This is a genomic window from Bacillus sp. A1 (assembly GCF_042296235.1).
Lineage (GTDB): Bacteria > Bacillota > Bacilli > Bacillales > Bacillaceae > Bacillus > Bacillus velezensis.
This window is the reverse complement of sequence record NZ_CP141181.1, coordinates 37,501-95,171: the sequence shown is the minus strand read 5'-3', so window position 1 is coordinate 95,171 and position 57,671 is coordinate 37,501. Positions and strand designations below refer to the sequence as shown.

The window sequence follows — 57,671 nt, the reverse complement described above, 5'->3', positions numbered from 1 at the left end:
ACCTTTGGGCGCCTCCGTTACCTTTTAGGAGGCGACCGCCCCAGTCAAACTGCCCACCTGACACTGTCTCCCCGCCCGATAAGGGCGGCGGGTTAGAAGGTCAATACAGCCAGGGTAGTATCCCACCGATGCCTCCACCGAAGCTGGCGCTCCGGTTTCCAAGGCTCCTACCTATCCTGTACAAGCTGTACCAACATTCAATATCAGGCTGCAGTAAAGCTCCACGGGGTCTTTCCGTCCTGTCGCGGGTAACCTGCATCTTCACAGGTACTATAATTTCACCGAGTCTCTCGTTGAGACAGTGCCCAGATCGTTGCGCCTTTCGTGCGGGTCGGAACTTACCCGACAAGGAATTTCGCTACCTTAGGACCGTTATAGTTACGGCCGCCGTTTACTGGGGCTTCAATTCGCACCTTCGCTTACGCTAAGCGCTCCTCTTAACCTTCCAGCACCGGGCAGGCGTCAGCCCCTATACTTCGCCTTGCGGCTTCGCAGAGACCTGTGTTTTTGCTAAACAGTCGCCTGGGCCTATTCACTGCGGCTCTCTCGGGCTTGCACCCTAACAGAGCACCCCTTCTCCCGAAGTTACGGGGTCATTTTGCCGAGTTCCTTAACGAGAGTTCTCTCGATCACCTTAGGATTCTCTCCTCGCCTACCTGTGTCGGTTTGCGGTACGGGCACCTCTCACCTCGCTAGAGGCTTTTCTTGGCAGTGTGGAATCAGGAACTTCGCTACTATAATTCGCTCGCCATCACAGCTCAGCCTTCACGGGAAACGGATTTGCCTATTTCCCAGCCTAACTGCTTGGACGCGGATATCCAATACCGCGCTTACCCTATCCTCCTGCGTCCCCCCATTGCTCAAATGGTGAGGAGGTGGTACAGGAATATCAACCTGTTATCCATCGCCTACGCCTTTCGGCCTCGGCTTAGGTCCCGACTAACCCTGAGCGGACGAGCCTTCCTCAGGAAACCTTAGGCATTCGGTGGAGGGGATTCTCACCCCTCTTTCGCTACTCATACCGGCATTCTCACTTCTAAGCGCTCCACAAGTCCTTCCGGTCTTGCTTCACAGCCCTTAGAACGCTCTCCTACCACTGTTCGAAGAACAGTCCGCAGCTTCGGTGATACGTTTAGCCCCGGTACATTTTCGGCGCAGAGTCACTCGACCAGTGAGCTATTACGCACTCTTTAAATGGTGGCTGCTTCTAAGCCAACATCCTGGTTGTCTAAGCAACTCCACATCCTTTTCCACTTAACGTATACTTTGGGACCTTAGCTGGCGGTCTGGGCTGTTTCCCTTTCGACTACGGATCTTATCACTCGCAGTCTGACTCCCAAGGATAAGTCATCGGCATTCGGAGTTTGACTGAATTCGGTAACCCGGTAGGGGCCCCTAGTCCAATCAGTGCTCTACCTCCGAGACTCTTACCTTGAGGCTAGCCCTAAAGCTATTTCGGAGAGAACCAGCTATCTCCAGGTTCGATTGGCATTTCACCCCTACCCACACCTCATCCCCGCACTTTTCAACGTGCGTGGGTTCGGGCCTCCATTCAGTGTTACCTGAACTTCACCCTGGACATGGGTAGATCACCTGGTTTCGGGTCTACGACCACGTACTCAATTCGCCCTATTCAGACTCGCTTTCGCTGCGGCTCCGCATCTTCTGCTTAACCTTGCACGGGATCGTAACTCGCCGGTTCATTCTACAAAAGGCACGCCATCACCCGTTAACGGGCTCTGACTACTTGTAGGCACACGGTTTCAGGATCTCTTTCACTCCCCTTCCGGGGTGCTTTTCACCTTTCCCTCACGGTACTGGTTCACTATCGGTCACTAGGGAGTATTTAGCCTTGGGAGATGGTCCTCCCGGATTCCGACGGAATTTCACGTGTTCCGCCGTACTCAGGATCCACTCAGGAGAGAACGAAGTTTTGACTACAGGGCTGTTACCTCCTATGGCGGGCCTTTCCAGACCTCTTCATCTACCTCGTTCCTTTGTAACTCCGTACAGAGTGTCCTACAACCCCAAGAGGCAAGCCTCTTGGTTTGGGCTGGTCCCGTTTCGCTCGCCGCTACTCAGGGAATCGCATTTGCTTTCTCTTCCTCCGGGTACTTAGATGTTTCAGTTCCCCGGGTCTGCCTTCTCATATCCTATGTATTCAGATATGGATACCACTCCATTACGAGTGGTGGGTTTCCCCATTCGGAAATCTCCGGATCAAAGCTTGCTTACAGCTCCCCGAAGCATATCGGTGTTCGTCCCGTCCTTCATCGGCTCCTAGTGCCAAGGCATCCACCGTGCGCCCTTTCTAACTTAACCGTTAAAAAGAATCACTACGTGATATCTTGCATTACTAATTGAATGTGAATTACTTCTGTTATCTAGTTTTCAAAGAACAACATCTCGAAGAATCGAATGATCCTTCAAAACTAAACAAGACAGGGAACGTTCTGTTTATAAGACCCAAGGTCTTATATTCCGTTAAAATCCTTAGAAAGGAGGTGATCCAGCCGCACCTTCCGATACGGCTACCTTGTTACGACTTCACCCCAATCATCTGTCCCACCTTCGGCGGCTGGCTCCTAAAAGGTTACCTCACCGACTTCGGGTGTTACAAACTCTCGTGGTGTGACGGGCGGTGTGTACAAGGCCCGGGAACGTATTCACCGCGGCATGCTGATCCGCGATTACTAGCGATTCCAGCTTCACGCAGTCGAGTTGCAGACTGCGATCCGAACTGAGAACAGATTTGTGGGATTGGCTTAACCTCGCGGTTTCGCTGCCCTTTGTTCTGCCCATTGTAGCACGTGTGTAGCCCAGGTCATAAGGGGCATGATGATTTGACGTCATCCCCACCTTCCTCCGGTTTGTCACCGGCAGTCACCTTAGAGTGCCCAACTGAATGCTGGCAACTAAGATCAAGGGTTGCGCTCGTTGCGGGACTTAACCCAACATCTCACGACACGAGCTGACGACAACCATGCACCACCTGTCACTCTGCCCCCGAAGGGGACGTCCTATCTCTAGGATTGTCAGAGGATGTCAAGACCTGGTAAGGTTCTTCGCGTTGCTTCGAATTAAACCACATGCTCCACCGCTTGTGCGGGCCCCCGTCAATTCCTTTGAGTTTCAGTCTTGCGACCGTACTCCCCAGGCGGAGTGCTTAATGCGTTAGCTGCAGCACTAAGGGGCGGAAACCCCCTAACACTTAGCACTCATCGTTTACGGCGTGGACTACCAGGGTATCTAATCCTGTTCGCTCCCCACGCTTTCGCTCCTCAGCGTCAGTTACAGACCAGAGAGTCGCCTTCGCCACTGGTGTTCCTCCACATCTCTACGCATTTCACCGCTACACGTGGAATTCCACTCTCCTCTTCTGCACTCAAGTTCCCCAGTTTCCAATGACCCTCCCCGGTTGAGCCGGGGGCTTTCACATCAGACTTAAGAAACCGCCTGCGAGCCCTTTACGCCCAATAATTCCGGACAACGCTTGCCACCTACGTATTACCGCGGCTGCTGGCACGTAGTTAGCCGTGGCTTTCTGGTTAGGTACCGTCAAGGTGCCGCCCTATTTGAACGGCACTTGTTCTTCCCTAACAACAGAGCTTTACGATCCGAAAACCTTCATCACTCACGCGGCGTTGCTCCGTCAGACTTTCGTCCATTGCGGAAGATTCCCTACTGCTGCCTCCCGTAGGAGTCTGGGCCGTGTCTCAGTCCCAGTGTGGCCGATCACCCTCTCAGGTCGGCTACGCATCGTCGCCTTGGTGAGCCGTTACCTCACCAACTAGCTAATGCGCCGCGGGTCCATCTGTAAGTGGTAGCCGAAGCCACCTTTTATGTCTGAACCATGCGGTTCAAACAACCATCCGGTATTAGCCCCGGTTTCCCGGAGTTATCCCAGTCTTACAGGCAGGTTACCCACGTGTTACTCACCCGTCCGCCGCTAACATCAGGGAGCAAGCTCCCATCTGTCCGCTCGACTTGCATGTATTAGGCACGCCGCCAGCGTTCGTCCTGAGCCAGGATCAAACTCTCCGATAAAGTAGTTTGACTGACTACGCACATCGCTGTGCGATTTATTTAAAACTTTGAATTAACAGGTACGTTTTGTCTTGTTTAGTTTTCAAAGATCATTTTGTCTTTCGTTCAAGCGACTTTATTATTATATCTTATCAATCTCTTGAAGTCAACAACTTTTTGAATTTCTTTTTTTCGTCAGCGCCTTGTTTAGCGGCAACGAATAATAATATACCACCTCACAAATAATAGTGCAATAGTTTTTTAAAAGAAAATCAAAAAAGTTTTACGAGCGGCTTGTTTCTAAAAAAGCGCCGTACTGCGATAAGCAGAAACGGCGCCTGCCCTTTTATTAACGTTGTCTCATTTGAGGGAATAATAAAACGTCTCTGATAGACGGAGCATTTGTTAACAGCATGACAAGGCGGTCGATACCGATACCCAATCCCCCGGTCGGCGGCATGCCGTATTCAAGAGCTTCAACGAAGTCTTCATCCATCATATGCGCTTCATCGTTTCCTTCTTCTCTTTCTTTTAATTGCGCTTCAAAGCGTTCCCTCTGGTCAATAGGGTCATTCAGCTCCGTAAACGCATTAGCATGCTCACGGCCGACGATAAACAGCTCAAAACGGTCTGTAAAGCGAGGGTCCTCCGGATTTTTCTTAGCAAGAGGAGAAATCTCTACAGGGTGGCCGTAAATAAATGTAGGCTGAATGAGTGTTTCTTCAATTTTTTGTTCGAAGAATTCATTGATGATATGACCCACCGTCATTGAGTTTGTGATCTCGATACCATGCTCTTTTGCATGACCGCGCGCTTCTTCAACAGTCATCTCATTCCAGAAATCTACGCCTGTCGCTTCTTTGACCGCATCTACCATGTGGAGTCGTTTCCATTCAGGTTTCAGATCAATCTGCTCTTCGCCGTACTGGATTGTGGTGCTTCCAAGCACTTCCTGCGCAATATGTGCAACGAGGTTTTCCGTAAGGCTCATAATATCTTTATAATCGGCGTACGCTTCATACAGCTCGATCATCGTGAATTCAGGGTTATGGCGTGTAGAAACACCTTCGTTACGGAACACACGGCCGATTTCGTAGACTTTTTCCAATCCGCCGACAATCAGGCGTTTCAGGTGCAGTTCAATCGCAATACGCATATAAAGAGGCATATCGAGCGCGTTATGGTGCGTGATGAACGGGCGTGCAGACGCTCCTCCCGGTATGCTGTGCATCGTAGGTGTTTCAACTTCTAAGTATCCATGGTCATCTAAGTATCTTCTCATCGCTTGGATGATTTTGCTGCGTGTGATAAACGTTTGTTTGCTGTCAGGGTTTACGATGAGATCGAGATAGCGCTGGCGGTAACGCTGTTCAACATCTTTTAACCCATGATATTTATCAGGAAGAGGACGCAGTGCTTTTGTCAGCAGTTCAAAAGATGTCGCTTTGACAGAAAGCTCGCCTACGTTTGTTTTGAAAACTTTCCCCGTGATGCCGATAACGTCTCCGAGGTCTGAAGATTTAAAGATTTCATATTGTTCTTCGCCGACACTGTCTTTTCTTACGTAAATTTGAATTTGACCTTCTAAGTCCTGCAGATGCGCAAAGCCGGCTTTCCCTTTTCCGCGCTTTGTCATCATACGGCCTGCAATGGTCACTTCGATCGCTTTTTCTTCCAGTTCTTCTTTAGAAAGCTCCTGGTAGGCGTCAATGATCTGTTGAGATTGATGCGTTCTCTCGAAACGTTCGCCGAAAGGGTCAATGCCGTTTTCTCTCAGCTGGTTCATTTTATCTCGTCTGACTTGCAGCTGGTCGTTCAATTCCTCATGATTTTGCTCTTCTTGACTCATTGGTATCACTCCGTTACATTTTGATTTCACGAAAAAGCAGAAAAACTGCCAGCGGTAAGCTGGCAGTGAGCAGCAATAGAGGGTGTATATTAACCTACTTTTGCATCTTGAAGCTCTTTTGCCTCTGCTTCGGCGGTAAATGCATCTAAAAGCTGCACAACTTCTTCACGCGTCTCACATTGGTTAATTTCGTTGCGTACATTCGCATTACCTCTGACACCTTTCAGGTACCAGGCAGCGTGTTTTCTCATTTCTCTGACTGCCACATTTTCGCCTTTTAACTTAATCAGGCGGTCTAAGTGCAGTTTGCAAACCGACATTTTTTCACGGACTTTCGGTTCGTCTTTTAACTCACCGGTTTCAAGGTAGTGCACCGTACGGTAAATCATCCACGGGTTGCCGAGTGCGGCCCGGCCGATCATGACGCCGTCAACTCCTGTTTCCTCAAGCATACGTTTCGCGTCCTGAGGCGTTTTGACATCACCGTTTCCGATGACGGGAATGGAGACGGATTGCTTCACTTCTTTAATGATATCCCAGTTCGCAGTGCCTTCATACATTTGCACTCTTGTGCGGCCGTGCAGGGCAACGGCTTTTCCGCCGGCACGTTCAACGGCTTGGGCATTTTTCACCGCATAGATGTGCTCTTCATCCCAACCCATTCTCATCTTCACTGTAACCGGCTTATCAACAGCATCTACTACTGCGGATACCATTTCATAAATCTTATCAGGATCGAGAAGCCATTTGGCGCCCGCATCACATTTTGTAATCTTGGGTACAGGACATCCCATGTTAATATCAATAATATCAGCAGTCGTGTTTTGATCTACAAACTTCGCCGCTTCCACCAGAGTTTCCTTTTTCCCTCCAAAAATCTGAAGGCTGAGCGGTTTTTCACGTTCATCAATGTAAAGCATCCCCATTGTTCTTGCGTTGTTGTAAAGAATCGCTTTGTCACTGACCATTTCAGCGCATACCAATCCGGCTCCGAATTCCTTTACAGTCAATCTGAACGCTGAGTTGCAGACACCGGCCATAGGGGCAAGCACAACCCGGTTTTTCAATTGAATATCACCGATTTTAAACATTTTTCCCCTCCTTTCATTTGTCTATTTTTCAGGCGGGGCCAATTCGTCCGCACTTATATTTAAAACATCTGCCGCATCTTGAATGATGGCATCTGACGGCAATCGGTTTCCGCGTTCAATTTCACCGACAATAGAAACTGATATACCTAATGCTTTTGCAAATCCTTCTTGAGTATAACCTTTCAGCTTTCTGAATGCACGAATTCGCCTACCCCAGATTTCTGCTTCCATACTCTTACACCTTCTTGGTTTGTTTCAGCGCTTATCGTGATATGATCCGCCTGCGGACATATTTCTTTTAACGGCGCAAGGACAAATAAGCGCTCATACATTCTCGGATGCGGAACAATCAGCCGCTCTGTTTCAATATTTTCACGATTATACAGCAAAATGTCAAGGTCTGCCGTCCGCGGTCCCCAGCGAATCTCTCTCGTTCTGCCTAATTCAGCTTCAATGCTCTGCGTTACATCAAGAAGTTCAAAAGGAGATAACGACGTTTTCACTTCAACCGCCATATTGAGAAACTGATCTTGATCCTCATAGCCGACGGGATCTGTTTCATATATGGAGGACACCTTTGACACCGTCACGCCATGATGCCGGCTGAGCATGGCCACTGCCTGACGCAAATAATGTTCACGGTCGCCCATATTGGAACCGAGGCCGATATATGCCGTATTGTTCATGATTTCTTTCTCGTCATTTCTATAGCTACTGATTTATAATGGCCGGGAATCGGCGGGTCAGGCTTAACAACCTTTACCGTACATTGCTGCACCGGCTCAAATTTCTTAAGGACGGTGTCTGCGATCCGTTCCGCAAGGGTCTCGACCAAATTAACGGGCTCGCCCTCAACGATGCCGCGGCAGACACTGTACAATTCCGCATAGTTAATGGTATAAGAAAGGTCATCCGTTTTTCCCGCTTTGCTCAAATCCAGTTCGGCAGTCAGGTCTACTTTGAAGCGCTGGCCGAGTTTGTTTTCTTCTTCGAACACGCCGTGATATCCGTAAAACTCCATACCTTCCACATATACTTTATCCATAATGTGCGCCTCCTTTGTTCAACATAGCATCCATCATCTTAGTCATTCTTGCGATCTCTTTGACATCGTGCACCCTCACAATGTCGCAGCCTTTCTGGACGCCAAGGCATACTGTCGCTCCCGTTCCCTCAGCACGTTCTTCAGGGGGAAGGTCAAGTACACGGCCGATGAACCTTTTTCTCGATGTCGCCAGGAGCAGCGGATAACCTAACCCGCTGAACACCTCCAGCTTGTTCATGACAGCCAGATTGTCCTCATAGTTTTTCGCAAAGCCGATCCCCGGATCCAGAATCATGTTTTCATCTGTGACGCCGGCTTCTGCGGCAATTTTTACGCTTTCCATCAGGTCTGCAAGCATATCAGGAATAAGATCGTTGTAGTTTCTTTCCGTGCGATTATGCATTAAGATAATCGGAACCCCGTGTGCGGCGGCTACTGACGCCATGTCAGGGTCACCTTTCGCCCCCCAGATGTCATTAAGGATAGAGGCTCCCGCTTTGACCGCTTCGTCTGCCACGGACGCTTTGTACGTATCGATTGAAAGCGGAATGTCCAGCTCGCTTGTAATCCGTTCTATGACGGGGATGACTCGTGACATTTCCTCATCAGCCGACACGAGTGATGCGCCGGGCCTTGTCGATTCGCCGCCGATATCTATAATATGCGCCCCTTCTTCAGCCATCTTCACCGCACGCAGAAGCGCCCTTTCCGTACTGTCGTATTTACCGCCGTCAGAGAAGGAGTCTGGCGTTACATTTAATATCCCCATAACGAGCGTCTTCTCTTTATAGGACAGAGCGCCTTTTTTTGTATGAATCAGTTTAGGCTGTTCAATTGTTTGCTGCGCCATTTTGTTCCTCCTCCTGTACATTCATTTTGTTTATTTCCTGCTGATACTGCTTACGGAGCAATTGCACCGTTTTTCCGCTCATTCCGGGCAGCGGCACTTCCTCTATTTTAGAAAACGGGATGATTTCAAGCACGGAGTTTGTCATCCATGCTTCATCCGCTTCAAGCATTGATTGAAAACGGAATCGGCCTTCGGTGACTTCTGTCCCCTGCCGTTTCAATTCATCAATGACAAACTGTCTCGTTACGCCGTCGAGAATTCCCGTATCCAAAGATGGCGTAAAGACCTTGTCTCCTTTTCGCCAAAACACGTTGGAGACAATGCCTTCCGCGACATCTCCTTCACCGGTCAGGAAAATGCCTTCAAGATTGGGGTCATTCCCGATCTCCCGTTTAGCATACATGTTGTTTAAATAGTGATGGGATTTTAACCGAAAAGATCCTTCAGGCGTGTTTCTCCGGACAGAGAGAAGCCTGCCTTCTTTTTGAACAGGCAGAGTTTCCGGATTGAGCCGGTTGACGAAACAAAGGACGGTCGGCTTTTCATAAGTCTGCGCGGCAAATCCCTTATCGCTGACGCCTGCCGAGATGTTAAGCCGGACACGCGCGCTGCCGTCCTTGATGTCATTGAGGAGCAACAGTCTCAGAAGCATATCAAGCAGCTCCTGTTTGTTCACCTCATATGCAATCTGCAGATCCCGAAGCGCCCTGTTGAGCCTGGCGACATGCGCATCCGGCAGAAACGGCCGGCCGCTGTAAAGCCTGAACGTCTCGAACGCGCCGATCCCGTACAGATAACCATGGTCAAAAGGAGAAAGCGCCGCTTCTTTCTCCTCTATATATTGACCATTCAAATATATAATCACACCGTTACTTCCTTTTTGCGGTGTGTCTCTATAAAGTTTCTGAGCATCTCTTTGCCGAAGGAGGTCATGATGGATTCCGGATGGAACTGAACACCTTCAACAGGCAGCTCATTATGGCGGATTGCCATAATTTCTCCTTCTTTGGTTTGAGCGGATACCGTAAAACAATCCGGCAGAGTGTCCGCTTTGACAATAAGTGAATGGTACCGGGTGGCGACCAGCGGATTTTGCAGGCCTTTAAAAATCGTCTGTCCGTCATGCATAACTTCTGACGTTTTGCCGTGCATGAGCCGCTCTGCTCTGACGACATCGCCGCCGAATACTTGCGCAATCGACTGATGCCCGAGACATACGCCGAAAATAGGAATACTGCCGGCAAAATGTTTGATGGCTTCGAGGCTGATCCCCGCTTCATCAGGACTGCACGGCCCGGGTGAAATCATTAAGAAGTCCGGACCCAGCTCTTCAATCTGCTCAATCGTAATCTCGTCATTCCGTCTGACGATCAGTTCCTCCCCGAGCTCACCCAAATATTGAACCAAGTTGTACGTAAATGAATCATAATTGTCAATCATTAAAATCATCTCTGCTCACCTCGTCTGATTTTTTGTCTCTTCTTCGCTCAGCTCTAACGCCTTTTTCATCGCAAAAGCTTTTTTGAACGATTCCTTGTATTCATGCTTCGGAACCGAATCAATGACCACTCCTGCTCCGGACTGCATAAAAGCATGTCCGCCGGCTGCATAGATCGTCCGGATCACAATGTTAAACTGCAAATCTCCGTTGAATCCGAACCAGCCTATAGATCCAGTATAAAGCCCCCGTCTTGTCGGCTCAAGCTCTTCTATAATTTCCATCGTTCTCACTTTGGGCGCTCCAGTGATAGTGCCCCCCGGGAACACCGCATGAATAATGTCTGTCGCGTCATATCCGTCCTGCAGCTCTCCCTGTACGTTTGACACGATATGCATGACGTGGGAATACTTTTCGATCGCCATAAATTCGTTAACGCGCACGGAGCCGTAGCGCGATACGCGCCCGAGGTCATTGCGCTCAAGATCAACAAGCATGACGTGTTCCGCACGTTCTTTTTCATTGTGAATTAATTCGTCAGCCAAAGCCTTGTCTTCAGCATCGTCTTTTCCTCTTGAACGCGTACCCGCGATCGGTCTCGTTTCAAGCTTCTTCCCCTTCTTTGTCACCAATAGCTCCGGCGACCCGCATATCACTTGAAACCCCGGTGTCTCGAGATAGGCCATGTAAGGAGACGGATTGACGTTTCTCAAGTGTTTATACACCTCATACGGATGAACGGATAAAGACTGAGACTGCCTGATGGATAAATTAACCTGGAACACATCGCCGCTCGCGATATATTGTTTAATTTGTTCTACAGCCTGCGAAAATCCTTCTTCAGTGAACGGAGCGGCGTACGATCCGTCCCCATTCCGATCCAGCGGTGAAAAAGGCTCGTCCGCCGTTTGGAGGGAACACCACATGTCCTCTAAGCCGGACAGCTTTTCTTCCGCAAGATCCGCTTCTTCCGCTTCAGTATGGGTAATGAGCCATAACGCCTCTTCCTCATGGTCATAAACGGCCACATCATCAAAAACAAGAAAGTAAATATCAGGTGTTTCCAGATCATCTAACGACAGCATTTTAAAATTCTCAATATATCGGGCGTAGTCGTAACTGATAAAACCAATCGCACCGCCCTGAAAGTCCGGAAACTCAACGTTTGTTTCCGTTCCGAGCGTTCCAAACCATTCATGAAAGGCCCGCAGTGGGTCACCTTCTTTAAACAGTGTTTCCCCCTCATGCTTGATCGTTGTAATTCCGTCTTTCCCTCTGACGGACGCAATCGGATCTAGACCGGCTATACTGAATCTTCCCCCTCTCGCGCTTTCGAGCAGAACATGCCGTTTTCTCGATTTCGAAAGGTTTTCATATCGCTGTAAAAATGCTTGTTTCGTAAAAGGTATTTTTCTTCCTGCCGGTCTGCGTTGTGCCATCATATCAATCCTCTGCTTCGTTTTACTGTAGTTTTATTTTAAAGCAATCACACTGGTGAAAAAAGTGAATTTCGCTTCCAACCATAAAATTCGAAACGTTTTTTGGATTTTCGATGCTTCAGCACAAAAAAACTCCCGGATACAGCCGGGAGCCGTGTATATGTCTCTATTCAAACTGATAAAGCGGTGTGCTTAAGTAACGTTCTCCGTTACTAGGGATGATCGCAAGCACTTTCTTGCCTTTCCCCAGTTTTTTCGCGATTTCCAGTGCCGCGTAAATGGCCGCTCCGGAAGAAATGCCGCCGAGAATCCCTTCTTCTTTTGCCGTTTTACGGGCATACTCAAATGCATCCTCATTTTTGACGGGAATGATCTGATCATAGATGTCCGTATTCAATGTTTCAGGGACAAATCCCGCTCCGATACCCTGAATTTTATGCGGGCCCGGTTTTCCACCGGAAAGAACTGGAGAATCCGCCGGCTCTACCGCATAGATTTTGATGGATGGATATGCTTCTTTCAGCACTTCGCCCGCTCCCGTGATGGTTCCGCCGGTACCGATTCCGGCCACGAACGCATCAAGCTGGTCGTCACCAAACTGTTCTACGATTTCTTTCCCCGTCGTTTGGCGGTGAATTTCCGGGTTTGCCGCATTGTTGAATTGCTGAGGCACAAAGTATCCGTGTTCCTCGGCAAGTTCTTCCGCCTTTTTAATGGCGCCCTTCATTCCTTCTGCGCCGGGAGTCAGCACAAGCTCCGCTCCGTATGCGCGCAGCAGATTGCGTCGTTCCATACTCATTGTATCAGGCATAACGAGAATGGCTCTGAGACCTTTAGCCGCTGCCACCATTGCAAGACCGATCCCCGTATTTCCGCTTGTCGGTTCAATGATTGTGTCGCCGGCTTTTAATTTTCCTTCTTTTTCAGCCGCTTCAATCATCGCCACTCCGATCCGGTCTTTTACGCTGCTGCCCGGATTCATGTATTCAAGCTTCAGATATACATCTGCACTGTTTTCATCCGTCAGGCGATTCAATTTCACAATAGGAGTATTTCCGATTAGTTCAGTAATAGAATTTGCAATACGCACCATGTTGGACACCTCAATTTCCGACTAAATTTATTGGTATTATAAATATAAGTTATCAATTTCAAAATTTTTTGTCAATCATTTAGTTCTTTTTTCCCCGTAGAACCAAGAGACCCCCGCCTCTTTCCACAGCGTTTTGACTGTCGCCTTGTCACCTAATTGATCCATCGCGATCTGGCGTCTGATTTGGCTCTTCACTTCATTGTATGAGAAAGTTCTCGCTTTAAGCTTTTCTTTCAGCTGAATGACGGCGTATCCTGAGGAAACTTTAATCGGTTCAGCGGACCATTCATCTTCTTTAAGATTTTTAGCTTCTGTGATATATGCCTGCGGGATATTTTCCTGGTTTTCTGTCACAAAGCCGAGGTCTCCGCCATACTGAGACGTGTATCTGTCCGTGGAACGCTCAGCGGCGACGGCTTCAAAGCTGGAACCGCCTTTCAAATCAGCAAGCACCCTGTCCGCCTCTTCTTTGTTTTTGACGACGATGTGCCGGATTCTGTAGGAATCATCGAAATGGTACAATTCTTTATTTTTATTATAAAATGATTGCATTTCCTTATCCGATATATCGATGTCCTTCGTCAACAGTTCTTCAAGAAGAATGTTGTAGCGGATCTGGTCTCTCCATTCTTTTTCGGTAATATGGCTGTCTTCATAAAATGAATTATTCACCGCTTTGATTAAAAGAAACTCCCGCTCCAATTCGCTGTTTGAAACTGTGAGTTTATTCTTTTTCGCAAGCTCTTTCACTACTTGTGCATTAATCATGTCTTCCAGAGTTGATTTTCCGTACTGGTCTTCCATCTTTTTCATCCAGTCTTGCCGTGTGATATGTTTATCACCGATTGTCGCGATGGATTCTTCAGATGACCCCGCGGCTTGGGATTTTGTTAACTTATACGCCACTGTCACACTGCATACTAACAGCGCCGCTACAATAATCGTCAAAAGTGTTCTCGATTTCAAAATCTACCCCATCCCTTTTATAAAATAGAACAACCCGCTAAAGAGCTAGCGGGTTGTTTCGTCACGAAGCTCTTCCAGTTCTTCTTTTGTAAATAAATATTTCTCATTACAAAAATGGCAAACCGCTTCGGCTTTTCCGTCTTCTTCTATCATATCTTGTATTTCTTTTTTGCCTAGTCCTAAAATGGCCGTTTCGAATCGATCTTTTGAACAAGAACAGTGAAATTTGACCGGCATTGTTTCGAGAACGTCCGGTTTTTGACCCAGAACTTCTTCTAAGATTTCTTCCGGTGTCAGGCCTTTTTGAATCAATTTTGAAATCGGTTCGATTTGAGATAATTGCTTCTCAATTGTTGAAATGGTTTCTTCATCAGTCCCCGGAAGAAGCTGAATGATGAACCCGCCCGCAGCGAGAATCGTGTTATCAGGATTTACTAGAACACCTACGCCGACAGATGAAGGGACTTGTTCAGAAGAAACAAGGTAATACGTGAAGTCGTCACCGAGTTCACCCGAGACAATCTCTACTTGTCCCGTAAAATAATCACGCAAGCCCAAATCTTTTACGACACTGAGTGTTCCGTCAGTTCCGACCGCCCGTCTGACATCCAGTTTCCCTTGTTCATTGAGGTCAAAATGAACGTGCGGGTTTGATACGTATGCTCTTACCTCACCCTTTGCGTTCGCATCTGCGACAATGGCTCCGATCGGGCCGCCGCCTTCTATTTTGACTGTCAGCTTATCTTCACCCTTAAGCATCGCTCCGAGCATCAGAGAAGCTGTCATCGTCCGGCCGATTGCGGCTGATGCCGTCGGCCACGTGTCATGCCTTCTTTGCGCTTCATTAACCATATCTGTCGTTCTGGCTGCATAAGCCCGCACTTTACCGTCATATGCAATTGCTTTAATTAAATAATCCATCGTTTACCTCCTATACGTGACCCACACGATTTCGCTCATAAATGATTTCCAGCCCTTTCAGAGTGAGAAACGGGTCAACAATATCAATACAGTCTGATTCGTTTGCGATTAATGACGCAAGCCCGCCTGTCGCAATGACTTTCGGTTCCTGTGTTGCCTGCCATTTCATCCGCTTCACTATACCTTCAACTTGTCCGACATAGCCGAAAAGGATGCCGGACTGCATGGCGCTTACCGTGTTTTTGCCGATGATATTGTCCGGACGGGCAATTTCAATTCTCGGAAGCTTCGCCGCACGTGAGTACAGCGCTTCCGTCGAAATCGTAATGCCGGGAGCAATCGCGCCGCCCATGTATTGTTTGTTTTCATCAATGTAGCAATACGTCGTCGCCGTTCCGAAATCAACAACAATTAAGGGGCCGCCATACTGCTGGATCGCCGCAACGGCATTGACGATCCTGTCAGCTCCCACTTCTTTCGGATTGTCATACTTTATATTTAAACCTGTTTTCATTCCCGGGCCGACAACTTGCGGCTCGATGTGAAAGTATTTTGTGCACATTCTTTCTAAAGAGAACATAATCGGCGGCACCACGGATGAGATGATAATCCCTTCAATCTGTTCAAACATGAGTCCGGAATGTTCAAATAAGGAGCGGAGCAGCATGCCGAATTCGTCTTCTGTTTTGTGCCTGCTCGTTTCTATGCGCCAATGATATTCTAATTCCCCATCATGATATACACCAATCACGGTGTTGGTGTTCCCCACATCTATAACCAGTAACAACCTCTATCACCACTTTTGAATAGTTTCTAATCATAACATTTTCAACATTCTACAATACCATACACGATCTGCGGCTCTTTTGTAAACAAAACGGAACCAGTAAAAAAACCGCCGGTATACGCCGGCGGTTTTCATATCAGAAAGCGAACTATTCTTTCGGCTCGTCTTTCTTTTCGTCTTCTGTTTTAGACAGGATGTTTACTTTCACATCGTCTTTTTGAAGATGGTCATCTGAGAAATTGCGCTCAGGGAGTTTTCCGTGATCCACGAGATGCTTGATTTGTTCCGCATCTAATGTTTCCACATCAAGCAATGTCTGAGCAATCAATTCAAGCTTATCGCGATTTTCAGTCAGGATGGTTTTCGCACGCTCATAACATTCTTTAATGATGCGCTGAATTTCCTGATCGATTTCGTAAGCGATCTGATCACTGTAGTTTTGCTCGTTGTTGAAATCCCGGCCCAGGAATACTTGACCGCCTTGAGATTGACCGAACTGAAGCGGTCCGAGTTTTTCTGACATACCGAACTCTGTCACCATTCTTCTGGCAATGTTCGTTGCCCGCTGGAAGTCATTGTGAGCGCCCGTGCTGACTTCGCCGAAGATAATTTCCTCGGCAACGCGTCCGCCCAGAAGACCGACAATTTTATCGAGAAGTTCAGGTTTTGTCTGGAAGTAACGGTCTTCTCTCGGAAGCATGACCGCGTATCCGCCCGCCTGCCCCCTCGGAACGATCGTTACTTTATGAACCATATCGGCTTCATCCAGCACAAGTCCGATAACGGTGTGACCGCCCTCGTGGTACGCCACGATATTGCGTTCTTTTTTCGATATGACGCGGCTCTTCTTCGCAGGGCCCGCAATGACACGGTCCGTCGCTTCATCAATGTCGCGCATATCAATTTTCTTCTTGTTTTGACGGGCAGCAACAAGTGCCGCTTCGTTAAGAAGGTTTTCTAAATCGGCGCCTGAGAAACCGGGTGTTCTTGAAGCGATCGCTTTTAAGTTCACCGTTTCATCAAGCGGTTTGTTTCTCGCATGGACCTGTAATACGGCTTCACGGCCGATGACATCCGGACGGTCTACCGTAATCTGACGGTCAAAACGTCCCGGACGAAGCAATGCAGGGTCGAGAATGTCCGCACGGTTTGTCGCAGCGATAATAATGATTCCTTCATTCGCACTGAAACCGTCCATCTCTACAAGCAGCTGGTTCAGCGTCTGTTCGCGTTCATCATGCCCGCCGCCAAGACCTGCGCCGCGCTGACGTCCCACCGCGTCGATCTCATCAATGAAGATCAGACAAGGCGCATTCTTTTTCGCATTTTCGAATAAATCACGCACACGGGAAGCACCGACACCGACAAACATTTCAACGAAGTCAGATCCGCTGATGCTGAAGAAAGGAACGCCCGCTTCACCGGCTGAGGCTCTCGCAAGCAGCGTCTTACCGGTTCCCGGAGGTCCGACCAACAGCACGCCTTTAGGGATTCTGGCGCCAAGCTCGGCGAATTTGCGAGGATCTTTCAGAAACTCAACAACCTCAACGAGCTCCTGCTTCTCCTCATCCGCGCCGGCTACATCTTTAAACTTCACGCGTTTCTTTTCTTCCGTATACAGCTTCGCTTTGCTCTTTCCGAAGTTCATGACACGGCTGCCGCCGCCCTGAGCCTGATTGAGCAGGAAGAAAAACAGAATAAAGATGATGACAAACGGAATGATCGTCGTTAAGAACGTCACCCACCCGCTTGTTTCCTGTGCGGGATCAACTTTTACGTCCGTCTTTTTAATTGCATCAAATATCTGGTCTGCTCCTTTTCCTTCAGGAACATGTGTTAAAAAGTACTGGTCTTTGTCGTATTTTTTCAGCTGTCCTTTTACCTCATAAACACCTCTGACAGGCTGAACCGATACGCTATCAACTTTCCCCTCATCGAGGTTCTTGATAAACGTACTGTACGACATATTTTCTGTTTTCGGGTTTGAAGTCTGGAAGTAACTCACAACCCCGATTACTACTAATAAAATAAGTAAATAAAAAATGGTATTACGGAAGACCCGATTCATTCCTTACCTCCTCCCACAGTAAGCACAACTATGTTCAATAGTACCATAGAAAATCATTCCAATACAACCGATAACCATCTCGGAAGCAGGCAGCCGATCAGCTTTCATAAATCGCCGGTTTTAATACTCCGATGTAAGGCAGATTGCGATAGCGTTCGGCATAATCAAGTCCGTAACCCACAACAAACGCGTCAGGAACTTCAAAGCCTACGAAGTCTGCTTTAATGTCCGCTTTTCTTCCGCTTGGTTTATCCAACAGGGTAACAATCTTAATTGATTTCGCTTTACGATATCGGAAGAGTTCTACGAGATAGCTCAAGGTTAACCCACTGTCGATAATATCTTCAATGATTAAGATGTCCCGGCCTTCTACAGATGTATCCAAATCTTTGATGATTTTGACTTCTCCGGAAGAAACCGTGGAATTTCCGTAGCTTGATACATCCATGAAGTCCATTTCCAAATATGTATCAATATGCTTTATAAGATCAGCCATAAAAGGAAGCGCTCCCTTTAACACACCGATTGCCAACGGAAACGTGTCGCTGTACTCGCTTGTTAATTGTTCTCCAAGCTGTTTTACTTTCTGCTGGATCTCATCTTCTGAGATCAGCACTTTTTCGATATCCTGTTTCATGTTAATGCTTGCCCCCTACACTTTTCATGCTGTCTATATTGTAATACAATGCGGTCACTGTTTGAAATCACAAGATCGTCAAAGATGGATTTTTTCAAGCCAGGCAGCCAGATAATTTCACCGCTCGCATCCGTTACAATCGGCCATTCGTCCCGATCCCGCAGAGGCAGTTTATGATCAATAAATATATCTTTCACCTTTTTCGAGCCATTCATCCCTTTAAGTTTGATCCGATCGCCGATTTTTCTCGTCCGGATTGTTAAAGGAAATTGCACCTTATTTCTGCTTGTCATAAAAACAGCATTCCCATTTTTGATATGAGGGTCAGCCTGATCGGCCACCTCTATCATAAAGCCGTTGGGGAGAACAGCAGTCTCGCCTTCCGCTCCTTGCAGCTGCAGCTCAAAGGGAACCTTTTCACATTGCCATTGTTCAAATGTAAACAAACATGTCTGATATGATTTGACCACCTTCAGCCCTTTCGGAAAATCAAGCACTCCCGAGGCGCTTCCATTTTCCGCCCATTCGAGAAACTGCTGTATGTGGCGGGCGGAAAACGACGATGGAACGTTTTCATAAAGATAGTTTAATATTAGTTGAACTCCTCTTCTTTGTAAAGGTATCGGAAGGGCAAGCAATTGAGAGGAATTGACTTCAACCGATGTGTCAGACTTGCTTGTAATAACCTTATTCATTCGTTCTTTCGTTAATGACTGCAGGTATTGTTCGTCTTCTGTCAGTGCTTCACTCACCTTTTGAAACATTTTATGAACGTCAGGTGATTCTTGTTTTAAAAAAGGAAGCACGGTCTTTCTGAATCTGTTTCTTGTATAATCGTCTTTTGCATTGCTCTCATCCGTTCTGTAGCTGAGCCCTTCTTGACGGCAGTATTCAAGGATTTCATCCTTTGCCGTATAGAGGAAAGGCCTGATCAGCCAGCCGGATGCAAATTCGCGAACGGGCTGCATTCCCGCAAGCCCTGCCCCGAGCGTACCTTTCGCAAGCCTCATGAGCATTGTCTCAACCTGGTCATCGCCGTGATGAGCCAGCGCCAAAAACTTCGCTTGGTGTTTTGTCATCAGATCTTCGAAAAACTGATATCTGCAATCACGCGCGGCAGCCTGCTTGTTCAGCTTATTCTTCTTTGCGTATGCAGAAACATCAATCTGTACCGTTTCACAGAGGATGTGTTCAGCCTCGCAATATGACTGCACAAACTTCATATCTTCTTCAGATTCAGGACCCCTGAACTGATGGTCGACATGCGCCGCTATGATAACGGAGGAATGCCCGAAGTGCTTATTCAGCATACTGAGAAGCGCCATTGAATCAGGGCCTCCGGAGACCCCGGCAATAATCGTTTCTCCCTCCGCCTGAAGATGATATGTTTTGAAAAAATCTTCCACGCTTTTCACAATGTCCCCCTCACAATGAGCAGGTTTTTTAAAGATATACATATCCTATCACTTTCATTCCCTCCAAGCAAAGAAGAAGCATGAGCGCAGGCGTCCGGCCGGCACTAGATGAGAAAAAAGACGATGTAAGCGAAATAAAGGGCGAGAACGCTGATTAAAATAAGTGTTGTTTCAAACAAACCATTGTGCTTTGCGGGTTTTTGTTTAGGTTTATACCGCGTCTGAGATACAGTGCCCTGCCGCGGTTTTGAATGCGGCGGCTTAGGCTTGGCGGCGGCTTTCCTTTTGCTCCCGGCGCTCTGGCCCGCCGTCAGGATGTCATGCTTCATGGCTTCCGCAGACGGATATTGACCGTTTAAAGCAGAAAACAGAACCTTCTTATACTTATTCAGAAACGGGTGGCCTTCAATGATAGAACGAAGCTGTTCTTTCGGCTGTCCTGACTTTTTGCACTCTTTCTTCTGGACACAGTGGATCATGATCATTGCGACAGCAAACAGGTCATAGGATGGTTCTGCTTTTCTTGTTCCATACCCCCAATAGCCCCTGTCGTAAAACTCCGTATACTCTTTAATCGCGCGGCCCTGTTTTGTCGTTCCCCCTACATCAATGCAGCGAATGGCAGCCGGTGGCCCGGTTACAATGAGATTGTCCGGTTTGAGGTCGCCAAAAACCCACCCTTGCTGATGAAGGACTGACAGGCTGGAAAGAAGCTGCACCATCAGCACCGGAATCCACTCCGCTCCCTTACTGCTGATATATTGCGGAAGAAGCGGCCCTTCTATGTACTCCATCACGTAAAAAGAGACATTTTTATTCAGCTGCGGTATAAACGCGTCGTCCGCATCAAAAAAAGAAGGCCCCATCGTTTGCGACCGGGCCTTTGAAAAGGATTTTAAGACATTCACTTCAGAGGTAACAGACATGCTGTCGCTGCTTATTTTCAAAGCGACCTGTCCGCCTGATGCTTCTGCCAAATATACAATACCGTTAGCCCCTTTTCCAAGCTGTTTGAGCAATCTGTAGGATTTGCCGTTCCATTTGCCCTGAATTGCCGTCCCCGGTGCCAGACTACATGCCAAACTCGTTAAAGCGTCGTTCATCATCTGCCAACATGCTCCTTCTTGAGCGGATTCTCTCAAACTGCTGCGTCGCTTCCCGGATAGCGGGGCCCGTAGGGGTGATACCGCCGGTCGACAGCTTCGCAAAGAGTGCAGAAAGGGATTCAAGCTTCGGCGTCCAATTCAGTACAAGCTCAACTTCCTGGCTTTTCCCGGGAAATATACACATTGCAAATTCATTTTGTCCGGCCCGGGAATTTAAACTGATGGAAAGATCGATCAGCGCTTCTTTCACCGTCGGCAGTTTCGGCGCCATACTCGCACTCGTATCAACCAGCACAAGCACTTGCAGATGAACCGTTTCGCCGAGTTCATCAACAACTTCCATCACTTCGCCGCGTTTTTCAGGAGAAAGCTCTTCCATTTCAACGTTTTTTCCTAAAATTTGTTTAAGCTCTTGATTGACGACGCCTTGCAGCGTCTGGGTCATTGCTTTTTTCGTCACCATTTGAACCGTCTGAGACAATTGTGACGCATACACAACTTGATGGACGCCGCCTCCGGCCATGGCGATGCCTTCAACTTCCTTCATTGCCTCTTGGTCAATCGCATTTTCTTCCATAATTCCTATAACATTCACCGTAATCCCCTGCTCCTTGGCGAAAGCCGCCATTGCGATCGGGTCTTCACCATGATTGGAGCAGCCATCTGTAATCAGCAGAACTTGATTTAAATGTCCCTTATTCACATACATTCCTCCCGGTGATACGATTAGTCCCATCTTCGCCAGAAGGAAAGTGATTTATACGAAAGGATTAAGAAATCTCCTTTTTATTTAGGAAAACCGCCGGCACCGGGATGGAAGCCCATTTCGGCGTGTTGTGATCAATCCGGACAACAACCACCGTCATATCGTCTTCGATTTGGCCGGAACGCGTTCTGATGACCTCTTCCATTAATATATCAGCGATTTCCTGCGGATCTTCGGTTTTCAGCCCTTTCATTTTCCGTTTCATCCACAGGTCGTGGTTTTCAACGTGCTTCGGCCCTTCAAAAATACCGTCACTCATCATGACGAGCAGATCTCCCGCTTTTAACTGTTCACTTACAACCTCTACATCAAATTCATTGATGATGCCGATCGGCAGATTGCTGGCCTGCACTTTCATGACTTGATCTCCCCGCTTGATAAAACTCGGCGTTGAACCGACCTTCAAGAATTTGCAGCTTGCATCCTGAAGATCAATGATAGAAAGATCGAGAGTTGAGTAGATTTCGTCTGTCGTCCGTAAAGACAGAATACTGTTGATCGTTTTGATCGCTATTTTTTCATCAATACCTGATTCGAGAATTTTTTCGAGCAGCTTAATCGTTTCATTGCTCTCATAATGGGCCCTCGCCCCATTGCCCATGCCGTCACTGATCGCGGCCGCATACTTTCTCGCCCCCAGTTCCATCATGCTGTAGCTGTCGCCGGAGACAAGGCCGCCGCCTTTTGCCGCATGAGCCGCGCCTGTCGATACCCGGTACGACTTGGTCGAACCGAACGCGACATGGCTGTAGCCATTCGGATGAGTCGAGTGCTGTTCGCTTTTGACAAGTATCTGCTCCTCAAGAATGTCAGACAGCATCGGGGCGATAATTTTCTCACTCTCGCCGTGTCCTCCGCTGAACGGGATTGTCATTTCGATATCAATATTGCCCTGCTCCAAGCTGTATATCTCGACATGCTGAATCTCGATTCCGAAATGCTGAAGCGCCTCTATCATTTGTTCTTCTTGAATAAAATGCTGCTCCCTCTCCCGTTTTATTTCCCGAGAAAAGTCCGCCATGACCTCAGAAACCCCCAACAGCTGCTCGGCAACAAGCCTTCTGCTGTCCTGAACTTTTCTCTTCAGTGTCAGATGGGCGTGATGGTGGGCAAGTTCGTCCTCAATCAGCTCTTCCACCTGTCTGGATTTGGAGCAGTGTTGTTGAAACTCCTTTTTTAATCTGCGGTTTGAGGCATACTGTTTTTCTTCTGTTTCATGCATAACCTGTTTCATTAAGTCATATGTTTTATCAAAGTTTTGAACCCAGCATTTGCTTTTCTTATAGCAGGATTGGCAGGAATGCTCGGTGATTTTGCTTAAAAAGAGATCCACTTCCCCTTCTTCCGCCTGCTCATCAGAAGACGTCTGATGAAAGGTGGCGAAGCTCTCCGACAAGGCATGAAACACATTGGAGAACTGGTCTACTTTCTGGGCGGTGACATCTCTGATTTTCCTTGCGTACTGCTGCTGTTCCTGACTGTGCTCAGCAGTGCCCGGTATGTATCGCGCCACCTTTTTCGTAATCGATTGGGGCGTAATCAAAAACAAAACAACGGCAATCAAAGATTCATAAAGAGTGGTCATTAATCCGGCAGATCCTTCTCCATATAATGAAATCAGCAGTGAGCCGATCACTAATCCGACTGCGGCGCCGGCTTTCTTTCCTTCTTTCAGCAGCCCGCCAAGAAGCCCGGAAAACGCAAGCAGACTCATTTGATAGAGATTCCCGATATTCGCAAGCCCGAGGATCAGTCCGGTCACAACACCGACCGTACAGCCGATGCTTGCCCCGCCGACAAAGGAAAAACTCAGCACGACATAGCGGGCCAGGATATGTTCAGCCTGCATTCCCTGAAATGAAACACCGGCAAGCCCGGTTAAAACGGATGCGATCAAGATCATAAAACAGATGATTTCTTCTATTTTTAACGATTGCTTCACTTTTTTGATCGTGAAGATCGGCAGGCTTTGTAAAAAGATCAGCGTCAAAATAAAGGCCAGGCCCGCCTCGACAACAGCCATCACATAATCATAGGTGGTAAAAGCGCCGCTTTCAAAATAAACAAATCCGATTCTCGCGGCAGCCATAGAGAAAAACACCACGATCGGCAGCATCTTCACCCGGTCCTGCACGATATATGTACCGATTTTTGAAAATAGAGTGAAGACGGCCAAAGCTGTGAGAATCAATAAAGAGTGTTTCGGCGAAATGGTTAAAGCGCCCGCAAGTAAAGACAGACAAGCATAGAAGGCTTTATCTCTTCTGATCAACAGCATCGCTCCGAAAAACGGCAGCGCAAACGGAAGAACCTCAGATAATATGAAAGCCCGTCCAAGTAAAAAACCGATCACGACATAAATGAAACCCTTATAGAAAAAAAGTGAATGCGCTTGATGGACTGTAAGCTTTGCCGCCTTTTCAAAAAACGATTGCAGTTTTTCCAGAGCTTGTCCCGCCATCGGCCCGTTCACTCTTCTTTCCGCTTTTTCCATTGCTCTCATCCCCCACCTGTTTTATTCGTTGCTTGTCATTATAAATGAAAGCACAGATAGGATTTTGTCAAAAGAAGGTAACAATTCCAAAGAACTCTTCGACGCTTTCTCCCTTGTTCCCCTTTCCTTTCGTATTTCCTCCGACATTTCTCAAAAAGTTGTCTAAATATGAAAAAATCGGCTTCTGCAACAGAAGCCGATTCGCTTGATGACCCGTACGGGATTCGAACCCGTGTTACCGCCGTGAAAGGGCGGTGTCTTAACCGCTTGACCAACGGGCCGGATATATATGGTAGCGGCGGAGGGGATCGAACCCCCGACCTCACGGGTATGAACCGTACGCTCTAGCCAGCTGAGCTACACCGCCATATAGGTGCTTATAAGCACAAGTTATATAATACAAAGGTTTCTTCATCTCGTCAACAGAAACTTTAAAGTTTTAATTTTCTGACTATACGGACGCATACAAAAAAAGCACCCGCTGGGATAGACGGATGCTCCATGTATTTATAGAAAGCAGCAAGTTATCCTCTTCTTGCTCCGCGCCCTCCACGTTTTGATTCCGTGTTTCGTTTTAAAGATGATAAGCGGTCTTCGCTATCTTTAAGAAACTTGTTCATTTTCTGTTCAAAAGATTCTTTCGGACGGAAATCATTTCTAGGTCTGGCTTGCGGACGGTCTTTAGCTTTTTTAATTGATAAACCAATTTTCCCGTCTTTTTCAACGTTGATGACTTTCACTTCAACTTGATCGCCGACTTTTAAATGCTCGTTAATGTCTTTTACATAATTATCGGCTACCTCACTGATATGAACGAGACCGGTTGAGCCTCCAGGCAATTCAACAAATGCTCCGAAATTTGTAATACCTGTTATTTTCCCTTGCAACTTGCTGCCAACTTCAATCGACATAAAAAAAGTGCTCCTCCTTAGGCTTATAAAAAGATCGTTTGTTTAATTATACCTAAATAAAAATTTAAGTGTCAACAAGGCTACTTGCTCTTCTTCTCTACATTAAAGAGAATCTCACCATTTCCTGACATAAACAAGTCTCTTCTGGCAAGCTCTGTGACGTAATCCTCATCCTTTAATTTGGAAATTTCATCTTTTAAATCAGCCTGTTTCGCGTTCAATTTTTTCACTTGTTTTTCCAGCTGAGCTTTCTTTTCTTCGTTTGCGCTAAGGGAAGAGGTCTGTGACCACAGAGAACCCGCTAAGACAATAGCCGTCAACAACACAAGGGCGCCGAATACGATCAACCGTCTGAAAAGCCCTTTCCGCCTTCTTTTCATAAGCTGGGATTGCCGTTCAACCTGCTCTTTATAGTCGTTTTGAATTTCAGTTATTGTACGTTCTCTAGATAGATTCAAACCAGACGGTCCTCCTTTCACCTTTTCAAAATACGTATCATGGTCGATCTGATTGTTATGATTAGTTTCTTGCTCTTTTGTGAAAATCCTGCACTTTTTTGAAAATATCGTTTGAAAGTAAGACGCCATTTTTCAGGAAGAAGTTTCAATAATTGTTTCAACAGGAAGAACAGCGGATACAGCAAAAAAGCTACGATCTTAAAAAGACACTTCGCAAAAAAGGCACTCACCCGATAGGAGTATAAAGAAATAACCGTGATCAGCCCGATGAGCAGCTTAAAGAGCAGAAGCACCGGACGGAACAGCACGTGCTGAATGAGCTTTTTTGCGAATTGGTAAAGAGACACCGCAAGATGAATGGCAAATTTCAGTATTTTTATATACATTCGTTTAAACAGGCTTTGGTACGTCGCAATACCCAGTAAGACAGCCAAGAAAATGTATACCCTGAGTTCTCCTTCATTCACGTTGAGCAGCACATAGAAAAACATCAGACCTTGTACAATCCAAAAGAGAATGTCATGAATGAATAACAGCCATCTGGCCGTTTTGGCGCGGCTGACAAACAGCCTGTATGTATCAAGCGACGCTCCGAGCCAGGCGCCCATACCGGTCATTGCCAGCATCGTATAAAATTGGGTCGTCAGTGTCATTTAAACAACTTGCTAAAAAACCCTTTAGCTTTATCCCCTTGCTGCTCGTCTAAATATACAAGGTCAAACACCCTGCCTTTTATAGATACAATCCCTTTTTCCACATCAAGATTTTTCATCTGCAGGTTCTCGCCTCTGACGGAAAGCATTCCCATAACTGTTTCCAGCAAAAACTCTTCGTTGTCAAAACTTTCCACATGCTTGACGCCCGAAATGTCTAAATGCTTTCTCCCTTTCATCGTTACATCATGCTGTTCCGGAACAGAAGAAGAACCTTTTTGCTCATAATATGAATTCATCTATTCAGCCCCCATATCCTCGATACTTTTAGCATTATTACTGCATTGTATGAGGCGGGAGCCTTGTTTAGAACAAGCCTATTCGCCGAGTTTTTCTTCTTTGACGATTGTATACATGCCCGCGGCTTCTTCTTTTTTCGTTGTTTCTTTCAATTCGTTTACCTTCACGGTGACAAGCTTCTGGCCGAAGCGGACCGTCAGTTCATCACCGGCTTTTACGTCTGAGCTGGCTTTCGCCTGATTCCCGTTAACGGTGATTCTCCCTTGATCGGCGACCTCTTTCGCCAATGTGCGGCGTTTAATTAATCTGGATACTTTTAAAAACTTATCAAGTCTCATATCAGAATCTCCTCTCCATTTCTTTTGCTTCATCCCACAATTTGTCCATTTCTTCAAGTGACATTGCGGTCAATTCAAGTCCCTTTGCTGCCGCTTCTTTCTCAATATAAGCAAAGCGTCTGCGGAATTTGTCATTTGTCATGGCGAGCGCTTCCTCAGGCTCAATTTTATAGTATCGGCCGATATTGACCAATGCAAATAAAACATCGCCGAATTCAGCTTTTAAGCTGATTTCATCTGCTGATTCGGCGGAAGCCTCTGCAGAAAATTCCTTTAGCTCTTCATTTACTTTATCCCATATATCCTGAACGTCATCCCAGTCAAAGCCGGTTTTTGCGGCTTTTTTCTGAAGCTTGGCCGCTTTTGCAAGAGAAGGCAGTGTTTTCGGCACGGCATCCAGCAATGAAGAGGATGTTGTTTGCTTTTCCGTCTTTTTGATTTCTTCCCAGTTGGCGACGACATCATGTTCATCCTGAACCTTAACATCCTTAAACACGTGCGGGTGCCGTCTGACCATCTTCGCACTGATGTCTCTGATGACATCATCAATTGAGAAATACCCCTCGTCTTCTCCGATCTGGGCGTGCAGCATAACCTGAAGCATGACGTCCCCGAGTTCTTCTATCATGTGATCCGTGTCCTCTTCGTCAATGGCCTCAAGCAGTTCGTAGCATTCCTCAATCATATATTTCTTTAATGACTGGTGTGTCTGCTTTTGATCCCACGGACAGCCGTTCGGCCCGCGAAGCTCGCGAATAATACTTCGGAACGCAGAAAATTCCTGGTAAAGGAGTTCTTCTTTTTTAATCGGCGGAACATACACGCTTGTTAAGTTATTTATTTCTACATTGCGGTCAAGTTCAAACAAAGGCACCTTGGTCATCTTTTCTCCCTTGCTTCCGGCTGCCGTGACGATGACCACTTCATAGTCGTCAGGCAATTTCTCCATAAGCGTCAGCTTTACCTCAGAGGCCGTCATCTGGTCATAAACCTGGCAAATGATCAGGTGATGGCGGAGTTCGAGCTCATCCGGCGTCATTGTTTGCGCATCCGTAAATTGAAACCCTTCAATCGGATCAATTCGCAAAGCATTAAAAGTGGCATCCAGAAAGCTTTGCCCTCCGGCAGTATGAACAGCTATCTGTTGTTCTTCCCAGCGTTCAAATAACAGCTGAACGGTTTTCTCAGCGACAAACGGATGCCCGGGCACAGCGTAGACGACATCCTCTTGCTTCGCTTTTTCAAACAGAATGTCCGCGATCTCTTCATAGACCGCTTCAAACTGATCATGTTTTTCATAAATATCATCAAAATACCGGATGTCCGCTTCCGTCTCTTGCTCTAATTCCGAAATCAAAGGGTGGTCTTTCGTTCTTATATATAAATGCTTCGCCTGAGTCAGCAGCTTATGTACGCCCACTGTCAATTGATCCATGTCTCCGGCGCCGAGGCCGACGACCGTAATGTTACCTGCCATGTTTTTCTCTCCTCTTTTTCAATTTGCTTAAAGCACTGCCGAAAGGAAGGCCGCTCAGCTCTTCGTCCGTGAAAATCTTCATTCTTATCATACAATAAATAAACAATAGTCCTCCGATGACTGACGCAGACAGACTCTCACATACAGCTCCGGCCCTGCTGACAGGAACAAATAACTGCCAAAGCTTCATATATACGAGCAGAAAGAAGACCATCAGCAGGCTGCACCAGCATAGACGGGCAATCACGCCGCCGATATTCGTCAGCCAGCCCTTCGACCAAATTCTCCGGAGATTCAGGCACGCAACTGCGGCAAATGCCAAGACGGTCGCCAGTGCCGCTCCTGTAATACCCCAGCCGGGGACCAGCCAAACATTCAGCACCCATTTCAGCGCCCCTCCCGCCAAAACGGATACGGCGGGGAAAACGGTATGTCCCGCTCCTTGCAGAATCGCGGCTGCCGTAAGCGCAATCGAGGCAAAAAAGATAGATAAGCTGAATATTTGTAAGGTCTGCGTCCCCTCACTGTTTTGGAAAAGCATGATATTCACCGGCTCTAAAATGCAAAAAAGCCCGGCTGATGCACCGATCCCTACCGCAAGGCAGAGCTTGACGGCTGATGTCGCTTTCTCTTTTATGATAAACGGCTTATTCTCATGCACCGCTTTTGAAATTGAAGGAACCAATGACGCGGCGATACTGACGGCAAACACGGTTCCCAGCTGAAGGAGCGGCTGTCCGCGGTCATATATGCCTTTCAGCTGTTTCGCGGCATGGCTCTCCGTCCCGTCTGAAAGCAGTGAATATAAGTTTAAGGCGTCTACAAGCTGAAGCAAAAGCATAAGTACACTGCTGATACAGATGGTGACTGAATAAAGCAGCAGCTTTTTTATAATGACGGCCGTTTCGATATGTCCGCCGTCCTTCTTTGTTTCTTCCCGCTTATACCAGAAAACAGCCAATACACAAAGGGCCGCCAAGCTTCCGGCAATTGATCCCGAGGCCGCCCCCGCACCTGCCGCGTATAATGAGCGGCCGTTTTTCAAAAGCCAGAAGGATAAACCGAGAAGCACCGCCACGCGAAGAAGCTGTTCCGTAATCTGGGATAAGGCTGACGGCATCATATCATGCACGCCTTGGAAATACCCCCTGAAAACCGCCGTAAACGGAAACAGTATGAAAGCGAACGCCGCGACCCTTATCAGCATCACAAGGCGGGCGTCACCCATAAAACCGGCTAACGGCGCCGCGCCGGCATACATGAGCGCAAACAGAACAAGTCCGGCCGCCGTGACATAAAGGGCGGAAATTTTCATTATTTTTTGTTTATGATCGCTATAATCGTTCATTAATTTAGAGATGATTACCGGAAAACCGGATGTTGACAGCATGACCGCGATCCCTAAAAACGGGTACACCTGCTGATAAATGTAAAATCCGACGTCACCGACAATATTCTGAAAAGGAACCCTGTACACGGCGCTTAATATCTTCGTCACGATGCCCGCAACGACGAGCACAAAAGCACCTTTCCATGCCGATTGCCGCTTGGCGCCAACTGAATCGTTCATCCAAAAGCTCCTTCCAGCCGCTAGAAAATTACGTCTATAAAACGAGCTTATTATATCACAATCCTAACGGCCGAACCGATAGAGAGCACATATGAATATGAAAAAGAACAGCACTTGTATAAGAGCTGCTCTTTCTCCGTTTTCTTATTTCAATAATGGTAATAAGACCTACTGCTCCATTTGTCTCGCCAAAAAACTGGCTGCCGTTTCTACCGCTTTATGTTCTACTTCTCCAAGCGCCTGTTCCTTGGAAAAGATGACCACGGCGCCGATAGGATCGCCATTTGCCACGATCGGGGCTATTGTATAGGAGCTCATATCTTCATCAATGTCATTAACAAGCTGCGCGGACTTCACGTCGTTTTCTACCACTGAGCTGCGCTGATCCATCGTTTTTTCGAGCAAATCGCTGATGGCTTTGTTCAGAAATTCTTTTTTCGAACTGCCTGAAACGGCAATATACGCGTCACGGTCGCAAATCAAAACGGAATGGCCGAGACTGTCATACAAAGCATCTGCATATTCCTTCGCAAAATCGCCAAGCTCACTGATAGGAGAATATTTTTTCAATATAACTTCTCCGTCGCGGTCAACGAATATTTCAAGCGGGTCTCCTTCCCTGATTCGCAGTGTTCTCCGAATTTCTTTAGGAATGACGACCCGTCCTAGATCATCAATACGACGTACGATACCTGTAGCTTTCATCTCTCTGGTGCCTCTCTTTCATGTGATGATATTTAAGGGAAAGTACTAAAGCTCTTTACTTTATGTAGCTTCCGCCACTCGCTTGAAATTAGTATCCGTCACATCAAATGTAATATACACCAGAGAGTAACAATTTTTATGAAGACGCGATTGTTTCTTTCTTCACATCCTGAAGGCCTTTCAGCATGCCGAGCACGGTCTCCAGCCACTCTTCCGTTTTGCGGCCTTTCGTCTGTACTGAGATTTTCAGCTTTTTCCCTTCCATTCCCAGTCCGATCTGCCGGCCGTATTTATTGCCGAGTTCGAACAATTTCTGGCCGTCAATCTGTGCGCTGGCCTCTTCAGAAATGGTAAATCTGATCGCGTCTTTATCCTGCTTGATGAGTTCGACGCGTTCATATTTTCCGTATACCTTCATCTCAGCAACCGTAAACAGCCATTCAACCTCTTTAGGGTAGCTGCCGAACCTGTCGATGATTTCATCTTGAAGCTCATTTTTCTCCTCAATTGTGGCGATCGACCGGAAGCGTTTGTACATGTCGATTTTTTGCTTGCCGTCTTGTATATAGTTTTCAGGAATATACGCGTCTAGCTCGATATCGATTTCTGTCTCAAACTGTTCGCTTTTCGGAATATCGCCTTTCCGCTCTTCAATCGCTTCCTTGAGCATTTGCGAGTACAGGTCAAAACCGACTGAGTCAATAAAGCCGTGCTGCTGGGCGCCGAGAAGGTTCCCCGCTCCCCTGATCGTCAAGTCACGCATGGCGATTTTAAAGCCAGATCCCAGCTCGGTAAATTCTTTAATCGCCTGCAGCCGTTTTTCCGCCACCTCAGTGAGCACTTTGTCTCTGCGGTACGTAAAATACGCGTAAGCGACGCGGTTGGAACGGCCGACCCGTCCTCTCAGCTGATACAGCTGAGACAGCCCCATTTTGTCTCCGTCGAACACAATCAAGGTATTGACATTCGGTATATCTACGCCTGTCTCAATAATAGTCGTGCTGACAAGGACGTCTGATTCCCCTTCCAGAAAATTGAGCATGACGCTTTCCAATTCATTTTCAGTCATTTTTCCGTGGGCATATGCCACTTTCGCATCGGGAACAAGCATGGAAATTTCATCAGCCTTCCGCTCGATGTCATCCACGCGGTTGTACAAGAAATATACCTGTCCTCCGCGCGCCAGTTCTCTTTCGATGGCTTCCCGCACAAGCGCGCCATTGTATTCCACGACATATGTCTGAACAGGGAAACGGTTTTCCGGCGGCGTTTCAATAACAGATAAGTCCCGCACACCGAGCATGGACATATGAAGCGTACGCGGTATCGGCGTCGCTGTAAGAGTCAGCACATCGACATTGGCTTTGATCTGTTTGATTTTTTCCTTATGCGTTACGCCAAAGCGCTGCTCTTCATCAATGATGAGCAAGCCGAGATCTTTATAGACGACGTCTTTAGATAAGAGCCTGTGGGTTCCGATTACGATGTCTACCGTTCCGTTTTTCAGGCCTTTAATCGTTTCATTGGATTCTTTTCTCGTTCTGAATCGGCTGAGAAGACCGATGTTAATCGGATAGTCCTGAAAACGCTCCATAATGGTTTCATAATGCTGCTGCGCGAGTATTGTCGTCGGCACAAGAAGCGCGACCTGCTTTCCGTCTGCGATCGCTTTAAAAGCCGCTCGGATGGCTACCTCCGTCTTCCCGTAACCGACATCACCGCAAAGCAAACGGTCCATCGGGCGCTCTCTTTCCATGTCCTTTTTAATCTCCTGAATGGAACGGAGCTGGTCCTCTGTTTCCTGATAAGGGAAAGCAGATTCGAACTGCCGCTGCATTTCATGATCCGGCGAGAACGCATAGCCTTTGCTTGCTTCCCGTTCCGCATAAAGCTTAATCAGATCATCGGCAATATCCTGAACGGAGTTTTCAACTTTTTTCTTCACCCGTTTCCATTCACTGCCGCCCAGTTTATAAAGCTTCGGTTCTTTTCCTTCAGAGCCGACGTACTTCTGCACCTGGTCGATTTGTTCTACAGGGACGTACAGCTTATCGCTGCCCTGATAATGAATGTTGAGGTAATCTTTATGAATGCCTTTGATTTCTAGTGTTTCGATCCCCAAATACTTACCGATCCCGTGGTTGACGTGGACGACATAGTCACCGACCTGAAGCTCGGAATAGCTTTTGATCCGTTCGGCATTTGTCAGCTTCTGCTTTCTCGGCTTTTTCTTAATTCGGTTTTTGAACAGCTCTTCCTCCGTAATGACGGCCAGCTTCATCAGCGGCAGTTCAAAACCGGATTGCAGCTCGCCTTCCATGACATAGACCTGTCCTTGCACAAGCGCTTTGGAGCTGTCCGTTTTTGCGGCTTCAATTTCGTAATCAGCCAGCACGGATGCCAATCTGTCGGTTCTGTCCTTATTCGCGCCTAAAAAGACGACGGTGAAGTTTGATTTCTTAAAGCGCTCCATTTCACCTGCAAGCACATTCATCTGCCCGTGAAAACTCTGCATCTGCCTGCTTGTCACATTCACGATATTCTGAGGGCTTGTATGCTGGACATGACGCAAAAATAATGAATAATAAATAGCCGGGCGCCGCTTTTCGCTCATAAGCTCCTGAAAGCTGAAGGATAAATGAATGTCGTGCAGAATTTTCCCTTCCTCGAGCAGACTTGTCGTAAATTCGGCCTCTTCTTTTTGCAGCTGATCCTCCATTTCATGAATGCGGCTGACCTCGTCTAACAGTAACAACGTGTCTGCCGGTGTATAATCTAGCAAACTAGCAGGCTTTTCGTAAAAGTACGAGAGATACTTCACAAGTTCCTGATCAGTCTGTCCCGTTGATAACCGTTCTTTATCATGTGAGATATTGATATGAAGCATTTCCTTTTGTTTGTCCTGCTTCAGCTTTTTCAGACTGTCGGCAAGCCCTTTATCGAGCCTTTCCATCGCACGGGCTTTTTCTTCCGCCCTGATGATCAATTCCTTCGCCGGTCCTATCGCCACATGTTTGAGCGTCTCAATTGATCTCTGGTCATCAGAATTGAAGCTTCTGATGGAATCGACCTCCGTATCAAACAGTTCAATTCGCACCGGATGCTCCGACGTCAGCGGATAAATGTCGATAATTCCGCCGCGAATACTGAATTCACCGGGTGCAGAAACCATATCGGAACGCTCATACCCCACCTCTACAAGGCGCGCGGACAGCTGATCCGGTTCTATTTCGTCTCCGAGTGAAATGACGAGCTGGCTGCTTTTCCACAGCTCCTTCGGCGGAAGCATTCTTCTCACTGCCGCAACGGGCGCCACAACGACCGGCGCTTCTCCGTTTGTTAATCTATTAATGACATCAAGCCGCTGAGCGCGCAGTTCAGGGCTCGCTACCGCAATTTCTGAAGAAATCAATTCATTTACGGGGTATAAAAAAACAGATTGATCCCCGAGAATCGCCGTCAGATCTTCCGTCACTTTTTGGGCCTGATATAAATTATGGGTGATAAAGAAAATCGGCCTTTTCGTTTCCTGTGCAAGGGCGGAGGTAAAAACAGAACGCGCGGAACCTGACAGACCCGCAAGCAGCTGTTCCTTCAGCCCCTCATGTAAACCGTTGACAATGGATTTAAAATCATCGCTTTCTTTAATAAAGGTTTGAATGTTGTCCATATGGGCCCTCCTCTCTATTTTCTGCAAGAACAGAAAAACGCTTTGGTCTAGAATCTACACCAAAGCTTCTTATTGAATAAATGTGTTGTGTTCATGGTAGTGCGGATTGCGTTCCAGCGCCTCTTGGCAGTCTTCACAAATTGTAAGAACATGGACATCTCCATTGTCTTTATATGAAATCATATCGTTTCTTTCCTCATTTGTTAAGTGCTGAAATCCAAGTGACTGTGTCGGCACCGTCGAATATTCCAGGCTCCCTACCTTAAAGCCGCAGTGGCGGCAGAAATAATGCAAAGCCATACGTTGGACCTCCTGATGTGAAAAAATCATTTTTCCCTAGTATGGTCTCCCATTATTTATCTTATACATTTGCATTAAATTCGTTCATGACTTCTAAAAATGGTTTCGTTAAGGAAGCTTCGCAGGCTTTTACGGTTTTTGAGACGGCATCATTGATATTCGGCAATTCTTCCTTCGTAAAAGCTCCCAGTACATAGTCAACGACTTTCATTCCGCCAGCGGGGCGGCCGATTCCGATTCTGACCCGGTCAAATTCGGGGGTTCCGAGGTGCTGTATAAGCGATTTAATTCCGTTATGTCCGCCTGCGCTCCCCTTCGTCCGGAGCCTGATTTTTCCCGTCGGAAGATCAAGGTCATCGTATATGACTTTCAGATCTTCATGATCGGCATCATAATAATCCAGTAGCGGCCGCAAACATTCCCCTGATAAATTCATATATGTAAGCGGTTTAACAAGTAGAACTTTTTTTCCGGAAACAAACCCCATTCCGTAAAGTCCGTTGAATTTCGTTTTATTCAGTTCAATATTCCATTCTTTAGAAAGCTCGTCAATGGCCATAAAGCCGACATTATGTCTCGTGTTCTCGTAGGTTTTCCCGGGGTTACCGAGACCGGCAATCACAAGCATCGTAAATCCTCCCTCAACATCGCTGTAATTCTTCTCATTCTAGCACAAAAGACGTAACCTCGGGCGGGTTACGTCTTAAAGCGCTTATTGATTTTCTCCTTCGGGCTCTTCCCCAGGAGACGGTTCTGCATCTTCTTCGAATGCTTCCTGCTTAGGAGGAAGGATGGAAGCCACGACTTCTTCCGGGTCGTTTGTAAATGTATAATTGCCGTCAGCAGTCAGATCTGCGATGGTCAGCACATCATTCATTTCAAGTCCTGAAATATCAACATTGATTGTCTGAGGGATGTCCTTCGGTCTGGCCTTAATCGAAAGCTCATGCAGCGGCTGCTGGATGACGCCTCCGTCTTTGACTCCCTTCGCCTCTCCCGTCAGCTGAATCGGCACCTCGGCCTCCAGCTCCTCACTCATATTCACGACTTGAAAATCGGCGTGCGTCAATTCGTTTTTGAGCGGGTCTGTCTGAAGATCAGTCACCATAACCGATTGCTGATTTCCGTTGACATCAATTGTGATAATCGTGTTTTTTCCTTCGTCCCGCAATGTTTTAAGCAATTCGACACTGTCTAAAGAGACAGGCGTATTCGTTGTTTCTTTACCGTATATAATCCCTGGAACATGTCCTGAATGACGGATTTTCCGAAGCGTCGAACGTTTAAAATCTGTTCTTTCATTTGCTTTTAAAGTTGCCATATTCAGCACCATCCTAATTATCGTTTTATCGTCCTATTAGAACAATACCCACAATAACTGGGATTTAAACCTTAAAGTTTCGGTTTAGCTGAATAAATAGCTGACAGATTGTTTCTCGTGAACGCGGATAATCGCTTCAGCCAGAAGCGGTCCGACAGAAAGCTGCTTAAAGCGGTCGATTTTTTTCTCATCAGGAAGCTTAATGCTGTTCGTTACGACAAGCTCCTTGATTTTAGAGTTATTGATCCGCTCAACGGCAGGGCCTGACAGTACAGGGTGCGTACAGCATGCATACACTTCTGCAGCTCCGTTTTCAACCAGCGCGTTAGCGGCAAGTGTGATTGTGCCGGCCGTATCAATAATATCATCGATCAGAATCGCTGTTTTACCTTCCACGTTACCGACGATATTCATCACTTCTACCTCATTCGGTCTAGGACGGCGTTTGTCGATAATCGCGATCGGCGCTTTCAGACGGTCCGCAAGTTTGCGGGCGCGCGTCACACCGCCGTGGTCAGGAGAAACAATGACGATATCTTTCAAGTCTTTACCTTCAAAGTAATGGCCTAAAATCGGAACACCCATTAAGTGGTCAATCGGAATATCAAAGAAACCTTGAATTTGCGGCGCGTGTAAATCAAGCGCGATCACGCGTGTCGCACCCGCTGTTTCAAGCAGGTTTGCAAAAAGTTTTGCCGTAATCGGTTCACGTGATCTTGCTTTTCTGTCCTGGCGCGCATAACCGTAGTACGGAATGACAATGTTGATTGTTTTCGCGGAAGCGCGCTTTAAAGCGTCAACCATAATCAGCAATTCCATAATGTGCTCATTAACCGGCGCACTTGTAGACTGAATGATATAGCAATCACAGCCGCGAATACTTTCTTCTATGTTGATCTGGACCTCTCCGTCACTGAATCTTGTAACAGAGCACTTTCCTAATTGAACCCCTACATTATCCGCGATTTCTTTTGCAAGTTCTGGATTTGAATTCAAAGAAAAAATCTTTAAATTCTTATCTCCGTATTCGTTAGACATGGTAAACCTCCGATTTTAGGATTATTTTTTATGAATGTTTTTCACATAATCTTCTTTATTTACTTGTCTTGCTCTGGCAATGGCAAGCGCTTCGCCCGGCACATCTTCAGTTACGGTTGAACCCGCAGCGACGTACGCGCCTTCTCCCACTGTAACAGGAGCGACCAGATTGGAGTTGCAGCCAATAAAGGCGCCGTCTTCAATTTTGGTTAAATACTTTTTCTTCCCATCATAATTGACCGTGATGGAGCCGCAGCCCAGATTCACATCCGTGCCCACTTCGGCATCACCGATATAGCTTAAATGAGATGCTTTGCTTCGGTCGCCGAATTGTGTTTTCTTGATTTCAACAAAGTTTCCGATCTTCACTTCATTGCCGATTGCGGAATCGGGTCTGATGTGAGCAAAAGGACCGATATTTACATCATTCCCAACTTTGCTGCGATTGACAACGGATTGTTTAATCACAGTGCGGCTGCCGATTGAGCTGTCCTCTATCTCAGTGTGAGGGCCGATGACACATTCATCGCCGATTTCAGCTTGTCCCTTTAACACAGTTCCGGGATAAATAACTGTATCTTGTCCGATACGTGCGTCAGGTGAGATGTACGTATTCATCGGATCGATTAAAGTGACTCCGTTCTGCATATGCCGTTTGTTAATACGCTCTTTCATATACATTTCAGCCTGAGAAAGAGCGACTCTATCATTCACTCCGAGCGTCTCTTGGAAGTTACCAGTCTGGTAAGCGGCAACAGTTTCGCCTTCGTCTTTGAGGATTTCGATCACATCCGGCAGATAATACTCGCCTTGGGCATTTTCATTCGAAACCTGTTCGATGACACGAAAAAGAGCCTCGTTATCAAAACAGTACGTCCCCGTGTTAATTTCTTTCACAAGACGTTCTTGCTCCGAAGCATCCTTGTGCTCCACGATTTTTTGAACGGCGCCGTCTTCACTGCGGATGATTCTTCCGTATCCGGCGGGATCGTCGGCAACGGCCGTTAACACCGTGGCTTTTGCACCTTTGTCTGTATGTTCATTTAGCATGGCTTCCATCGTCTCCGCCGTCAGAAGCGGTGTATCGCCGCAAATAACGATTGTGACACCCTTTTCTCCGTGAAGAAATGGTTTTGCCTGTTTGACCGCATGAGCCGTACCGAGCTGTTCTGCTTGGAGAGCGTAATCGCTTTTCTGTCCGAGCTGCTTCTTCACATCTTCGGCGCCGTGTCCTACGATGGTGACAAGCTTCGCTAAAGATAATTTCAGAGCTTCGTCTGCGACGTGCTCTACCATAGGCTTTCCGCATACCGGATGAAGGACCTTGTAAAGCTTCGATTTCATTCTCGTTCCTTTTCCGGCAGCTAAAATCACTGCAAACCGCTTATCCATTTAATGGCCTCCAATATCCCTTTTATCCATAGAAAAATATATCCTAAATAGCTGTTGATTTCAAGAAGACATCAAAAAGTGCAAGAATTTTCTATGTAATCGCTTTATTACTGAAAAATCAGATTTAAAAAAGGACTGCCGGAAAAGGCCTTGTGTCAGCCTTTATCAGCAGTCCTTACATTTTGTTATGTTTAAGAAGCCCCGGCTTCTTCATATTCTAATGCTTCAGAGTCACCCAAACGATGATACTCATTTAAAACAGCATCCTGGATCTTGCCCCGCGTGCTGGAATTAATAGGATGAGCAATATCGCGGAATTCTCCATCAGGGGTGCGTTTACTCGGCATCGCAACGAAAAGACCATTGTTTCCATCAATCACACGAATATCATGTACGACAAATTCGTGATCCAGCGTGATGGATGCAATCGCTCTCATGCGACCATCGGTATTCACGCGGCGTAATCTTACGTCAGTAACTTCCACAGTAGTTCACCACCTTTTCCCTATATAAAAGCATTAGTCTAACAATTCCACGATTCTTTTTAAATTCCTGCACGTTTCAAAAAGTTTTTTTGAAAATATAGGATATACATACACAATTAGGTGATAAACCATATTTGGGGATCATATACTGCATAAAAAAAGTGATCCCGGAGACCGGAACCACTTTTCTGAGATTTAAGATTTCACCAGCGCAATGACTTCAATTTCCACGAGAGCGTCTTTCGGCAGTCTCGCCACTTCCACACAAGACCTTGCCGGCTTATGTACATCAAAGTATTGTCCGTACACTTCATTCACTTCCGCAAACTGCTCCATATCAGCAATAAACACCGTTGCCTTGACAACCGTCTCGAGCGAAGCGCCCGCTTCTTTCAGCACAGCTTTTAAATTGCTGAACACCTGATGCGTTTGTTCTGTGATATCACCGTTTACCATTTCTCCTTCAGCAGTAAGAGGAATCTGGCCTGAGCTGTAAAACATGTTGTTTACGATGATTCCCTGTGAATATGGCCCGATCGCTGCCGGCGCGTGTTTTGTATGGATTGCTTTTGTCATTTTTCTGTCTCCCCATTCTTTAAATGCTGTTCTTTAAAAAATCGCAGAAAATTGCCGTTTTGAATCTCAATCGTTTTGTCTTTCATATTGATGGTTGAAAGCGTGAGCAGTGACATGTATTCATCGACAAGCCGTTCATTCACTCCCTCGGCTTCAACCAAGACGCCTATTCCCACGACGTTTGCATTAAACTCATCAAGCAGGCTGATCATGCCGTTAATGGTGCCGCCGGCTTTCATAAAGTCGTCAATAATCAAAACGTTCGAACCCGTAGCCAAACTTCTTTTCGCAAGCGACATCGTTTGAATGCGGTTAGATGACCCTGATACATAATTGATGCTCACCGTGGAGCCTTCCGTCACTTTGTTGTCCTTTCGCACGATGACAACCGGAACGTTCAGATAACTGGCCGCTGCGTAAGCAAGAGGGATTCCTTTTGTCGCAACGGTCATCACCACATCAATCTCCCGCTCCGCAAAAACGGAAGCAAAAAGCCTGCCTACATGAGAGAGGACAGATGGTTTTCCTAAGATATCCGTTAAATATACATAACCGCCCGGAAGGATACGCTCAGGATTTACTAAAGACTGTCCCAGCTCCTGGATAAACGCTTCTGCTTCAGCCTGTTTCACTTTCGGAATGTACTTGACGCCTCCGGCAGCTCCCGGCACTGTAAGCAGCGTCCCAATGCCTTGCTGTTCAAAGGTCTGTTTAATAATCGTTAAATCTTCACTGATTGATGACTTTGCTGATTGATACCGTTCTGAGAAAAACGTTAACGGTATTAATTCATGCGGATGGGTTAACAAATAATTTGTTAAGTCCACCAATCTGCCGCTGCGACGAAACTTCATGAACTTACCCCCAAAATCCGAATAATTTAAAAATAATATAACTTAACATACGGATTTAATCAAGAGCATTCTGTTCGCCGATCATCCGCACCGCGTACACTTGATCACAGAAACCTCTTAACCCGTTATAAATCCGCTGCACCTTCGATTCGTATTGAACCAAACCGAATACAGTCGGTCCGCTTCCGCTCATTAACACCGCATCAGCGCCGAAGCGTTTCATTTGACTTTTAATCATCGCCACCTCGGGATGGAGGCTGAGCGTAACCGACTCCAATACGTTTCCTAATTGTCCGCATACCTTTTGGAAGCTTTTTTCTTCAATCGCGTCAATCATCGCCTGCACATCAGGATGCCGAACCTGCTGTAAGTTCAGCCGGCGGTACACTTCGGCAGTCGATACCCCGATCGTCGGTTTGGCAAGCACGACCCAGCAATGAGGCGGAGCACTGATGTGCCTGATCTTCTCACCGCGTCCGGTTGCCAGAGCAGTGCCTCCGTATACACAGAAGGACACGTCTGAACCGATTTCAGCTCCAAGCTCCGCGAGCTCTTCGACAGAAAGCTTTAAATCCCAAAGCCTGTTCAGCCCTCTGAGCGTGGCTGCCGCATCGCTGCTTCCGCCGGCAAGCCCTGCCGCAACAGGGATCACTTTTGTAATCATAATGGAAACGCCTTTTTTGACTTGAAACCGTTCTTTAAGCAGTTTGGCTGCCTGATAAGCCAGATTCCTTTGATCATCCGGAACAAAGCGATTATGCGACGCCACTCTGATAACGTTTTCGGGCAGTTCTGTCAGTTCAATCCGATCTGCCAAATCAATTGTCGTCATGATCATCTCCACTTCGTGATAACCATCCGGGCGTTTACTCGTCACATCGAGGGACAGATTGATTTTGGCCGGCGCTTTTTCTAAAATACGCATAGCTTTCACCTACTTCTCCATCTAAACATAAGTATGAACATTGTATCACATTTGGAGACCCGGAGGTACTTATCCGAAATTGACGCCGGTTTTGACAGCCGATAGAAAAAACCGGGGAACGGATTGTCCCCCGGGCCACTGCATTATCGGTTATTTTGGTTCTGAGCCGCCATCTGCTGTTCGGCAATCTCAATCGCGCGCTTTACCATATTCCCGGCGTCACGCGCCCGAATGCCTCCCCAGCCCTCGTTTTTCACCGTATCGTAAAAACCAAGGTCCTTCGCCAGCTCATATTTGAACTCATCTGACATAACTCCACGACGTCTGCCCAAACGAAACAACCCCTTTTATAGAATTGATCACCATTCGTGCACGCCACGATAAAACATGTGACACTTATAGCTTCCGTTTAATCGGCTGAAACTTTCGAGGGAATAATTAGAAGAGCTTTGGAAGGCAAAACAAAAAGCAGTAAACAAAAGGTTCACTGCCCATTAAAATGCTACTGAGCTTGCCGCATCGTCATTGAATGTCAATTCAACAGTCTCAGTCAGAATATCAGCATAACTGTATGAAACTCTTTCAAACGAATTCTCGTCTTGATCTAGTTGTATCACAAAAACAGAAGGGTACGTCTCAGCTAAAATGCCCGAACGCTCAATCGTTTTTCGGCGGCCGCCGTTTGCTTTTAACGTAAGCCGTTTACCTAAATTCCCATCAAGCGATCTTTTTATATCGGACAACGTCTTCGCCATTGCATCCACCTCACTACATTTATTGTACAACAAGAGCCCAATTTTGTCAAATAAAATTTAAATTATATCAACGTTAATAAGTCATTGTCAACAAAATTATTTTGACAAAATTCTATTGATTTCTGCGTTATTTTTCACAAGTTCCGGAAATTTATGTATCAATATGTAAAATAATTAACCCGCATAGCGAAATATATGCGGGTTTTATCACTCATCCATTTGATTTATACGGCATACCGACACGCAGCACACCCTTCGTTTCAATTCCTCCCAGCCCTTTCTCTCTCGTCAGCGTATTTCTCAGGACATCCCATACATTGATCCGCTCCATAAACGGGGTGAAGCTGATTTTCGCGACAATATATACCGGGTCAAGCGCATGGATATTGACGCGTGACGGCGAACTTGCAAAATTCGCGCCTGCCCTGATTAAAGACTCGAAATGAGATTGGCACGCCCCCGCGAATATGACCAACTGATCCAAATGAGGTACTTTACGCCTCGCTCTTTGAACGGTTTCGACAAAGTGTTTGGAATGCCTGTAGGCGCTTAAATCGTTCACGCCTCCCTTATGCTTGGAATATGCATCATGGCCGGTGATGACTAAAATATCCGGCCTGTATTTATCAAGCAGCTCGTCAATTGATGCCGGCATTTTTTTCTCATGGCAATGAATTCCGTATACCGGCACACCGATTTTTTCATAAAAGTTCAGGCACTTTTTCAAATAGGCCTCATCGCCGTCCAGATGCAATACCTTTCCGGGCATATGAAAGTAGTGCTCCTGATGCTGATATTGATTTGTCGCATAATATTCCTGTTTTTCCCGAAGCAGCTTATAATCCTGGCGGAGCAGCTCGAGAGATTCATTCATCCTGCTTTCATCTCTTTTCTTTCTCATGGCCTGTTCGTCTTTTCTGACAGGCTCCAAATCAGAAAAATCAGCATCCGCAATCAATCTGACTTCGTCACCATGCAGGATGGCAATTGAATTCCCATTGCTTGTTTGCTCTATACCGATAATGCGAAATAAAACATCCATTTGATAGGATTTCCTGGCTACCATATCTCCTATTTGAAATTGCACGTTACCCACTCCACAAATAGACTAAGCCTCATCATGAAAGAAGTCTTGGCAAATACACCTCTTTCCGCTGCGGCGCTTGATGTTTCAAGCTTTTCTTGCAGTTGAATGAATAAGGTTCTCCTCTAGCCTATGTAGCGGCAGTCCAAGTGGTGACGCAAAACAAAAAGCCCTCTTAGAAAAGGGCTTTATGCAATCCGTTGGACAGGAGCGCGAATTCTTCTATGGACAGGGATTCACCGCGCCGCTTTCCGTCAATATTCGTTTCTTGAAGAACTTCTTCAATTTGAGCTTTTTTCTCTTTTCCGCCCGGAAGATTGTTCACAAGGTTGTTCAGCAAGGTTTTCCGGCGCTGTGCGAAGCTTGCTTTAATCAGCTGGAAGAAAAACGGTTCATTATCGACGTCAACCGCCGGGCCGTCACGAAGCAAGAGACGGATGACGGCTGAATCGACATTAGGCTGAGGCACAAACACCGTTTTCGGGACGGTCATGACGGTTTTGGCCTCCGTATAGAACTGAACCGCAATGGAAAGCGATCCGTACTCCTTAGAGGAAGGATCAGCGGCCATCCGCTCAGCGACCTCTTTTTGCAGCATCACGACAATCCCTTTTAACGGAAGATGTTCTTCCAAGAGCTTCATGATGATCGGCGTCGTCACATAATATGGGAGATTCGCCGTCACCATAATTTCATCACAATCCTGAAACTGCTCTTCAATGACGGATTTGACGTCTGCTTTCAGCACATCTTGATGAATGATCGTTACATTGTCATACGGAGACAGCGTATCATTGAGAATGGGAAGCAGGCGCTGATCAATTTCAAACGCGACGACCTTTTTCGCCCGTTTGGCAAGCTGCTCTGTCAGCGCGCCGATTCCGGGCCCGATTTCAATGACTCCGGTCCGATCCGTAATTTCCGCATGGTCCACAATTCTGTCCAATATATTTGTATCAATTAAGAAATTCTGTCCCAGACTCTTTTTAAAAGAGAAACCGTACTTTTTCAGAATTTCCTTCGTTCTGATAGGTGTCGCGATATCTTTATTGTTCATCCTGTTCCTCCTGCCTCATAGCATCGAGCGCATCAATAAAATCACTTCTTTTGATTTGAAACATTTGCAGCCGTTTTTGAAGCTGCTTGCCGTTTGTATAGCCGATCTTCAGCAGGTCGCCCAATCGTTCGCGGCGTCTTTTGGCAGCCGGTCCGCCGATCAGACCGGCCTGTATGACATCTTCAGCTGAAATCTCACTCGGCTTTGCCTCCATCTCTTCATGCACATTTTCCAGACATGCTCTGATGCTTTCAATGGATGCGTGCTCAACGCCAATGCCGCGCTTGTTTTTCGGTTTGGCAAGATGTTTGGGCAGAAATGCGTGTTTACAGCCGGGTACTGCTTCAGAAATGGTTTTCCGGATCTTTTCCCCCGGAAAATCCGGGTCCGTCAGCACGATGACACCTCTCGTTTCCTGCGCCAGCCGAATCTGCCTGATGACTTCGTCTCCGATTGCGGAACCGTTTGTCTCGATCGTATCCGCATCAACGGCAAGTTTTATGCGCGCAGTGTCATCGCGTCCCTCGACTACAATAATTTCTTTAATTTTCATTACTTCCTCCAAAAAAACTTTTTATATCCAAAACGAAACCTTTGCTTACATGTCACGTCTAATATACTGAAAATACACTTTACCTATTATAACGAAAAAAACAGAGGGCGCAAAACCCTCTGAGTGAATCGGAATTAATTTAAGATTTTTATTTTGACCTGTTTCTTTCCCCAGCGGTAAGCTGAAGATTTTTCAGGGAAAAAGACATCAATCCGTCTTCCTTTAATGGCTGAGCCCGTATCAGCGGCCACGGCATCCCCGTATCCGTCTACGTGGACTCTCGTGCCGAGCGGAATGACGCTAGGGTCTACCGCAATGACTTTGGCATTCGGATTGCTTGTCAGGTTAACGCCTGTAGCCGTATGGCCGGAACAGCCGCTGCAGCTTGCGGTATAAGCCGTGGAAGACACGGTAATCACTTTACCGGAAGATCCGGTTTCGCCCGAAGATGCCTTCACAGGTGCACTGAGCTGCTCAATCTTGGGACTGTGCCGCTTTGTGCCGACCGCTATGATCTGATCTTTGCTTTTTTCAGATGTTTCTTCTTTGACAAGCTTTCTTGATACTTCTTTTCCATTTTCTTTGACAACATGAAAATGCTTTTTAAGTTTGCCTTCTTTTCCTTTTTGAACGATCTTTTCTTTCCCGCTGTCGAGAGACGCATCTTCTTTTTCTTTCACTTGATACGCTATTTTTTCCTCAACTACATCGGTGACTTTTTCGATACGAGTGATTTGTATACCGGCCTGATTTTTTGTGAGCTTTTCGTGTAATGCCGGTTTTACTTTATCTTCGTCTTTCATGTCCATCTTATGCTGCGTTAAAAAGTCAGCGACCGTAGTCGAAGTCGTCCATATTTTCTTTTTCTTTCCCGCATCATTTACAGTGACCTGAAAAGCCGGGTCGACCGTGACTTTCATGCCGTTTGTCACTTTCGTATCTGCTGCTGGATCTATTTTATCGTGCTGATTCACAGGTGTATGCTGTTCGTTCAGAAATGCGCCGACTGTTTTTGCCGTTGACCATAAAGTCTTTTCTTCTCCGCCTCTTGTCACACGGATCTGCTTTGCAGCTTCATACACGACATTCATGTTGTCTGCCAATGCTGTCTGCTTAGACGGGGTAATCCGGTCTTCATTTCTCGTCTCTATATGTAAATCTTCCAGAAGTTCCCCAACCGTTTTTGCATGAGTGCGTATTTGCTTTTTCTTGCCGTTGATGGAAACAGAAACTGATTGTTTTGAGAGCTCATGTGCCCCGTATGCAGTCCCGGTTCCGCCCAGCAGAATAATAGCTGCAATAAGAATAACCTTGCTTTTACCAAGCTTTACGGAAAACAGTTTTTTCATTTTTTGTGTGATGAAAAACGCCTCCTTCTCCTCGGAGAGATTATATAGAGTATCTAAAATGCTGTCAACCCTCCCATCTCGAAGATGAAAAACCTTCAGCGTATCCCTCATTATGCAAAAACAAAGCAAAAAAAGGAAGAGAGACATATCGACAACCTATCTTATGAGGAGAAGGAAGCTTGTAGAACGGTTTTACATATCCACTGAATCGGACAAGCCTTTACACGTTACGACAGCGCATTCTGTCAGTTCATGCGGAAAAGTCTTTTTGCGTTTTCGGTTGTAATTGAGGCAATTTCTTCATATGTCAGCCCTTTTAATGCAGCGAGCTGTTCAGCAACATATTTTACATAGCTTGGCTCATTTCGTTTACCGCGGAAAGGATGCGGTGTCAGGAAAGGACAGTCCGTTTCAATCAGCAAACGGTCATTCGGAATTTCCTTTGCTACTTCTTTTGGTTTCTTCGCATTTTTGAAGGTAACCGGTCCGCCGAATGAAATATAGAAATTCATATCCATACACTGCCGCGCAACCTCCGCGCTCCCCGTAAAGCAGTGCATAATGCCGCCGACTTCTTCCGCCCCCTCTTCTTTCAAAATCGTGACAACATCTTCCGTTGCATCACGATTATGAATGATAATTGGAAGGTTCACTTCTTTGGCGAGAGCGATTTGTTTCCGGAATACTTCTTTCTGAACGCCTTTTGGTGATTTATCCCAGTGGTAATCAAGGCCCATCTCTCCGATTGCCACGACTTTTTCATGAGAGGACAGTTCCTTAATCCATGATAAATCTTCCTCTGTCATGTCAATTGCGTCTACCGGATGCCAACCGATCGCAGCGTATATAAAGTCATATTCCTCAATCAGCTCCATCGCACGCGTGATAGTGGGTTTGTCGAATCCGACAACGACGATTCGTTCAACTTTTTCAGCCTTTGCACGCGCAATGACTTCCTCTAAGTCTGTGTCAAATTGCTCGGCATTTAAGTGCGCATGTGTATCAAAAAGCATCATAAAAACTCCTTTCTTGTTGAAAAACAAAAGGTGTTCGACGGAATGTTACACGTGAAACACCTTTTGCATCTATTTATTTAATTCGAGTGCCTTTCGGTAATGACTGGTCGACAGCTACAACTTTGAGAACGCCGTCCGATTCTCCTGCCAGTATCATTCCTTGAGAAAGCTCGCCTCTCAGTTTTACCGGTTTTAGATTCGTTACACAAATGATCTTCATTCCCACAAGCTGATCCGGTGTATAATGCTTCGCGATACCTGATACAACTTGGCGCTGTTCAAAGCCCAGATCAATTTGCAATTTCAGCAGCCGATCTGCTTTTTTCACCGGCTCTGCGGACAAGACTTCTGCGACGCGAAGTTCTGTATCCATAAATTGATCAAACGTAATTTCAGGAAGACGCTCTGCTTCTTGCGGCTCTTCCGCCTTTTCTTCTTTAGCAGGAGCAGTTCCTTGCATTTTTTGCTTGATGTAAGCTACTTCTTCTTCAGCTTCAAGACGAGGGAAAAGCGGTTCCCCTTTTTTCACTTTCGTGTTCTTCAATTGGCCGAATGTCTGAATGCTGTCCCATGCTTTAAGAGACTGATCCTCAACTCCTAGCTGGGCAAACATTTTTTCAGGCGTTTGTGTCAAGAAAGGCTGGAGCAATACGGCTGAGATACGTAATGATTCAGCTAAATGATACATGACAGAACGTAATTCTTTTTCTTTTTCCTGATCTTTAGCAAGCACCCACGGAGCAGTTTCATCAATATATTTGTTCGTACGGCTGATTAATTGCCATAGCGTTGATAAAGCGACTGAAAACTCCATGTTTTCCATTGCCTTTTCATAAGCTTTAACCGTTTCACCGGCTACAGAAGAAAGCTCTGAATCAAAATCTGTCACATTTCCTTCATATGAACCAATCTCGCCGTCAAAATATTTTTGGATCATTGCGACTGTACGATTCAGAAGGTTTCCTAAGTCGTTCGCCAAGTCATAATTAATCCGTTCTACGAAACCTTCCGGCGTAAAGACACCGTCTGAACCGAACGGTACTTCGCGAAGCAGGTAATAGCGAAGTTCATCCAAGCCGTAGCGTTCAATTAACGTTACCGGATCAACGACATTTCCTTTTGATTTCGACATTTTTCCGTCTTTCATCAATAACCAGCCATGCGCGAATACTTGCTTAGGCAGCGGGAGATCAAGCGCCATCAGCATAATCGGCCAGTAAATGGTATGAAAACGGACAATTTCTTTACCGACAAGGTGGACGTCAGCCGGCCAGTACTTTTTGTAAAGCTCATCATTTTCCGTATCGTAACCGAGCGCTGTAATATAGTTGAACAGTGCGTCAATCCATACATACACGACATGCTTCGGATTTCCCGGCACTTTTACGCCCCAGTCGAACGTCGTTCTGGAAACGGCCAAATCTTCAAGCCCCGGTTTAATGAAGTTGTTAATCATTTCATTTTTGCGTGATTCAGGCTGGATGAAAGAAGGATTTTCCTCATAAAACTTCAGCAGGCGGTCTGCGTATTTGCTCATGCGGAAGAAGTATGACTCCTCTTTGATTAATTCGACCGGGTGTCCGCTGTCAGGGCTTTTTCCGCCGACAACCTCACCCTTCTCATTTCGTTCCACATCCACCAGCTGTGTTTCCGTATAGAATGTTTCATCAGGGATGCTGTACCAGCCCTCATACTCATCCAGGTAAATGTCACCATTATCAAGAAGTTTTTGAAACACTTTCTCGATAATTTCTTTGTGCCGGCTTTCCGTCGTCCGGATGAAATCATCGTGAGAAATGTCGAGCTGCTTCCATAGTTTTTGGATTTCAGCAACTGCACGATCCACATAAGCTTGAGGCGTGATATTCTCTTCCTCCGCTTTCTGCTGGATTTTCTGTCCGTGCTCATCCGTTCCGGTTAAGTAGCGTACGTCAAATCCTTTTAATCTTTTGTAACGCGCCATCGCATCGCCGGCCACGGTAGTATAAGCATGGCCGATATGTAATTTTCCGCTCGGATAATATATCGGGGTTGTAATATAAAAAGTATTATTGTCTTGCGGCATGTTGCAACCTCCCATTCAGAATGTCGAAAAGCTCACGCCCAAAGGACGAGAGCGGTTTTATTTGATATACAATATTGATATTTGTCCTCTATCTATGATACCATCTTAGCCTTTAAGATCAAGGATATATACGTACTGCGCGTAAAAGAGTAAATAAAATTAAAAATTTTTATTGAAATTAAAAAAAGTCTTAACATGTCGAAATTTGTCGTATATAATCTACTAATATAAAACATCTTGGTTCGAAAGTCTTGATTTAAAAGGATTTTCAGTAGGATAATAGGTTCGAAAAAGCAGTCAAAAAGCCTGTTATTTCAGGATTTCCAAGGCTTTACTTACTATAAGAACTAATTCTTACAAACAATAGCAAACAAAAAGATTGACGATTATTGGAAACCTTGTTATGCTAGGAATGTAAGGAATTTTGTCGAATAATGACGAAGAAAAATATAAACTACAAATAATTATCTCTCGGGAGGAGACTGTTAATGAAATCTACTGGTATCGTACGTAAAGTTGATGAACTTGGACGCGTAGTTATCCCTATCGAACTTCGCCGTACACTGGGCATCGCAGAAAAAGACGCTCTTGAAATTTATGTTGATGATGAAAAAATCATCCTTAAAAAATATAAACCAAACATGACTTGCCAAGTAACTGGTGAAGTTTCTGATGATAACCTTAAACTTGCCGGCGGCAAATTGGTACTCAGCAAAGAAGGCGCTGAGCAAATCATCTCTGAAATTCAAAACCAGCTTCAAAACCAAAAATAAGCTATTTCATACAAAAACCGTTCTTGTTACGACACAAGAACGGTTTTTTTTATGATTGAATGTGATAAGCGTCATAAATCTCGCGTTTCGGCACGTCCCGATCTACCGCTGTTTGTTTTATGGCCTGTTTGGAAGAAGATCCTTCATTTATGTAATGCTCCACATGTTCTTTCTCAGAAAGCTCCGTCCACCAAGGCTTTTCCTCTTCATCCGGTTCAGCGGTTTGATTTCCTTCGACAACGAGACAGAACTCACCGCGGATTTGATCTTCATTTGCCCATTCAATCACCTCGGCGATGGTTCCTCTGATGAATTCCTCGTACTTTTTCGTTAATTCTCTCGTGACAGCGATGGTTCGATTACCCAAAACGTCATGCATTGCTGTTAATGTTTCTTTTAATCTGTGCGGCGCTTCGTAAAATATCATCGTTTCCTGCCGTTTTTTCAGGAGTTCGAGTTCTTTCTTCTTTTCTTTTTTCTGTCTGTTTAAAAATCCGTAGAAGAAAAACGGCTGCGGGGTGATGCCTGATGCGGTCAGCGCGGTTAATGCCGCATTTGCACCCGGAAGCGGAACGACATATCCGCCGATTTGGGTGAAATCTCTCACAATCTCAGCCCCCGGGTCGGAAATTGTCGGCATGCCGGCATCACTGACCAATGCCACATTCTTTCCGCTTCTCAGCCATTCAATGATTTTATGGCCGCTGCTTTCTTTATTATGTTCATGATAGCTGATGAGAGATGTTTCTATGTCATAAACATGGCACAGTTTTTTCGTCTGTCTCGTATCTTCGGCAGCTATGACATCGGCCGATTTCAGCGTCTCTACTGCACGAAAGGTCATGTCCTCCAAATTGCCGATCGGTGTAGGAACAAGGTACAGAGTTCCCATTTCAGATTTTCCGTTAAAACTCATCTGGCGTCTTAACATATACAGCCTCCTTGCTGCGTTGTTTTTCTTCTATATATTGCTCTTTTTTCTTTCGGGTCAGCTGCTTAAAACGGTATTCCGCCTGCATCGCTTCCCGTTTTGTTTCAAATGATTCCAAATGGCATAACGAAACCGGCCTCCGCGCCCTTGTGTACTTCGCGCCCTTTCCCTCATTGTGGGTTTTCAGCCGTTTTTGCAGATCATTTGTATAACCGGCATACAGACTGTTGTCATTGCACAGCAGCACATAAAAGAAATGACTATTTGTCTCCATATAAAATCGTGCGGATCTCTTTCGTATATTCATTTTGTTCATTGTATACGAACAGCGGGGGAAGAATTTTGAGATCAGGGCGGCCGCCTTTAATTCCTTCAACCAAAATGGTATTCGCTTCTTTACCTTGTTTCGGATAAATAAACTGAACCCGTTTCGGTTCTATTCGGTACGCTTTCATTAATTCAAAGATTTCCAAAAGCCTCCCCGGCCGATGAACGAGAGCCGCTTTTCCGCCTTGCTTCAGCAGTTTGCTGCTGACGGAAATCACATCTTCAAGCGTGCAAAGGATTTCGTGCCTTGCGATTCTGAGATGCTCGTTCAGGTTCTGCTCCGCTTCTTTCGGTGTTTTAAAATAAGGCGGATTGCAGGTGACAACATCATATTTATTATGTCCGAGTCTTTCCGGCATATTTTTCAGATCATCATGAATGAGACTGATCTGACCGCCCAGCCCGTTGTATTCCACGCTTCGGAGCGCCATATCATACAAGCGTTCCTGAATTTCAACCCCGGTGATATCGGCTTTTGACCTTGTGCTGAGCAAAAGCGGCACAATGCCGTTCCCCGTACATAAATCAACGATGTTCCCCTTTTGAATCGGAACGTATGCAAACTTAGACAGCAGCACGGCATCTAATGAAAAAGCGAAAACCGTCGGACTCTGTACTATTTTCATATCCTCTGCTAATAAGTAATCCAATCTTTCATCATCACGTAATGAAACCATAATCTTATTCCTTTCGGCACTCTTTGAAAAAGGCTTCCGACATCAGCGGAAGCCTTTTCCTTATTTTTTATTTAAGAAGGACAGACAAAAAAGGCAATCTCCCTTGCGGACGCTCCCATAATGGACGTTGCAAATATGAAAGCCTTCTTGATACAGCCGGGCCAGATTGTCGTACCCTTCTCCTATATCACTCTGCTCTGCCTTCTGTGTTTTTGTTTCTTTCTGATCGGCTTTGAATTTCTCAATTTGCTCTGTCGTGTCATCAAGCCGCTTACGCAAATGCTTATTTTCAAGCTGAAGATGGTGATTCTCTTCAATCATTTCGCCGATATGCTGCTTTAAGTCACCCAGCTGACGGTACAGCGAACCGATTTGTTCCTCCAGGTTTATGACAGTATCAAATAACTCTTTTTTATCCAAGGTTCCACACCTCGTTAATCTGTGGTTTGTGCGGATACGACGCCCTCTTCCAAGAGCTCTTCCCAAGTATATTCTATCACTTTTTCACGATTCTTCAGTTCCACCTGAAGCACCCGTTCCAGAATATTAAGACCGACAACCTTTGCGGGGCCGTTTGCCGTCGTAATCATTTCGCCTAAATCCGGCAGCTGTTCTTTTGCCGTCTCATACTCATCATTTTCGTACTTCAAACAGCACATCAAACGGCCGCACAGACCGGAAATCTTCGTTGGGTTCAACGATAAATTTTGATCCTTCGCCATTTTGATGGACACCGGTTCAAAATCACCGAGGAACGTGGAGCAGCAAAGCATTCTCCCGCAGGGCCCGATACCGCCGAGCATTTTCGCCTCGTCCCTCACCCCGATTTGGCGCAATTCGATTCTCGTTTTAAAGATAGAAGCCAAGTCTTTGACCAATTCCCTGAAATCAACCCGTCCGTCTGCTGTAAAGTAAAAAATGACTTTATTGCGGTCAAATGTAAACTCAACATCAACCAGCTTCATATCTAAGCCGTGGTCAGCCACTTTTTTCTGACAGACTTCAAAAGCGGACAAGGCCTCCTGTTTGTTTTCTTCTACAATGAGAAGATCGCGTTCATCAGCAACGCGTATGACCTTTCGAAGCGGAAGCACAACATCATGCTCGTCCACTTGTTTATTTGCGATGACAACCTGCCCGTATTCGACACCTCTTACGGTTTCAACAATGACGCAGCTGTCTTGTTCTATATCAAATCCATTCGGATCAAAATAATAAATTTTTCCCGCTTTTTTAAAGCGGACGCCTATTACGTTGTACAAGCTTATCCCTCCTGCAACGTTAACACCAAGTGCTCCATTAATCCCTGCACATTCACATTGGAATGAAGCCGTTTTTTTGCTTCTAAAACAGCGAGAATTTGGTTCGTAACGCTTTGTTGTGTAAATTGCAGCGCATGCTGTTTTATTGATTGGAATAAGTCTTGATAAATCAGTTTATCTTCATTTCCAATTTGGATGGATAATACATCACGGTATATCAATAAGAGCATATCAAGACCCATTTCTTGATGGGTTTTTTCTTTGAAAAAGGGCACCCACTGATCCTGAATGAAGAAAAAGGCATGTCCTTTCCGCTGATGTAAGACTTCATACAATTTTATCACTTTCGCTCTGGACTCTGCAAACTCATCATTTCGACTTAATTCGACTGCTTCCGCAATATTATTTGTCATATTTGCTAAGAGCCGGGCCATGTGAGGGCTCACTTCCTGTTCAATCAGCCTTTCTTCTATGGCTTTCGGCTGAAGCGGCTGGAACGGAAGAACCTGACATCTCGAAACGATGGTATCCAGTATTCGGTGGAGCTGCTCAGTAATAAGAATTGCGATGGTGTCTTGACTCGGCTCCTCTAAAAATTTCAGCAGACTGTTTGCCGCATTTGTCGTCATTTGATCCGCATGGGATATAATGTACAGCTTTTTATGCGATTCCAGTCCTGTTTTAGAAAACTCTTCCTGAAGAGATTGGATCTGAGCCTTTTTAATGGATAATCCGTCGGGCTGAACCACATGCAGGTCGGGATGGTTTCCGGATTCGATACGCTTACAGTTCCGGCATTCCCCGCAAGGCTCAGTCCCGTCTTCAAGGCAAAAAAAGCTTTTTGCGAGAAGCAGTGCGGCATCCAATTTGCCCGTACCTTTTTTGCCTTCAAACAGATATGCGTGAGAAAGCCTTTTCTTTTCAATGCTGTTATGCAAAAGCCTCATCACTCTGGGCTGCTGCCCGGTCATTTCCTTCCATGATATTGCCATTGTATCACTCTCTATGTGTAAAGGTTAATCAATAAACCTTTTATTTCTCCGATTCGATCCAGCAAATCAATTGCCGGTTTTTCCTGATCTAACATTTCTTCCGTCAGCTGAAGCAGTTTTTCATCTATTTCTTTCACAAGCCCCAGAGTCCGGCTGCTGCCGTACAGGTCAAAGCTTTTCTCCGTCTCATGCGATAATCCGCTGTCTACGGCCTCTTTTACAAAACGTTTTACCAATCCTTTGAATTTCGCTAAGTCTTTGAAGTTTCTCGACTTCGTCAGCCTTTTCCCGAACGTTTCTATATCCGTTAAGAACCTGCTCAGCTGATCAAATTTCAGCTTGCTGCTTTGGCTGTCCATTGAACTTTTAAACGTTCCGGACAGCTCTGCCGCTTTATAAGCAGGCTGCTGCTTTTTCTCAATAAATGTACGTAAGTCAGAATTTATTTTCACGTCGTCAAATCCTTAAAATTGATGAAATTCATCGACCGGGAGGACAAAGACCGTCGCTCCGCCGACTTCCACTTCGACGGGATATGGAACGTAGGAATCCGCATTCCCGCCCATCGGGGATACCGGGGCAATCATCTGATCACGTTTACAGCCATTCTCTTTAATGAGGCTGAGCGCTTTATCGACACGGATATCTTCCACCCCGATCATAAACGTCGTATTGCCTGATTTAAGGAATCCGCCTGTTGTCGCAAGCTTCGTCACCCTGAAGTTGTGGTCGGTTAATACTTTCAAAAGCCTGTTGCTGTCCTGATCCTGCACCACTGCCACTATTAGTTTCATTCTCTAGGCCCCCTTTAGGTTGGAAAGAACATTGTCGTTACATTCATTATAGCAACTTATGAGAAACAGGTCACAACTGAATTTTTTTCAATGCTTCATTTATCACTTGAAGTGCATCCTGAATGACGAGTTCCTTCTTTTTCGATGCGTCGATTGTCTGGAATCTTTCCGGAAAACGCTGCATTACCTTTTGGTATCCTTCCCGTACTTTCGTGTGAAAGTGCAGGGCCTCAAGATCGAGACGATTCTTTTCTCTTGAATCATTCGACGTAATCCGTTTCAACCCTTCTTCCGGCTCAATAGAAAAATAGATGGTGACATCAGGCATCGTATCGCCGATTGCAAACTGGTTGATAGAAAGAACTTCATCAATCCCGAGCCCTCTCGCATAGCCTTGATAAGCCAGCGAACTGTCGATGAAACGATCGCACAGCACAATGCGCCCTTCTTTCAATGCAGGCTGCACCTTTTCGGCTAAATGCTGTCTTCTCGCCGCAGCGTAAAGCAGTGCCTCCGTTTTTGCATCCATCAGTGTATTGTTTTTATTTAAGATCACTTCTCTGATCTGTTCCGCAATGTCGATGCCGCCCGGTTCTCTTGTCGCTGTCACCGGAAGCCCCTCTGCCGACAGAATCTCTTTCATTTCCTGAAGCACAGTCGTTTTCCCTGCACCTTCAGGACCTTCAAATGTTATAAATAAACCGCTCATGATTTCTCCTCTTCTATATAGACAAGTAATTGTTCCCCGTTTAACAAGCCTTGAATATGCGCGTCCATGCCGATTAAACGGGAAAGCTTTTGTACGATCTCTTCTGTTATCCGTTCTCCGTCCATGATCAGCGGAATTCCCGGCGGATAAGGAATAATGTTCCCCGCATGCAAGCGCCCGGCCGCCTTATTTATATCTGCAGGCTCTTTTGTAAACTTCCGCATCTCATTTTGCGGATATTCAAGTGTCGAAATGGACGGAAATGTCCAATTCACGGCATCCGGCAATTTATCGGGCGGTGTATTCTCCAGTTTCTGCTGTATGTTTCTTACGGTTTCCTGTTCTATCATCCGCCGGCCGCCTATCGGCAGGACGAGCAATACTTGGTATTCGTCAGCCAGCTCGGCAACAATGTCTTCACTCTCCAAAATGCGTTGTAATGAATAGCCGGAATGTCCGAGCTTTGACCGAAGAATTAATTTTAACGGGTCCGCCCGCAGCCCATATCCGGAAGGCTCGATTATTTCAATAGAAGAAATTGATGCGAACCTTCCTTTGATTTTCTCAATGTGCTCCATATGAACGGGAAGTGTCCCTTTTTCAGCAATATCCTGAACATAAGCGCGCGCCGTATCTAAAGATGCCATAATCGGGTATGACGGGCTGCTGCTTTGCAAACTGCTTACATAATAAGTTAATCGATCTCTGTCAATTCTGGTGCTGTTCAAATGAAAGTAAGACCCCATCGTCATAGCCGGAAGCGTTTTATGAGCCGATTGAACAACGGCGTCCGCCCCCATAGCCAATGATGAAGGCGGGAAAGGCTGGCCTAACACAAAGTGAGCCCCATGAGCCTCATCCACCAGTACAGGAACGCCGTATGAATGGGCTTTGTTAACTGCCGCAGTCAAATCGGCGGCGTGTCCGTAGTAAGTCGGATTGGTCAGAACAAGTCCTTTCGCGTTCGGATATGACGCCAGCGCTTTTTCGATGACTGAAAGGGATACATGTGCCGGCACATGCATGTTTTCATCGATTTCCGGCGACAAATAAACCGGCTTGGCTCCGGCCAATGCCGCCGCATGGAAAACAGACTTGTGACAATTACGCTGGATCAGAATGGGTTCACCCGGTTCACAAACAGCTAAAATCATCGCCAGATTGCCGGCGGTCGTTCCATTGACGAGAAAGAAGCTTTCCTGAGAGCCGTAAAATCTGCTCACCAAATCCTGCGCTTCCTTAATGACCCCCGTCGGGTGGTGCAAGTCATCAAGACCCGTGACCTCAGTCATATCAATAGATAAAAGAGATTGATATACAGATTTGGCTTCATCAAAAAAGACATCTCCATTGTGATGTCCCGGAACATGAAAAGAATACGTATTTCGGTGCGCATGCTTCATCAGCGCTGTATATAAAGGTGTGTCCATTTTTAAACAAATCCTTTGCCTGTCTTTCTTATTATATCGTGCCTGCGAGCCAACTTAAAGCTAAGACTTTTTGCCATCTAGCCGTTATCCCGGCCGGTCCCCATATCACGCAGCTTCTTTTTTAAATCGCCTTCCATGATAACAAGCTCCTCCTCGGCACGCCTGCGTTTCATCCTGCCTTCTTCTTGAATAGACATGATTTCTTCAAGTGTGCTGACTAAGCTTTCCTGCACTTTTTTGAGGGTTTCTGCCTCAACAAGCCCGCGCTCATTGGCTTTAGCGGTCTCGACTGTACTTGTTTTCAGAAGTTCGGCGTTTTTCAGCAGCAATTGATTTGTTGTATCCGCCGCCTTCTGCTGCACATCTGCCGCACTCCGCTGCCTCATAAGCGTCAGCGCGATGGCGACTTGATTCTTCCATAAAGGAATAGCCGTAACAATGGAGGACTGAATTTTCTCTGCCAGTGCCTGATTCGTGTTTTGAATCAGGCGGATTTGCGGCGCACTCTGGAGCGTAATCTGCCTGCTCAGCAGCAGATCATGCACCCTCTTATCCAGACGGTCGGCAAACTGGCGAAGATCATTCACCTCCTGCGCGGCCATTTGATTGTGTTCTTGTAATTCGGCTTTTCTTGCCGCTTCGGGTATCAGCTTTGTTTTCAGCTCATCTAATTTTAATTCCCCCGCTGCTATATACATAGTTAAATCAGAAAAGTATTGTTTATTTTGGGCGTACAGCTGATCTAACAATTTATTGTCACTCAACAGCACATTTTTAGAATGTTCCAGCCTTCTGCTGATACGGTCAATCTGCACACTTGTCTTTTGATATTTCGAAAGCACTTCCTGCACAGAACCGGATACCCTTTTAAACAGCCGGGCGAAAAACCCTTTGTTCTTCATCTGCAGATCATCAGGGTTTACCTGGTCAAGC

Annotated in this window: 57 protein-coding genes, 2 tRNA genes and 2 rRNA genes (2 of these 61 only partly in view); 1 reads left to right on the top strand and 60 read right to left on the bottom strand. The window is 46.2% G+C overall.

Annotated features, from left to right (window positions below):
- The 49 genes from U2H13_RS00495 to metG form a co-directional block, all read right to left on the bottom strand.
- Nucleotides 1–2,322: ribosomal RNA gene (locus U2H13_RS00495) — 23S ribosomal RNA — on the bottom strand; it reaches 608 nt to the left of the window's first position.
- 175 nt (nucleotides 2,323–2,497) lie between these two features.
- Nucleotides 2,498–4,047, bottom strand: a 16S ribosomal RNA gene (locus U2H13_RS00490).
- Together the 16S and 23S rRNA genes form the textbook arrangement of a ribosomal RNA operon.
- 328 nt (nucleotides 4,048–4,375) lie before the next feature.
- Nucleotides 4,376–5,875 carry a lysine--tRNA ligase gene (lysS, locus tag U2H13_RS00485; RefSeq protein WP_014416740.1) on the bottom strand — a complete coding sequence of 500 codons (1,500 nt, stop codon included), beginning with the start codon at nucleotides 5,873–5,875 and terminating at the stop codon, nucleotides 4,376–4,378.
- Between the two features lie 89 nt (nucleotides 5,876–5,964).
- Nucleotides 5,965–6,966 (bottom strand): tRNA dihydrouridine synthase DusB, encoded by a 1,002-nt coding sequence (gene dusB, locus U2H13_RS00480; protein ID WP_007409948.1) that lies wholly within the window; start codon nucleotides 6,964–6,966, stop codon nucleotides 5,965–5,967.
- Between the two features lie 21 nt (nucleotides 6,967–6,987).
- Nucleotides 6,988–7,197 (bottom strand): helix-turn-helix domain-containing protein, encoded by a 210-nt coding sequence (locus tag U2H13_RS00475; protein ID WP_003150668.1) that lies wholly within the window; start codon nucleotides 7,195–7,197, stop codon nucleotides 6,988–6,990.
- On the bottom strand, nucleotides 7,149–7,652 hold the full coding sequence (gene folK, locus U2H13_RS00470; protein ID WP_007409947.1) for a 2-amino-4-hydroxy-6-hydroxymethyldihydropteridine diphosphokinase: 504 nt from the start codon (nucleotides 7,650–7,652) through the stop codon (nucleotides 7,149–7,151). The genes U2H13_RS00475 and folK overlap by 49 nt, the downstream gene beginning before the upstream one ends.
- A complete protein-coding gene (gene folB / locus U2H13_RS00465; RefSeq protein WP_022552479.1) occupies nucleotides 7,649–8,011 on the bottom strand; it encodes a dihydroneopterin aldolase in 363 nt (120 codons plus the stop codon). The genes folK and folB overlap by 4 nt, the downstream gene beginning before the upstream one ends.
- Entirely contained in the window at nucleotides 8,004–8,861 is an 858-nt protein-coding gene (folP, locus tag U2H13_RS00460; RefSeq protein ID WP_017419482.1) for a dihydropteroate synthase, read from the bottom strand. The genes folB and folP overlap by 8 nt, the downstream gene beginning before the upstream one ends.
- Nucleotides 8,842–9,726, bottom strand: a complete 885-nt coding sequence (gene pabC / locus U2H13_RS00455) for an aminodeoxychorismate lyase (RefSeq protein WP_017419483.1) — start codon at nucleotides 9,724–9,726, stop codon at nucleotides 8,842–8,844. The genes folP and pabC overlap by 20 nt, the downstream gene beginning before the upstream one ends.
- On the bottom strand, nucleotides 9,723–10,310 hold the full coding sequence (gene pabA, locus U2H13_RS00450) for an aminodeoxychorismate/anthranilate synthase component II (RefSeq protein WP_007409944.1): 588 nt from the start codon (nucleotides 10,308–10,310) through the stop codon (nucleotides 9,723–9,725). The genes pabC and pabA overlap by 4 nt, the downstream gene beginning before the upstream one ends.
- 6 nt (nucleotides 10,311–10,316) lie before the next feature.
- On the bottom strand, nucleotides 10,317–11,738 hold the full coding sequence (pabB, locus tag U2H13_RS00445; RefSeq protein ID WP_025650395.1) for an aminodeoxychorismate synthase, component I: 1,422 nt from the start codon (nucleotides 11,736–11,738) through the stop codon (nucleotides 10,317–10,319).
- A 166-nt stretch (nucleotides 11,739–11,904) separates the two neighbouring features.
- Entirely contained in the window at nucleotides 11,905–12,831 is a 927-nt protein-coding gene (gene cysK, locus U2H13_RS00440) for a cysteine synthase A (RefSeq protein WP_007615206.1), read from the bottom strand.
- Between the two features lie 75 nt (nucleotides 12,832–12,906).
- Nucleotides 12,907–13,797 (bottom strand): peptidyl-prolyl cis-trans isomerase, encoded by an 891-nt coding sequence (locus tag U2H13_RS00435; protein WP_376700617.1) that lies wholly within the window; start codon nucleotides 13,795–13,797, stop codon nucleotides 12,907–12,909.
- A 45-nt stretch (nucleotides 13,798–13,842) separates the two neighbouring features.
- Nucleotides 13,843–14,718 carry an Hsp33 family molecular chaperone HslO gene (gene hslO, locus U2H13_RS00430; RefSeq protein WP_004264606.1) on the bottom strand — a complete coding sequence of 292 codons (876 nt, stop codon included), beginning with the start codon at nucleotides 14,716–14,718 and terminating at the stop codon, nucleotides 13,843–13,845.
- Between the two features lie 10 nt (nucleotides 14,719–14,728).
- On the bottom strand, nucleotides 14,729–15,505 hold the full coding sequence (locus tag U2H13_RS00425) for a type III pantothenate kinase (RefSeq protein ID WP_007409940.1): 777 nt from the start codon (nucleotides 15,503–15,505) through the stop codon (nucleotides 14,729–14,731).
- A 148-nt stretch (nucleotides 15,506–15,653) separates the two neighbouring features.
- Nucleotides 15,654–17,573, bottom strand: coding sequence for an ATP-dependent zinc metalloprotease FtsH (ftsH, locus tag U2H13_RS00420; RefSeq protein WP_004264608.1), 1,920 nt, complete (start codon nucleotides 17,571–17,573; stop codon nucleotides 15,654–15,656).
- A gap of 97 nt (nucleotides 17,574–17,670) precedes the next feature.
- Nucleotides 17,671–18,210: a hypoxanthine phosphoribosyltransferase gene (hpt, locus tag U2H13_RS00415; RefSeq protein WP_004264611.1), complete on the bottom strand. Its 540-nt coding sequence runs from the start codon at nucleotides 18,208–18,210 to the stop codon at nucleotides 17,671–17,673.
- On the bottom strand, nucleotides 18,207–19,625 hold the full coding sequence (gene tilS, locus U2H13_RS00410) for a tRNA lysidine(34) synthetase TilS (protein WP_032864032.1): 1,419 nt from the start codon (nucleotides 19,623–19,625) through the stop codon (nucleotides 18,207–18,209). The genes hpt and tilS overlap by 4 nt, the downstream gene beginning before the upstream one ends.
- 104 nt (nucleotides 19,626–19,729) lie before the next feature.
- Entirely contained in the window at nucleotides 19,730–20,731 is a 1,002-nt protein-coding gene (locus tag U2H13_RS00405; protein WP_014416732.1) for a serine/threonine-protein kinase, read from the bottom strand.
- A complete protein-coding gene (locus tag U2H13_RS00400) occupies nucleotides 20,697–21,434 on the bottom strand; it encodes a VWA domain-containing protein (RefSeq protein WP_004264624.1) in 738 nt (245 codons plus the stop codon). Before U2H13_RS00400 ends, U2H13_RS00405 begins: the two co-directional genes overlap by 35 nt.
- Nucleotides 21,435–21,501: 67 nt before the next feature.
- Nucleotides 21,502–23,991 carry a stage II sporulation protein E gene (gene spoIIE / locus U2H13_RS00395; RefSeq protein ID WP_121984734.1) on the bottom strand — a complete coding sequence of 830 codons (2,490 nt, stop codon included), beginning with the start codon at nucleotides 23,989–23,991 and terminating at the stop codon, nucleotides 21,502–21,504.
- A gap of 209 nt (nucleotides 23,992–24,200) precedes the next feature.
- Nucleotides 24,201–24,272: transfer RNA gene (locus U2H13_RS00390), tRNA-Glu, on the bottom strand.
- A 9-nt stretch (nucleotides 24,273–24,281) separates the two neighbouring features.
- Nucleotides 24,282–24,358, bottom strand: a tRNA-Met gene (locus U2H13_RS00385).
- A 157-nt stretch (nucleotides 24,359–24,515) separates the two neighbouring features.
- On the bottom strand, nucleotides 24,516–24,902 hold the full coding sequence (locus tag U2H13_RS00380; RefSeq protein ID WP_004264630.1) for a S1 domain-containing RNA-binding protein: 387 nt from the start codon (nucleotides 24,900–24,902) through the stop codon (nucleotides 24,516–24,518).
- A gap of 80 nt (nucleotides 24,903–24,982) precedes the next feature.
- Entirely contained in the window at nucleotides 24,983–25,360 is a 378-nt protein-coding gene (gene divIC, locus U2H13_RS00375) for a cell division protein DivIC (RefSeq protein ID WP_014416730.1), read from the bottom strand.
- 17 nt (nucleotides 25,361–25,377) lie between these two features.
- Complete coding sequence (gene yabQ, locus U2H13_RS00370; RefSeq protein ID WP_014416729.1) at nucleotides 25,378–26,013, bottom strand: spore cortex biosynthesis protein YabQ; 636 nt, start codon at nucleotides 26,011–26,013, stop codon at nucleotides 25,378–25,380.
- Nucleotides 26,010–26,312, bottom strand: coding sequence for a sporulation protein YabP (gene yabP / locus U2H13_RS00365; protein WP_004264638.1), 303 nt, complete (start codon nucleotides 26,310–26,312; stop codon nucleotides 26,010–26,012). The genes yabQ and yabP overlap by 4 nt, the downstream gene beginning before the upstream one ends.
- Nucleotides 26,313–26,390: 78 nt before the next feature.
- A complete protein-coding gene (locus U2H13_RS00360; RefSeq protein ID WP_007409934.1) occupies nucleotides 26,391–26,651 on the bottom strand; it encodes an RNA-binding S4 domain-containing protein in 261 nt (86 codons plus the stop codon).
- Between the two features lies 1 nt (nucleotide 26,652).
- On the bottom strand, nucleotides 26,653–28,128 hold the full coding sequence (mazG, locus tag U2H13_RS00355) for a nucleoside triphosphate pyrophosphohydrolase (RefSeq protein ID WP_100261563.1): 1,476 nt from the start codon (nucleotides 28,126–28,128) through the stop codon (nucleotides 26,653–26,655).
- Nucleotides 28,118–29,698, bottom strand: coding sequence for a polysaccharide biosynthesis protein (locus U2H13_RS00350; RefSeq protein WP_095061660.1), 1,581 nt, complete (start codon nucleotides 29,696–29,698; stop codon nucleotides 28,118–28,120). The genes mazG and U2H13_RS00350 overlap by 11 nt, the downstream gene beginning before the upstream one ends.
- A 168-nt stretch (nucleotides 29,699–29,866) precedes the next feature.
- Nucleotides 29,867–30,403, bottom strand: coding sequence for a stage V sporulation protein T (spoVT, locus tag U2H13_RS00345; RefSeq protein ID WP_004264646.1), 537 nt, complete (start codon nucleotides 30,401–30,403; stop codon nucleotides 29,867–29,869).
- A gap of 136 nt (nucleotides 30,404–30,539) precedes the next feature.
- Nucleotides 30,540–34,073, bottom strand: a complete 3,534-nt coding sequence (gene mfd, locus U2H13_RS00340) for a transcription-repair coupling factor (RefSeq protein ID WP_376700616.1) — start codon at nucleotides 34,071–34,073, stop codon at nucleotides 30,540–30,542.
- A 69-nt stretch (nucleotides 34,074–34,142) separates the two neighbouring features.
- A complete protein-coding gene (locus tag U2H13_RS00335) occupies nucleotides 34,143–34,373 on the bottom strand; it encodes an anti-sigma-F factor Fin family protein (RefSeq protein ID WP_004264650.1) in 231 nt (76 codons plus the stop codon).
- Between the two features lie 61 nt (nucleotides 34,374–34,434).
- Entirely contained in the window at nucleotides 34,435–35,001 is a 567-nt protein-coding gene (pth, locus tag U2H13_RS00330; protein ID WP_014416725.1) for an aminoacyl-tRNA hydrolase, read from the bottom strand.
- 84 nt (nucleotides 35,002–35,085) lie between these two features.
- On the bottom strand, nucleotides 35,086–35,694 hold the full coding sequence (locus U2H13_RS00325) for a 50S ribosomal protein L25/general stress protein Ctc (protein ID WP_014416724.1): 609 nt from the start codon (nucleotides 35,692–35,694) through the stop codon (nucleotides 35,086–35,088).
- A gap of 84 nt (nucleotides 35,695–35,778) precedes the next feature.
- Nucleotides 35,779–36,732, bottom strand: a complete 954-nt coding sequence (locus U2H13_RS00320) for a ribose-phosphate diphosphokinase (protein ID WP_004264656.1) — start codon at nucleotides 36,730–36,732, stop codon at nucleotides 35,779–35,781.
- A gap of 21 nt (nucleotides 36,733–36,753) precedes the next feature.
- Complete coding sequence (gene glmU, locus U2H13_RS00315) at nucleotides 36,754–38,124, bottom strand: bifunctional UDP-N-acetylglucosamine diphosphorylase/glucosamine-1-phosphate N-acetyltransferase GlmU (RefSeq protein ID WP_004264658.1); 1,371 nt, start codon at nucleotides 38,122–38,124, stop codon at nucleotides 36,754–36,756.
- Between the two features lie 191 nt (nucleotides 38,125–38,315).
- Nucleotides 38,316–38,609 carry a septation regulator SpoVG gene (spoVG, locus tag U2H13_RS00310; protein WP_004264660.1) on the bottom strand — a complete coding sequence of 98 codons (294 nt, stop codon included), beginning with the start codon at nucleotides 38,607–38,609 and terminating at the stop codon, nucleotides 38,316–38,318.
- Between the two features lie 195 nt (nucleotides 38,610–38,804).
- On the bottom strand, nucleotides 38,805–39,185 hold the full coding sequence (gene ridA, locus U2H13_RS00305) for a 2-iminobutanoate/2-iminopropanoate deaminase (protein WP_004264663.1): 381 nt from the start codon (nucleotides 39,183–39,185) through the stop codon (nucleotides 38,805–38,807).
- A complete protein-coding gene (gene purR, locus U2H13_RS00300) occupies nucleotides 39,182–40,039 on the bottom strand; it encodes a pur operon repressor (RefSeq protein WP_137988132.1) in 858 nt (285 codons plus the stop codon). Before purR ends, ridA begins: the two co-directional genes overlap by 4 nt.
- Before the next feature lie 55 nt (nucleotides 40,040–40,094).
- Nucleotides 40,095–40,964 (bottom strand): 4-(cytidine 5'-diphospho)-2-C-methyl-D-erythritol kinase, encoded by an 870-nt coding sequence (gene ispE / locus U2H13_RS00295; protein ID WP_071181494.1) that lies wholly within the window; start codon nucleotides 40,962–40,964, stop codon nucleotides 40,095–40,097.
- Between the two features lie 143 nt (nucleotides 40,965–41,107).
- Nucleotides 41,108–41,296, bottom strand: coding sequence for a small, acid-soluble spore protein, alpha/beta type (locus tag U2H13_RS00290; RefSeq protein ID WP_011996172.1), 189 nt, complete (start codon nucleotides 41,294–41,296; stop codon nucleotides 41,108–41,110).
- A 162-nt stretch (nucleotides 41,297–41,458) separates the two neighbouring features.
- The gene (gene veg / locus U2H13_RS00285; protein WP_003218330.1) at nucleotides 41,459–41,719 is read right to left on the bottom strand and encodes a biofilm formation stimulator Veg; all 261 of its coding nucleotides are present in this window, start codon (nucleotides 41,717–41,719) and stop codon (nucleotides 41,459–41,461) included.
- A gap of 211 nt (nucleotides 41,720–41,930) precedes the next feature.
- Nucleotides 41,931–42,806, bottom strand: coding sequence for a sporulation peptidase YabG (gene yabG, locus U2H13_RS00280; RefSeq protein ID WP_004264691.1), 876 nt, complete (start codon nucleotides 42,804–42,806; stop codon nucleotides 41,931–41,933).
- Between the two features lie 172 nt (nucleotides 42,807–42,978).
- Entirely contained in the window at nucleotides 42,979–43,860 is an 882-nt protein-coding gene (gene rsmA / locus U2H13_RS00275; RefSeq protein WP_004264694.1) for a 16S rRNA (adenine(1518)-N(6)/adenine(1519)-N(6))-dimethyltransferase RsmA, read from the bottom strand.
- Complete coding sequence (gene rnmV / locus U2H13_RS00270; protein ID WP_004264696.1) at nucleotides 43,850–44,413, bottom strand: ribonuclease M5; 564 nt, start codon at nucleotides 44,411–44,413, stop codon at nucleotides 43,850–43,852. The genes rsmA and rnmV overlap by 11 nt, the downstream gene beginning before the upstream one ends.
- A gap of 134 nt (nucleotides 44,414–44,547) precedes the next feature.
- Complete coding sequence (locus U2H13_RS00265) at nucleotides 44,548–45,873, bottom strand: G5 and 3D domain-containing protein (RefSeq protein ID WP_023356663.1); 1,326 nt, start codon at nucleotides 45,871–45,873, stop codon at nucleotides 44,548–44,550.
- Nucleotides 45,874–46,007: 134 nt separating this feature from the next.
- Nucleotides 46,008–46,775: a TatD family hydrolase gene (locus tag U2H13_RS00260; protein WP_121984736.1), complete on the bottom strand. Its 768-nt coding sequence runs from the start codon at nucleotides 46,773–46,775 to the stop codon at nucleotides 46,008–46,010.
- A 76-nt stretch (nucleotides 46,776–46,851) separates the two neighbouring features.
- On the bottom strand, nucleotides 46,852–48,843 hold the full coding sequence (gene metG, locus U2H13_RS00255) for a methionine--tRNA ligase (RefSeq protein WP_022552471.1): 1,992 nt from the start codon (nucleotides 48,841–48,843) through the stop codon (nucleotides 46,852–46,854).
- A 482-nt stretch (nucleotides 48,844–49,325) separates the two neighbouring features.
- Here metG and abrB point away from each other — a divergent pair, with 482 nt between their 5' ends.
- The gene (gene abrB / locus U2H13_RS00250) at nucleotides 49,326–49,616 is read left to right on the top strand and encodes a transition state genes transcriptional regulator AbrB (RefSeq protein WP_169510469.1); all 291 of its coding nucleotides are present in this window, start codon (nucleotides 49,326–49,328) and stop codon (nucleotides 49,614–49,616) included.
- A gap of 49 nt (nucleotides 49,617–49,665) precedes the next feature.
- On the opposite strand, the gene rsmI is transcribed toward abrB, so the two are convergent.
- The 11 genes from rsmI to U2H13_RS00195 form a co-directional block, all read right to left on the bottom strand.
- Complete coding sequence (rsmI, locus tag U2H13_RS00245) at nucleotides 49,666–50,547, bottom strand: 16S rRNA (cytidine(1402)-2'-O)-methyltransferase (RefSeq protein WP_376700615.1); 882 nt, start codon at nucleotides 50,545–50,547, stop codon at nucleotides 49,666–49,668.
- A complete protein-coding gene (locus U2H13_RS00240) occupies nucleotides 50,522–50,821 on the bottom strand; it encodes a GIY-YIG nuclease family protein (RefSeq protein ID WP_376700614.1) in 300 nt (99 codons plus the stop codon). Before U2H13_RS00240 ends, rsmI begins: the two co-directional genes overlap by 26 nt.
- Nucleotides 50,808–51,551, bottom strand: coding sequence for a tRNA1(Val) (adenine(37)-N6)-methyltransferase (locus U2H13_RS00235; RefSeq protein WP_004264717.1), 744 nt, complete (start codon nucleotides 51,549–51,551; stop codon nucleotides 50,808–50,810). Before U2H13_RS00235 ends, U2H13_RS00240 begins: the two co-directional genes overlap by 14 nt.
- A 60-nt stretch (nucleotides 51,552–51,611) precedes the next feature.
- Complete coding sequence (yabA, locus tag U2H13_RS00230; RefSeq protein WP_004264720.1) at nucleotides 51,612–51,971, bottom strand: replication initiation-control protein YabA; 360 nt, start codon at nucleotides 51,969–51,971, stop codon at nucleotides 51,612–51,614.
- Between the two features lie 14 nt (nucleotides 51,972–51,985).
- Nucleotides 51,986–52,813: a competence/sporulation regulator complex protein RicT gene (ricT, locus tag U2H13_RS00225; protein ID WP_004264723.1), complete on the bottom strand. Its 828-nt coding sequence runs from the start codon at nucleotides 52,811–52,813 to the stop codon at nucleotides 51,986–51,988.
- Between the two features lie 2 nt (nucleotides 52,814–52,815).
- Nucleotides 52,816–53,805, bottom strand: a complete 990-nt coding sequence (gene holB, locus U2H13_RS00220; RefSeq protein ID WP_007409919.1) for a DNA polymerase III subunit delta' — start codon at nucleotides 53,803–53,805, stop codon at nucleotides 52,816–52,818.
- An 11-nt stretch (nucleotides 53,806–53,816) separates the two neighbouring features.
- A complete protein-coding gene (locus U2H13_RS00215) occupies nucleotides 53,817–54,257 on the bottom strand; it encodes a YaaR family protein (RefSeq protein ID WP_004264730.1) in 441 nt (146 codons plus the stop codon).
- A 12-nt stretch (nucleotides 54,258–54,269) separates the two neighbouring features.
- A complete protein-coding gene (darA, locus tag U2H13_RS00210) occupies nucleotides 54,270–54,599 on the bottom strand; it encodes a cyclic di-AMP receptor DarA (RefSeq protein WP_004264734.1) in 330 nt (109 codons plus the stop codon).
- A gap of 70 nt (nucleotides 54,600–54,669) precedes the next feature.
- Nucleotides 54,670–55,308, bottom strand: coding sequence for a dTMP kinase (gene tmk, locus U2H13_RS00205; RefSeq protein WP_014416717.1), 639 nt, complete (start codon nucleotides 55,306–55,308; stop codon nucleotides 54,670–54,672).
- Nucleotides 55,305–56,738, bottom strand: coding sequence for an aminotransferase class I/II-fold pyridoxal phosphate-dependent enzyme (locus tag U2H13_RS00200; protein ID WP_167409309.1), 1,434 nt, complete (start codon nucleotides 56,736–56,738; stop codon nucleotides 55,305–55,307). Before U2H13_RS00200 ends, tmk begins: the two co-directional genes overlap by 4 nt.
- A gap of 77 nt (nucleotides 56,739–56,815) precedes the next feature.
- A protein-coding gene (locus U2H13_RS00195; protein ID WP_167409308.1) for a toxic anion resistance protein crosses the window boundary here: on the bottom strand, nucleotides 56,816–57,671 show its 3' portion. It continues 263 nt past the right edge of the window; only the last 856 of its 1,119 coding nucleotides appear in the window; its start codon lies off the right edge, out of view — the gene reads right to left on this strand; its stop codon occupies nucleotides 56,816–56,818.

Excerpts from the sequence above, each read along its gene's own strand:
- folB (WP_022552479.1), bottom strand. The coding sequence starts at position 8,011 with ATGGATAAAGTATATGTGGAAGGTATGGAGTTTTACGGATATCACGGC.
- U2H13_RS00240 (WP_376700614.1), bottom strand. The coding sequence starts at position 50,821 with ATGGAGACAAATAGTCATTTCTTTTATGTGCTGCTGTGCAATGACAAC.
- U2H13_RS00350 (WP_095061660.1), bottom strand. The coding sequence starts at position 29,698 with ATGAACGATTCAGTTGGCGCCAAGCGGCAATCGGCATGGAAAGGTGCT.
- folK (WP_007409947.1), bottom strand. The coding sequence starts at position 7,652 with ATGAACAATACGGCATATATCGGCCTCGGTTCCAATATGGGCGACCGT.
- U2H13_RS00405 (WP_014416732.1), bottom strand. The coding sequence starts at position 20,731 with ATGATGAACGACGCTTTAACGAGTTTGGCATGTAGTCTGGCACCGGGG.
- hslO (WP_004264606.1), bottom strand. The coding sequence starts at position 14,718 with ATGGATTATTTAATTAAAGCAATTGCATATGACGGTAAAGTGCGGGCT.
- mfd (WP_376700616.1), bottom strand. The coding sequence starts at position 34,073 with ATGGACAACATTCAAACCTTTATTAAAGAAAGCGATGATTTTAAATCC.
- hpt (WP_004264611.1), bottom strand. The coding sequence starts at position 18,210 with ATGAAACAGGATATCGAAAAAGTGCTGATCTCAGAAGATGAGATCCAG.
- spoVT (WP_004264646.1), bottom strand. The coding sequence starts at position 30,403 with ATGAAAGCTACAGGTATCGTACGTCGTATTGATGATCTAGGACGGGTC.
- U2H13_RS00200 (WP_167409309.1), bottom strand. The coding sequence starts at position 56,738 with ATGGACACACCTTTATATACAGCGCTGATGAAGCATGCGCACCGAAAT.
- U2H13_RS00325 (WP_014416724.1), bottom strand. The coding sequence starts at position 35,694 with ATGGCAACTTTAAAAGCAAATGAAAGAACAGATTTTAAACGTTCGACG.
- ispE (WP_071181494.1), bottom strand. The coding sequence starts at position 40,964 with ATGCGTATTTTAGAAAAAGCGCCGGCCAAAATCAATCTGTCCCTCGAT.
- glmU (WP_004264658.1), bottom strand. The coding sequence starts at position 38,124 with ATGGATAAGCGGTTTGCAGTGATTTTAGCTGCCGGAAAAGGAACGAGA.
- U2H13_RS00260 (WP_121984736.1), bottom strand. The coding sequence starts at position 46,775 with ATGCTTTTTGATACACATGCGCACTTAAATGCCGAGCAATTTGACACA.
- rsmA (WP_004264694.1), bottom strand. The coding sequence starts at position 43,860 with ATGAACAATAAAGATATCGCGACACCTATCAGAACGAAGGAAATTCTG.
- pabA (WP_007409944.1), bottom strand. The coding sequence starts at position 10,310 with ATGATTTTAATGATTGACAATTATGATTCATTTACGTACAACTTGGTT.
- U2H13_RS00360 (WP_007409934.1), bottom strand. The coding sequence starts at position 26,651 with ATGAGACTTGATAAGTTTTTAAAAGTATCCAGATTAATTAAACGCCGC.
- U2H13_RS00335 (WP_004264650.1), bottom strand. The coding sequence starts at position 34,373 with ATGGCTTTGCATTATTTCTGCCGCCACTGCGGCTTTAAGGTAGGGAGC.
- U2H13_RS00235 (WP_004264717.1), bottom strand. The coding sequence starts at position 51,551 with ATGGTTTCATTACGTGATGATGAAAGATTGGATTACTTATTAGCAGAG.
- metG (WP_022552471.1), bottom strand. The coding sequence starts at position 48,843 with ATGCCGCAAGACAATAATACTTTTTATATTACAACCCCGATATATTAT.
- rsmI (WP_376700615.1), bottom strand. The coding sequence starts at position 50,547 with ATGTTAAGACGCCAGATGAGTTTTAACGGAAAATCTGAAATGGGAACT.
- mazG (WP_100261563.1), bottom strand. The coding sequence starts at position 28,128 with ATGGCAGGTAACATTACGGTCGTCGGCCTCGGCGCCGGAGACATGGAT.
- U2H13_RS00320 (WP_004264656.1), bottom strand. The coding sequence starts at position 36,732 with ATGTCTAACGAATACGGAGATAAGAATTTAAAGATTTTTTCTTTGAAT.
- U2H13_RS00380 (WP_004264630.1), bottom strand. The coding sequence starts at position 24,902 with ATGTCGATTGAAGTTGGCAGCAAGTTGCAAGGGAAAATAACAGGTATT.
- veg (WP_003218330.1), bottom strand. The coding sequence starts at position 41,719 with ATGGCGAAGACGTTGTCCGATATAAAAAGATCGCTTGATGGGAATTTA.
- purR (WP_137988132.1), bottom strand. The coding sequence starts at position 40,039 with ATGAAGTTTCGTCGCAGCGGCAGATTGGTGGACTTAACAAATTATTTG.
- yabQ (WP_014416729.1), bottom strand. The coding sequence starts at position 26,013 with ATGACACTGACGACCCAATTTTATACGATGCTGGCAATGACCGGTATG.
- U2H13_RS00265 (WP_023356663.1), bottom strand. The coding sequence starts at position 45,873 with ATGAGGGATACGCTGAAGGTTTTTCATCTTCGAGATGGGAGGGTTGAC.
- holB (WP_007409919.1), bottom strand. The coding sequence starts at position 53,805 with ATGGCAATATCATGGAAGGAAATGACCGGGCAGCAGCCCAGAGTGATG.
- tmk (WP_014416717.1), bottom strand. The coding sequence starts at position 55,308 with ATGAGCGGTTTATTTATAACATTTGAAGGTCCTGAAGGTGCAGGGAAA.
- spoIIE (WP_121984734.1), bottom strand. The coding sequence starts at position 23,991 with ATGGAAAAAGCGGAAAGAAGAGTGAACGGGCCGATGGCGGGACAAGCT.
- ridA (WP_004264663.1), bottom strand. The coding sequence starts at position 39,185 with ATGACAAAAGCAATCCATACAAAACACGCGCCGGCAGCGATCGGGCCA.
- yabP (WP_004264638.1), bottom strand. The coding sequence starts at position 26,312 with ATGAATTCATATTATGAGCAAAAAGGTTCTTCTTCTGTTCCGGAACAG.
- rnmV (WP_004264696.1), bottom strand. The coding sequence starts at position 44,413 with ATGAAAATTAAAGAAATTATTGTAGTCGAGGGACGCGATGACACTGCG.
- U2H13_RS00475 (WP_003150668.1), bottom strand. The coding sequence starts at position 7,197 with ATGGAAGCAGAAATCTGGGGTAGGCGAATTCGTGCATTCAGAAAGCTG.
- pabB (WP_025650395.1), bottom strand. The coding sequence starts at position 11,738 with ATGGCACAACGCAGACCGGCAGGAAGAAAAATACCTTTTACGAAACAA.
- lysS (WP_014416740.1), bottom strand. The coding sequence starts at position 5,875 with ATGAGTCAAGAAGAGCAAAATCATGAGGAATTGAACGACCAGCTGCAA.
- ftsH (WP_004264608.1), bottom strand. The coding sequence starts at position 17,573 with ATGAATCGGGTCTTCCGTAATACCATTTTTTATTTACTTATTTTATTA.
- folP (WP_017419482.1), bottom strand. The coding sequence starts at position 8,861 with ATGGCGCAGCAAACAATTGAACAGCCTAAACTGATTCATACAAAAAAA.
- darA (WP_004264734.1), bottom strand. The coding sequence starts at position 54,599 with ATGAAACTAATAGTGGCAGTGGTGCAGGATCAGGACAGCAACAGGCTT.
- pth (WP_014416725.1), bottom strand. The coding sequence starts at position 35,001 with ATGCTTGTGATTGCCGGTCTCGGTAACCCCGGGAAAACCTACGAGAAC.
- dusB (WP_007409948.1), bottom strand. The coding sequence starts at position 6,966 with ATGTTTAAAATCGGTGATATTCAATTGAAAAACCGGGTTGTGCTTGCC.
- cysK (WP_007615206.1), bottom strand. The coding sequence starts at position 12,831 with ATGGTGCGTATTGCAAATTCTATTACTGAACTAATCGGAAATACTCCT.